Here is a 57,671-nt window from a genome sequence, read left to right as displayed (position 1 = left end):
GAAGAGCTTTTAGCGGGGATTGAAGGTTTGGTTGTTCCAGAAAAAAGTGACGATTATTAATTACGGCGATTGATATTACAGGGGTGAAGATACCTTGTCAGATAGGGAGAAGTTATTTTTCTTGTTCTTTATTGATAAGGCGTGTTCAATAAGGGTTAGAGGTGTGAAAAGATAAAGGATATGCTCGTATGATGCGTCAGCGTGAGCTTGTTGGCCGTATTCAGCGTTACAAGTCTGACGTAGATGAGGCTCTTCTAAACAGAGCCTATGATTATGCAATGAAAAAGCATGCTCATCAAAAGCGTGCTTCAGGTGATCTTTATTTTTCCCATCCTTTGGAAGTTGCTGCTATTTTAACGGATATGCGGTTAGACGAGGCGACGATTGTTGTTGCTCTTTTGCATGATACAATTGAAGATACAAGCGCTACGCGGGCAGAAATTGATCAGCTTTTTGGCTCTGAAATTGGGAAGTTGGTTGAAGGGCTTACAAAGCTTAATAAGCTTGATCTTGTATCAAAGAAAGCTGTACAGGCAGAAAATCTTCGTAAACTTCTTATTGCCATTTCTGATGATGTTCGTGTTCTTTTAGTCAAACTTGCAGACCGCCTTCATAATATGCGTACCCTTGGTGTCATGCGTGATGATAAACGTCGACGAATTGCTGAGGAGACAATGGATATTTATGCGCCACTTGCAGGCCGTATGGGAATGCAGGATATGCGCGAGGAATTAGAGGATCTCTCTTTCTTTTATTTAAATCCAGAAGGCCATCGTACGATTACCAATCGACTTTCTGAATTATCAAAGCGCAATCGTGATTTGCTTTCCACAATTGAAAATGAATTGACAAAACTTTTTTTGGAAAATGGCATTAAAGCAGATGTTAAAAGCCGTCAGAAAAAATCTTATTCTGTTTTTCGTAAAATGGAAAGTAAAGCATTATCTTTTGAACAATTATCGGATATTTTTGGGTTTCGTGTGATTGTTGAAACGGTGGATGATTGTTATCGTGCTCTTGGTGTTATCCATACGACCTGGCCGATGGTTCCTGGTCGTTTTAAAGATTATATCTCTATACCAAAGCAAAATGATTATCGTTCTATTCATACAACCATTGTGGGACCTTCAAGACAACGTGTTGAATTGCAAATTAGAACGGCTGCCATGAATGAAGTTGCTGAATATGGGGTTGCAGCCCATTCCATATATAAAGAGCACGGTTCCAATTATTCGACTTCGAAACTATCAAGCGAAACGAATGCCTATGCATGGTTGCGTCAAACGATACAATCTTTATCTGATGGAGATAATCCGGAAGAATTTTTAGAACATACAAAACTTGAGCTTTTTCAAGACCAAGTTTTTTGTTTTACGCCAAAAGGTCGATTAATTGCTTTTCCTAAAGGCGCGACACCTATTGATTTTGCTTATGCTGTCCATACAGACATTGGCGATTCTTGTGTGGGCGTAAAAATCAATGGTCGTATTATGCCTTTAATGACTAAATTAAAAAATGGTGACGAAGTTGATATTATCCGTTCACATGCTCAAATTCCGCCAGCTGCATGGGAATTTCTTGTTGTCACAGGTAAAGCACGTTCAGCTATTCGACGCGCAAGCCGAGCAGCGGTACGTAAGCAATATTCGGGTTTAGGATATCGTATTCTTGAGCGTTCGTTTGAATATATGGGAAAACAATTTTCAAAAGATGTTTTAAAGAAAGTTTTGCCACGTTTGGCACGTAAAGATGTAGAAGATGTATTGGCTGCTGTTGGGCGTGGAGAGTTGTTTTCCTCTGATGTGATTAAAGCGGTTTATCCTGATTATCAAGAGCGTGTAGTACAAAAGTCATCTTTTAAGCCTGGGGAAGAAGGGTGGTTTAATATTGAAAATGCTCAAGGGATGATTTTTAAGGTTCCAGAAAATGAAAAGGATGCAATGATAGAGGATCAGCAATCTAAAGCCTTACCTATTCGAGGAACCCGTGGAGATATACCTGTACGCTTTTCACCGGAAGGGGCTGTACCTGGAGATAGGATTGTTGGCATTATGCAACCAGGCGCAGGAATCGTTATTTATCCAATCCAGTCTTCGGCTTTGATGGCCTATGATGATCAGCCAGAACGATGGATTGATGTACGCTGGGATATTGATGCTCAAATGAATGAACGTTTTCCTGCAAGGATGAATATTTTAGTTGTCAATAGTCCTGGTTCTTTAGCTGAAATTGCGCAAATAATTTCTGCTAATGATGCCAATATCCAAAATTTATCTTTTATCCGTACAGCACCAGATTTTACAGAAATGATGATTGATCTAGAAGTTTGGGATTTAAAACATTTGAATCGTATCTTTTCTCAGTTAAAAAAGGCAGATTCAGTTAGTACAGTGCGGCGGGTTCATGGATAATAACAGGGAAGATTTTGCAATGAATACACAAGATGTCATTGATATTTTTAAACAAGCAGATGCTATTCTAGAAGGGCATTTTATTTTAACATCAGGGCGCCATAGTGCAACTTATATGCAAAAGGCAAAAGTTTTTATGCATGCTGACTTGACGGAAAAGCTCTGTCGTGGATTGGCTGAAAAAATCAAAGAATCTATCGAGGAACAAATTGATTATGTTGTTGGTCCCGCAATTGGCGGTCTTATTCCTTCGTATGAGACTTCACGTCACCTTGGTGTTCCTTCTCTTTGGGTAGAGCGTGTCGATGGCGTTTTTGAATTGCGTCGTTTTGAAATCAAAAAGGGTGCGCGGGTTGTTATTGTTGAAGATATTGTGACAACGGGTCTTTCTATTCGTGAGACCGTTGAGGCACTCGCAGCAGCAGGAGCAGAGGTATTGGCAAGTGCATGCATTCTTGATCGCTCTGGTGGTAAGGTTGATGTTGGTGTTCCGTTGATTGCGCTAGCTGAATACGAGATAGCTTCTTATGCAAGTGATGCACTTCCTGCAGATCTTTCTGCTCTTCCAGCAATTAAACCAGGAAGTCGAAATATTTAATTGTCTTTCTATTTTTTTTTGTGCAAAAGCTTAAAAAGATTAATTTGGGTGATATAGATTATTTTATCATCAAAGGATGTATATTGAGAGTCATATGCTTTTTCGTCGTCGAGAACCAGTAGATTTTGTAACGCGTATTCGACTTTGGTTATGGCCACGTCGTTCATTTTCTCGCTCATTTTCTTACATCTACAAACGTATTTTGCGTATATCAGCAACACCGCATGAGGTTGCATTAGGGTTTTCTATTGGCATTTTTTTAGCCTGTTCTCCTGTCTTCGGTGTGCATATTATCTTGGCAATATTTTTTTCTTGGATTTTGCGTGCAAACGTTGCAGCTGCAATCATTGGGACTTTTTTTTCTAATCCACTTACATTTTTATTGATTGTCATGGCTGATTATAAAGTAGGGTATTTTTGTTTATCGCTTTTTAGCGATGTTAATGAGATCTCTCTTTCTCAAATTCGCGCTCTGTTTAACGGTTTGACGGTGTCAAATCTCTCTCTCCTTTTTAAAGGTGCATGGAACACAATTATGAGTCCTATGATTTTAGGTGGAACTCTTTTAGGTGTTGTTTTTGGTGGTTTATCTTATATAGGTGTTTACAGAGCAACGGTTCGTTTTAAACAAAAGCGATATCAAAAGATTATAAAAAAAAGGCGTTTAAAGAAGCGTTCATCGTAAGAAAGATCGGATAATATCTTATGATTGTTGGTCTTGGAAATGATTTGGTTGATATACGACGTATTGAGAGAATGTTGGTTCGTTATGGCGAGCGTTTTATCCAGCGTATTTTTACGGATATTGAAAGGAATAGGTCCGAAAATCTCAAAAAGAAGTCTTCTTCTTATGCGAAAAGATTTGCTGCTAAAGAAGCATGTGCTAAAGCCTTAGGGACGGGAATCGCTTATGGTATCAATTGGAAAGACATGGGGGTAGTTAATTTGTCTTCCGGGAAACCAGTCATGCAATTAACAAATCATGCGCAAGTGCAACTTCAAAAGTTATTACCCCCTCATCATGAAGCAGTTATTCATCTCAGCATTACAGATGATTTTCCTTGGGCACAGGCATTTGTTATTATTGAAGCACTTCCACGTGGATAGATAACGTGAGAGATTGTGCTTTTGTTATTTGAATATTATGATGAAAAAAAGTTATATTTGTGGAAAAGGCAGTTGGTGATGGTCCAAAAAGATAAAATACATAAAAAAGAAAAAAAAGGTGGGATTCTTGAATTAATTTCTGTTTTAATACAGGCTCTACTTCTAGCAGCGTTTATTCGAACACTTTTTTTTCAGCCTTTTAGTATTCCTTCCGGTTCAATGCGTCCTACTTTGTTAGTGGGGGATTATCTCTTTGTTTCTAAGTATGCATATGGGTATTCTCATTTTTCCCTCCCCTTTTCTCCGCCCCTTTTTTCTGGACGTATTTGGGCATCCCAACCTCAACGGGGAGATGTGGTCGTTTTTCGTTTACCAAGTAATCCGAAGATCGATTATATAAAACGCGTTATTGGGCTACCAGGTGATCGTATACAAGTTCGTCAAAGCGTCCTTTATATTAATGATAAGGCTGTTTCACGTCACTTTATGGGAGAGATTGATAATTCGGATATAACGGAAGTAAACTATCCTGTTGAGGTTTATCGCGAGACTCTGCCCAATGGTGTTCGCTACGATACGCTTGATTTAGCTTTCATTCCAAAAGTTGATGACACGAAAGTCTTTGAAGTTCCTCAGGGACATTATTTTATGATGGGAGATAATCGCGACAATTCAGATGATAGTCGTTTGGATGTAGGTTATGTTCCAGAAGAAAATCTGATTGGTCGCGCGAGCGTGATTTTCTTTTCTATCAGTAACGGTTCAAGTGCTTGGCAGATTTGGCGCTGGCCATTTGACGTACGTTGGAAACGTTTGTTTTCTTTCATAAATAAGGTTCATGATTTGCCGCTTATCAAGCAAGGAAACAACGATGAAACCTCTCATGATTGATCAGCTTTTCAAGCTGACGGGGCATCGTTTTCAAGATGAAGAAAAATTAAAAAGAGCATTAACACACGCGAGTGTGAAAGATTCGGAACAAGGGAATTATGAACGATTAGAATTTCTAGGGGATCGGGTTCTAGGACTTTTGATCGCAGAGATGCTGTATCAACTTTTCCCTAAAGCAAGTGAAGGTGAACTATCAGTCCGTTTGAATCATCTGGTCAATGCGCAGACATGTGCTGATATTGCACGTGAAATGAGGCTGCCTGATATGATCCAAGTTGGTTTTGAGATGAGAAACTTTGAAGGGCGTCGACTCATCAATATGCATGCAGATGTCGTAGAAGCTTTGATTGCAGTGATGTATCTTGATGGAGGATTAGAGAGTGTTCGTCCCTTTATTCAAAAATATTGGCAAAGTCGGGCAAAGAAAATGAATGCTGGTCGACGTGATGCCAAGACAGAGTTACAAGAATGGGCACATATACAAGGTAATGCACAACCACATTATCAGATTATCAAACGCTCAGGTCCAGATCACGATCCTATTTTTATAGTAGAGGTTAGTATTTCAGGTTTTTCTTCAGAGATTGGGCAGGGAAGCTCTAAAAGATATGCTGAAAGAATGGCCGCTGAAAAAATTTTGCGACGAGAGGGTGTGTGGAAAACAATAGGAAAAAATGATCATGAGTGACGTTATGAGAACGCGTTCTGGTTTTATTGTGCTTATTGGGATGCCTAATGCTGGTAAATCGACATTGGTTAACCAATTGGTTGGAACAAAAGTTTCAATTGTAACACATAAGGTACAAACAACACGAACTTTAATCCGCGGTATTGTCATTCATGATGATGTGCAAATTGTGTTGATCGATACACCGGGCGTTTTTCGTCCTCATAAGCGGTTAGAACGTGCCATGGTTTCTGCTGCTTGGGGAGGGGCTAAGAGCGCTGATGTTCTGCTTGTTTTAATTGACGCTCAAAGTGGTCTTTCGGATGAAGTTGATATGATGTTGGATATTGTAAACACTATGAAACAAGAAAAAGTTCTTGTTTTAAATAAAGTTGATACAGTTGTTAAATCATCTCTTCTAGCATTAACCACTAAAATAAATGAACGTGTAAAGTTTGCGCAAACATTTATGATTTCTGCCCTAAATGGTTCTGGTTGCAAGGATTTACTTCATGCGTTGAGTAACATGATGCAGGAGGGGCCATGGTATTATCCAGAAGATCAAATTTCCGATATGCCTATGCGTCATCTTGCTGCTGAAATTACGCGTGAAAAACTTTTTCTGCGCCTTCATGATGAGCTTCCTTATTCCTCAACAGTTGAAACAGAAAGCTTTCAAGAGCGTTCAGATGGTTCCGTTAAAATAAATCAAGTCATTTATGTAGAACGTGAGAGCCAGAAGAAAATTATTTTAGGAGCAAAAGGCGATACAATTAAAACGATTGGTCAAGCAGCACGCAAGGAGCTCATGAAAATTATGGATCAAAAGGTTCATCTTTTTCTTTTTGTGAAAGTGCGTAATAATTGGGATGCCGATCCAGAACGTTATCGCGAAATGGGATTAGATTTTTTGAAATAATATTTAAAAAAATAATTAAAATACAATGAAATGGAAAGAACAAGCTGTTATTCTTGGAGCACGCCAATATGGTGAGACAAGTGTTATTCTTGAGATTATGACGCGTGAACGTGGTCGTTATATGGGGGTGGTAAAAGGGGGACGTTCGCGTCGGATGGCAGCTCTTCTTCAGCCTGGAAATTTTGTGGAGGCTGAATGGAGTGCGCGTTTAGAAGAGCATTTGGGACTTTTTCGCCTAGAAGCACTTGATTTACATGCGGCACGATTAATTTGTCGACCAGAAGCACTTTATGCTTTGCAATTGGTTGCTTTTCATTTGAGGCTCCTTCCTGAGCGTGATCCGCACCCCGTTTTATATGATACTTTACACCTTTTTATGCAGAATTTTGATGAACCATTTGTAAATGCAGAATTGCTTGTACGTTTTGAAATGCGACTTCTTGAAGAACTTGGTTTTGGTCTTGATTTATCTTGTTGTGCTGCAACAGGTCGTCAGGAAAAGCTTTATTACGTATCGCCAAAATCTGGACGGGCTGTCTGTGAAGAAGCAGGGGAACCTTGGAAAAGAAAGCTTCTTATTCTCCCACAGTTTCTTGTGAAAAGAGCGACTCGTCCGGCTGATTTTAGGGATATAATAAATGGTTTTAATTTAACGGGTTTTTTTCTTATGCGTCATGTCTGGGAGCCACGAGATATAAAACAGCCATCAGTCCGCATGAATTTGATACAGTTGTTTGAGCGTCGATTTGGTATACAGGCATTCATTTTTTGATGTAATCATAATTGAATAGAATGGAAAAATGAAAATTTTAAAGACAATTTCTGAAGTTCGCCAATATACTTTAGAAGAACGAAGTTTGGGCTTTTCGATTGGTTTTGTTCCAACAATGGGAGCTCTTCATGAGGGGCATCTGGCATTAGTACAGCGAGCAAAAGCCGTGTGTGATCGCGTATTGGTTTCTATTTTTGTCAATCCAAAGCAATTTGGACCTGATGAAGACTTTTATCAATATCCAAAAGACTTGAGAGGCGATTGTGCTTTATTGGAAAAAGCCGGTGTTGAATGTATTTTTGCGCCTTCTGTGGAAGAAATGTGGCCCTTGGGAAATGATACGATTGTAAAGGTAGAAAAATTATCACGTATTTTGATGGGAAAATTACGTCCAGGGCACTTTTGTGGTGTAACGAGTGTGGTTGCTAAGCTTTTTAATATTATTCAGCCCGATAAAGCTTTTTTTGGAGAAAAGGATTTTCAACAAATTTTAATTATTCGGCGTATGGTTGAAGATTTAGCGTTTCCTGTTGAAATTATTGGAGTCCCTATTTTACGTGAAGCAGATGGTGTTGCACACTCTTCACGGAATAAACTTTTAACATTAGAAGATCGTAAAGCGGCCAAAATTATTCCTGAAAGTGGAAAAGCTGTTGAAAAGCTTTTCCATGAAGGTGAACGGTCGGTTGATAAGTTATGCAAAATTGTTCGCAATATTTTACAAAAAGAAACGCGTGCAATCGTTGAAGCAATAGATTTACGGGATATGGAAACGTTATGCGAGGTCAAAGGAACATTGAATAAACCAGCAGTTTTACTTCTTACTGTTCGCTTTGGTGAAGTAAGGCTTATTGATCAATACATATTGCAAGAGAAGGGCGGAAAATGAGTGTACATAAAACTGTAAAGCGTATAACATCTTCTCAAATACGCGACAGAAAGGGACAACAGCCGATTGTTTCTTTAACAGCTTATCAAGCTTATACTGCGCGGATTGCTGATCCCTATTGCGATATCCTTTTGGTTGGTGATAGCGTTGGTATGGTGGTATATGGTTTTGAGACAACACTTCCTGTTGATCTAGATATGATGATTTTACACGGGCAGGCTGTGGTGCGTGGATCTCAAAAAGCTCTTGTCGTTATTGATATGCCTTTTGGTTCTTATGAAGAAAGTAAAGAGCAGGCTTTTTTAAATGCATCGCGTATTCTTGCACAAACGGGGTGTGGGGCCGTTAAGCTTGAAGGTGGAGTTTATATAGCGGAAACAATAGATTTTTTATGTAAACGTGGCATACCAGTGATGGGACATATTGGTCTTACGCCCCAAGCGGTCAATCGTTTTGGTGGTTTTAAGACACAAGGACGTAAAGAGAGTGATTGGCAAAAAATTGAATCCGACGGAGCCGCGATTGAAAAGGCTGGTGCTTTTGCTATTGTTTTGGAAGGGATTGTCGAACCTTTAGCCGTAAAATTGACAGAAAAGCTTTCTATTCCAACAATCGGTATTGGTGCATCTAATCAATGTGATGGACAAGTTTTGGTGATGGAAGATATGTTGGGTTATGGTGCTCACGTACCCAGATTTGTACGTCGTTATGGAGAACTTGAACAAGCCATGGAAACTGCAATCAAAAATTATGCAGAGGATGTTACGTCCCGTGCTTTTCCAGCGGAGAGGGAAGTTTATAAACTGAAATAAATTTTAGTTTAAGATAAAAGTTTGACAAGGGAATATTTGTCTATTTTTATAATGGATGTACATTATTTCATGTATTTTTATATGCAATTTTAGCGATGTTTTTTTTCGTGGTTTTAAAGGGAGAGTTATGCAAAACAGAATGCTATCGGGGTGCTAATTTACATACTTTTTTAAAGAAATATTTAGACATCTAATTCTATTTTACGACGGTACTCGTGAATGGTATAATGCGAGAAGCGTTGTAGGGACTCTATAAGTTTATAAAGCATTAGCATTTTTACGCTTCATAAAAAAAGTGGGAGTCACCACACACTTTGCCAACTTCCAATGTTGCTGACGAGCACTTGCCACTTGAGAGAGGTCATAGGAGGTATTTTTAGTCCTCTTGTATAGTTTTTATTTGTATAGTTTTTAGTCCACACCGCTCTCCCCGCTTATGACGTGTAAGCAAACGGTTTTGATTGATTCAATATAAATAAATTCGAAATGAGCAAATTCTACGATATTCAGATCTTTCATTTAATATGAAAAAAAACACATTATTATTATAAATCAGTAAGTCTATAATGACAAGAAATCAACAATACAAAGAGAGTCTATAATTTTTGGGTATCTAAGTCATTAAAGCGCGCTAAAAATACGTTTTCAACTTGTTGTGTAGAGGAGGGGTATAAATTAAGATCATCGGGTAAAATATTATTGGGAGAGCCAAAATAGCGAAGGGCTTCTTCTGTATTAAATCCAGCAAGCGTGATTGCTTCGTGATATGCAGCAATACGGTCGGCTTGTTTAATTTTTTTTAAAAGTTTTTGAGAAAGATCAACGGGAAGAGAAAATCGCATGTGGATCGCATCTTGGATACGCTTTTCAATGCGTTCATAGTGTTTTCCTATGACAGCTTTAAAGGGTGAAATTATATCGCCGATGACATATTCTGGTGCATCATGAAGAAGAGCACAGAGACACTCATGCTTCAGCGACTGCGGAAAAAGTTTTTGAAATATTTGTTCAACCAAAAGTGAATGTTGTGCAACAGAATAGGCATGCTCTCCTCGTGTTTGCCCATTCCAACGTGCTACACGAGCAAGCCCATGGGCAATATCTTCAATTTCAATATCAAAAGGAGAAGGATTAAGAAGATCAAGTCTGCGTCCAGAGAGCATTCTTTGCCAAGCGCGAGCTTCTCCACTTTTTAATAATTCAGCTTTAGCCATGCGTATTTTCTATAGTATTTTCAGAAAAGGTAAAATTCATATTTTCAGCAATGCTTATAGTGACAGGAATATTTTTTACAGTAAAGGGAATGTTATGATCCATAGCATCTTTGACATGGTCAATACGCATTAAAGCGAGAGCCTCATTTTCAACAGATGTTCCCAAGCGGCCAAGAACTTTTGTTCCTGCTTCAATGCTTGATTGAGGGGGGAGGTCACATTGGCCTTTTACAATCAAAATACGGCGGCGTGCTGCATGGCGGTGGTGCATTCGTGAAACAACTTCTTGTCCAATATAACACCCTTTATTGAATGCCAATCCATTAATTTGATCGTAATTAATATCATGAGGAAAGACTTTGCCGATTTCATAGTCTTGATCACTTTCTGCAATTGCATAACGAATTCGCAATTGATTCCATATGTCATAATTTTCTGAAGCCCAAAAAGGGACTTTGCTATAGATTCGTATTATTTTTTCTTGTTTTGGAAAGCGTTTATCAACAAAATTTGAATCAAAACTTAAAGTATTTGATTCATTTTTCCAAGAAACGATAACAATCCCTTGTAATGGTTGTATAATTTCTACTTTTTTACGCAGTTTATAGAGCAACAGATGCTTGTAGAGTGTATCGGCCAAAGACATTACAATATCAATAAAATAACTATTCTCTCTTTTACCGATAAGAAAATCAGCAAGGACCTTTCCTTGTGGGGATAAGAGGGCTCCAGGGAAAAGTTCTTGGGGACTTATTTTTTTTACATCTGTTGTGATTAGGGATTGCAGAAAATCTGTTGCTTCTTCGCCTGTAATTTGAATAATTTTTCGGTTTTTTAAGCAAATGGCATTTTGTTTTTCAATCATGGTTCTTGCCTTTCTGCTCAAAGTTACATAATCGATAAGTGAGCAATATGTAAGGAGCGTGGCTATGTTTAAAACATTTGATACAATTTTTAAAGGTGCAACACTTGTGAATCATGATGGAAAAAGCAAGCGTGATATTGGTGTTACAAATGGCCGTATTGCTGAAATTGGCGACCTTACATGCGCCTCAGCTGGTGAGGTGATTGATTGTACGGGGCTTCATATTTTGCCGGGAATTATTGATAGTCAAGTGCATTTTCGTGAGCCTGGTAATGAATATAAAGAAGATTTGGAAAGTGGCTCATATTCTGCTGTGTTAGGGGGGGTTACAGCAGTGTTTGAAATGCCTAATACCCATCCATTGACAACATCAGAAGAAACATTAAGAGATAAGGTTAAGCGCGGATTTCATCGTATGCATTGTGACTTTGCATTTTGGGTTGGAGGAACGCGTGAAAATGCTCATGAACTTTCTGAATTAGAAAGACTTCCTGGTGCGGCTGGAATTAAAGTCTTTATGGGATCTTCTACCGGTGATCTTTTGGTTGATGATGATGAAAGTGTACGCCTTATTTTAAAAAATACACGCCGTCGTGCAGCTTTTCATTCTGAAGATGAGGAAAGACTCAAAGAACGTAAAATACTACGTATTGAAGGAGATGCGTCCTCACATCCGATTTGGCGTGATGAGGTTGCGGCGTTAAAATGTACGCAGCGTTTGGTAAAAATTGCCCATGAGACAAAAGCGCGCATTCATGTGTTACATCTTTCGACAGAAGAAGAAATTGATTTTCTCAAAAAACATAAAGATGTTGCAACAATTGAAGTGACACACCACCATTTGACTCTCACGGCTGATGATTATAAGCAGTTTGGCACATTAATTCAGATGAATCCACCTATTCGTGAATCGCGCCACCGTGAAGCTCTTTGGTACGGTGTTCAACAGGGGATTATTGATGTTTTAGGCTCAGATCATGCGCCTCATACCCTTGAGGACAAGCTTCAATCTTATCCCTCTTCACCTTCAGGAATGACAGGAGTGCAAACAACGGCAGCCATTATGTTAACACATGTGAATGCAGGAAAAATATCTCTGGAGCGTTTTGTTGATCTCACTTCACATGGCCCTAGCCGTATTTTTGGTATAAGCTGTAAAGGACGTCTTGCTGTTGGATATGATGCTGATTTGACTATTATTGATCTTAAACGAGAAGAAGTGATGATGAATAGTTTAATTGGTTCGCGTGCCGGTTGGACACCTTATGATGGTCAAAAGGTTAAAGGTTGGCCTGTCGGGACTATTATCCGTGGTATGCGCGTTATGTGGGAAGGTGAAATTGTCACGCCTTCACAAGGAGAGCCTGTTAAATTTATAGAAACTTTGGTGTAAACAGCATAAATTTTATCCTATTATGACACAAAATACTATCATTTAAGGAGAAGGTATTTCAGCCTCCTTAACACATAAGTTTTTTTATGCGTGGTGAATATTTTTAGGTTTGTTACATAAGTGGGAAGCCAAGTGGAATTCAATAGAACTTGGATTATTTACAAACTAGGTTTTTAAGAATGTTCGTCCTTTGAGGTGTGGAGAAGAAGCCAAAGAGTGATACGGGAAAAGCTGCTCATAAGAATATAGGCACATCGAGGCATTGTTCTTCAGAAGTTTCTTTATTTTCGAGAAGATAACTTATTGCTCTATTCATTTGTGAAGAGGGCGCTATTGATATCACTTAACTGACAAGGAGATGCTTTTTATACAAGTTATTTGTTATAATGTATGAGAAGATTTTCAGATAAAGCTCTTCCTTCTTTAATATATCTTTGATTGGCTTCAATGGCTGCTTGTGTACAATGATGATAATTTTCTGAGAAAGCGCGATACGCTTCATTAAATGCGTCATAAAAATAAGCACGTCTTTGTGGAATGGGGTGTTCTGCTTCAATGAGTGCGTTCATATAGTCATACCATTGATTTATTGGCACTTGGTTTGTTGGAGGCTCACAAAGATTTTGGAGAAAATGCAGGGATCCCAAAATTTCCGCGAGGCGAAGTAATTTTTTCTCATAAGGTGGAGATTGTTGTGAAAAGGTTGGCATCGAAATGACAAGAAATATTAAAAGAATGATTTTTTTCAATTTATTACGCATTATTTTGATTGCTTTCTTTTAAAAATAATTGTGTCATGAGAACGATGTTAAAAAATAAGATTAATTGCTATATTATTCTCAATGATTAATGATGAAATATAGGGCGTAGGAGATAATAAGGAACCCATTGTGAAATATTGAAAATACTGATGAAGCTTTATAGGGTTAAGGTTTGAAGATTTTCTTCCTGTAATCTATTTTTCATATAAATATTCTATTGCCTATGGAATTTTGTCTAAACTTGTTTCTTTCAAGAAGAGAAAAGCTCTCTATCTGTAGAATCCTTTTGTCCAATCAAATAAAAGAAGATTATTTTTATGATAAATGATGGAAATAGCCTCAATAACCTTAAGGTAAGAAGAATTGATGATAAGGTGAAAGCTTTAGTCTAAACCGCATAATGTGATCATTTGAGAGAAGAGACATCTAAAAGAACGATGCGTAATATCGTTTACGGAGTATAATGATGAAAGAGTTGCGATTTTATAATACGCTGACACGTAAAAAAGAAAATTTTATACCAATAGATCCGACAAAAGTACGTCTTTATGTTTGTGGTCCAACAGTTTATGATTATGCGCATATAGGAAATGCACGCCCTGTCATTGTTTTTGATGTTTTATTTCGCTTATTGCGTCATGTTTATGGCAAAGATCATGTTCTCTATGCACGTAATATTACAGATGTCGATGATAAAATTAATGCACGCGCCGCTTGTGAATATCCAAACGCATCACTGAATGATGCTATTCGTCAATTAACAGAACGCACATATTCTCAGTTTCAACAAGATACAATAGCACTTGGTTGTCTATTGCCAACCAGCCAGCCACGTGCAACCGAACATTTAGAGGAGATGCGCGCGCTCATCGAAAGATTGCTTGAAAAGGGTCACGCTTATAAAGCGGAAAATCATATATTATTTTCTATAAAGAGCATAAAAAATCCACCCCATTATGGGGCATTTGCAAATCGTTCTTTAGATGAAATGAGGGCTGGGGCGCGTATCGATATTGCTGCTTATAAAAGGGAGGAGATGGATTTTGTTTTATGGAAACCTTCTCTGGAAGGAGAGCCAGGCTGGGAGTCGCCGGCCGGAATTCCTGTTTTAGGTCGTCCAGGTTGGCATATTGAATGTTCAGCAATGTCAATGGCAAAGTTATTAGCGCCTTATGGTGGTGGTTTAACTTGTGATGATCCGACTGCGAATATTTTTGATATTCATGGAGGTGGACTTGATTTAATTTTTCCTCACCATGAAAATGAGATTGCACAAAGTTGTTCAGCTTTTGGGACGGAGCGAATGGCTAACTTTTGGATGCATAACGGCTTTTTACAAGTTGAAGGCAAAAAGATGTCGAAAAGCTTTGGCAACTTCATAACCATTCGTTCAGTTTTAGAGAATAATTTTTTAGAATTTAACGCTGTTTTAGCCGATGAAATGAAAGAAGATTGGGCGGGTTTGTCTGCACGTTTTTCGATGCTTCAAACGCATTATCGTGAACCATTAAATTGGACAGCGCAGCGTTTAATGCAATCGAGCAGTGAATTGTATCGTTGGTATGAATTGCTTCGCAGTAAAAAGAGTATGATGGAAAACAATGAAGTGATTGATGATAGTTTGATAGATGCCCTTAGTGATGATCTTAATACGCCAAAAGCATTTACTCTTTTGCGAAAATTTTATAAAACAGAAGATGTTTTAGCTCTTGCACATGGCATGAATATATTAGGACTATTACGACAAGAATGGATTAAAAAAATAAACTGTCCATTATTTATAAAAAAAACGTCTCTTGATTCAAAATTTATTGATCAGCGCATTGCCGAAAGATTGCGGCTTATCCATAATAAAGAGTGGGAAGCTGCGGATACAATTCGTGATGAGCTTGCAGCTAAAGGGGTTCTCTTAAAAGATAGTAAGGATCCGCAAAGTGGTGAGCGCATAACCGTGTGGGAAATAAAACGATTATAATTTCTCTATTCCAGCAGTTCTCATAAATTAAAGGGAGAATATGATGGAATTTTTATATCACTATGGATATATCGTGCTTAAGCTGGCTGTGGGTCTTGTTGCCTTCCTATTTATTTTAAGAACGACGGGTCGTGGAAGCCTTAGTCAGATGACACCCGTTGATCTGGTCAGCAATTTTGTTATGGGAGGTATTATTGGAGGAGTCATTTATAATCAGAATATTAGCAGCACTCAATTATTGCTTGTTTTGCTGATTTGGCAAGCCTTGATTACCTCTTTTAATTTTTTGGCACGCTATTCAGTTTTTTTTCGCCACCTTATTGCAGGGCGGAATGTCACATTGGTTTTAGATGGGGTCTTTCAAATGGATAAGATTAAAAACTTAAGGATCAATGTTAATGATCTTATTGCGATGTTACGTCTTAAAGGGTGTCACTTACATGAAGCTGCTTTTGTGCGTTTGGAAACCAATGGTGATTGTACTGTTATTAAAAAGGAAGAGGGGAAGAAATCGACAATTGTCGTAGAAAACGGTGAAGTTATTGATGATGGTCTTAAAGAGATTGGTAAAACAAAAAAGTGGCTTCAGGAAGAATTGAAAAAAAAGCATATAAAAGTTGAAAATTTATTTGCAGCAGAATGGTATGAGAATACAGATCAAAATAATAAACTGTATCGTGGATTATTTCTTGTTCCTTTTTCAAAAAAAGTCTAACCTCAAACAATGAATAGGTAGCTTATTGAAAAGTGTAAGAAACTTATAAACAACCACAGGGGGGGTGTTTTGCCTTTTTCGTGTGGATGATAGAGAAGTAAGGGCTTTATGAAACGTAATGAAATGACAAAAACTGTGTCATCTGATACAGGGAAAACTCTGCACACACTTTACAATTTATGGCCTTATATGTGGCCGGCGGACCGGCGTGATCTAAAAATACGTGTACTATGGGCCGTATTTTATCTTATTTTGTCCAAGCTCGTTCTTATATCTGTACCGTATTTCTTTAAATATTCTACGAATTTGCTTGATACAAACTTTCAGCTCCCTGAATGGTTTCCATCTAGTTGGATTATTCCTATCATGCTTGTTTTGGCGTACAATATCGCCCGTATTATGCAGGCTGGGTTAAATCAATTGCGCGATTCCCTTTTTGCAACTGTTGGTCAACACGCTATTCGCCAATTAGCTTATAAAACCTTTGTACATATTCATGAGTTATCTTTACGATTTCATTTAGAGCGCCGAACTGGTGGGCTTTCTCGCGTGATTGAGCGTGGGACAAAAGGAATTGAAGCGATCGTAAGGTTTTCAATTCTCAATACCGTACCGACAATTTTAGAGTTTATATTAACCGCCCTTGTATTTTACATCAATTACGGATGGCATTATCTTCTCATTGTTGTTGCGACGGTTTTTTTATATACCTTTTTTACCATTAAGGCGAGTGATTGGCGTATTCGTATTCGGCAACAAATGAATATGGCAGATACTGAGGCAAATACACGCGCGGTTGATTCTCTTTTAAATTTTGAAACGGTCAAATACTTTGGCAATGAAACTCTAGAAGCCGATCGTTTTGATAGTTCTATGGCAGGTTATGAAAAAGCCGCAACAAAGATTTGGACATCATTAAGCTGGCTTAATTTTGGTCAGGCTCTTATCTTTGGTATTGGAATGACGATCATGATGCTGATGTCAGCTTATGAAGTCTTTTATAAGACACAAACTTTAGGGGATTTTGTTTTTATTAATGCCCTTTTAATGCAACTTTCCATTCCACTGAATTTTATTGGCTCAATTTATCGTGATGTTCGACAAGGTTTAACGGATATTGAAGCGATGTTCGATCTTTTAGATGTCCAGCAGGAGATCGTTGATAAATCGGATGCTAAACCGTTAGAGATAAGCAATGGGACCATTCGTTTTCATCAGGTAAAGTTTTCTTATGATTCGACGCGTCAGATTCTCAGAGATATTGATTTTGAAGTTCCTGGAGGAAAAACAGTTGCCATTGTCGGTCCATCGGGTGCAGGTAAATCAACCATTTCTCGATTACTTTTTCGGTTTTATGATGTTGATGCAGGCTCTATCACAATTGACGGGCAAGATATTCGTGACATAACACAGAAAAGTTTGCGTGAAGCGATCGGCATGGTCCCACAAGATACGGTGTTATTTAATGATACAATTGCCTATAATATTCGCTATGGGCGCCCAAGTGCGACAGATGAAGAGATGCACAAAGCCGCTGAAATGGCACAAATATCAAAATTTATTGAGATATTACCGGAAGGTTTTCAGTCTATGGTAGGGGAGCGTGGTCTCAAATTATCGGGGGGTGAAAAACAACGTGTGGCTATTGCACGGACACTCTTAAAAGCCCCCCCACTTCTTATTCTAGATGAAGCAACAGCAGCTCTTGATACGGCAACGGAACAAGAAATTCAACAAGCATTGGATATTGTAAGCCGTGGACGCACAACATTGATTATTGCACATCGTCTTTCTACGGTTATCAATGCTGATGAAATTTTAGTTCTTAAAAGTGGTCGTATTATTGAAAATGGCACGCATACAGAGCTCTTACGAAAGAAAGGTTTATATGCTTCAATGTGGAATAAGCAGCTTGAAGCATCGCAAGCTGAAGAAAAATTACGTAAAATGCGTGAACAAGACGAGACGGGTATTGTTAGTCGTAAAAAATAAGGTGGGCAAAATGTAATCTATATCTTTATATGGAGCGATTGATTAAATACATAAAAGCAAAAGGAACAAAAAGATTTATTGCTTGTTTAAGTTTACGACGAATAGGAAATGATATGAGTATTCTACAATCTGTCCATAATAGCTTTGTCTCAATTCATAAAGAAGGCTATCCTTTTATTGTAGCATTTTTTGTTATTTCGCTCATTCTTGGTTGGATATGGAGTCCGTTGTTTTGGTGTGGTCTTGTTCTCACGGTGTGGTGTATATACTTTTTTCGTGATCCAGATCGTGTTATCCCTTTAAATCCCAATTGGGTTATCTCACCTGCAGATGGGCATATTTCATTTGTAGAATCATGTGTGCCACCTGAAGAATTAGGCTTAGGGAAAGATGAAATGGTCCGTATTTCTATTTTTATGGACGTTTTTTCATGCCATATCAACCGTATTCCTATCAGTGGTACAGTAGAGTCTATTGTTTATCATCCAGGTCGTTTTACCAATGCGGAGTTTGATAAGGCTAGTCAGTTTAATGAGCGGAATGGGATGGTCATTGAGAGCAAGCATGGTAAAATTGCTATCGTACAAATAGCGGGGCTGTTTGCCCGTCGGATTGTTTGTTGGTCAAAAGAAAATGATGCTGTTATCACGGGAGAGCGATTCGGGTTGATTCGTTTTGGTTCGCGCCTTGATATTTATATACCAACTGAAGTGAAATTGCGTGTTGCTGTTGGGCAGACAGCAATTGCTGGAGAGACAGTTTTAGGGTCTTTTGATGATAAGAGTGCCACAACGGACTTCAGATACGATTAGGACTACACAATGAAAAATTTTTCGCCATTTTCTTCATTCAATCCTGAGGGGCAGCATGATGATACTGCAAATCGGCGACGCTCACCTACATCAATGCGCTATGTTATTCCCAATATCATTACTATTTTGGCAATTTGTGCCGGGATGAGCAGTATCCGCTTGGCCTTTGAGAATCGCTATGAAGCTGCTATTTTAATGGTACTTTTGGCTGCAGTTCTAGATGGTGCTGATGGTCGCATTGCGCGTTTAATAGATGGTAGTTCATCTTTCGGGGCACAGATGGATTCTCTTGCTGATATTGTCAATTTTGGTGTTACCCCCGCGCTTATTGTTTATTCCTTTATTTTGAATCAAGCACATCACATTGGTTGGGTTGCAGCTCTTGTTTATTGTGTTGCTTGTTGTTTGCGATTAGCGCGTTTTAATGTGATGTTGGATAATGCTGATATCCCACAATGGCAGAAAAGTTATTTTGTTGGTGTTCCTGCACCTGCAGGGGCATTACTCCTTTTATTGCCTACCTATTTAGGTGCTCTTGGTTTGGTCCCCAATTGGGGGTGGGCATTGTTTTTTAGTCTTTATACAGTCATTATTGCTTTTCTTTTGATTAGTCGTTTACCAGTGTGGAATGCAAAGACAATTGATCAAAACTTGAGGCGTGATATCGTTATACCTTGCATGTTGATCATCGTTATTTATGTCGGTTTTCTTGCGACTTACACATGGAAAACTTTATTGATTACGGCTATTAGCTATATGATTTTTCTCCCCTGTAGTTTTATCGCTTATAATAAACGGGCTGCTTTAGAAGAGAAAAAGGTTGATGCTAAAAAAGCTATTCAAGAATCATAAACTGCTTTATTCCTTTGTTGAGAAGTGCAGGAAAGAGAGAGATTCATCTATTTACATTTCAGATGATGATCAATGAGGAGCATAATAATCCACAAACCGATTTTCACGGACATTAAAGAGTTTTCCAGTTTCCTTTAAATCAGGTGACAGCAAATGGACTGTTTTTTTTGCAACCTCTTGTGGTGAGGGGAGCGTTTGAGGATCTTCACCAGGCATAGCTTCAGCGCGCATGGCAGTGCGTGTGGCTCCGGGGTTGACACAATTAATCTTGATAGGGGTTTGTTTGAGTTCTTCTGCCCAACAGCGGGCAATCATTTCTAAAGCTGCTTTAGAGGCTGCATAAGCCCCCCAGAACGGGCGTGCAACATGTGCAACGCTTGAAGATAACAGGATAGCACGTCCAGCATCAGATTCACGTAATAAAGGCTCAACGGCTTTTATTAAGCGCCATTGGCTAAAAAGATTTATTTGAAAGACATTTTCAAAGATCGTGTTTTCTATATGCGCTATTGGTGAGAGTGTTCCAAGGATTCCTGCATTTGCAACGACAATATCTAGTTTTTTCCAGCGATTGGCAATAGAGAGTGCGAGAGCATCAATGTTTTCCGTATGATGTAAATCGAGCGGAACGAGGGTAGCAAGAGCCCCTTTTTCTCGGATTTGATTATCCAATTCAGTAAGTCCGCTAACTGTTCGTGCAAGAGCAATAATATGAGCCCCGCGTGCAGCAAGCTCGAGTGCTAAATAATAGCCAATCCCTCTTGATGCACCAGTAACAAGCGCAACGCGCCCATGGAGACTAAAGTCATGTTTTGTCATCATTAATCTCTTGTTTTAAGAACAGATGATTGATGAATTTTGGAGAGATTTTCTTGATCGACCAGGTGCGTAGGATAATATCCAGTAAAATAATGGTCAGTAAATTGTGGATCGGCGTTATTTCGTTTTTCCCCTGCTACAGCGAGATATAATCCGTCCGTTGAAAGAAATTCTAAAGAGTCAGCTCCAATAAAATTGCACATAGATTTTAAATCTGGATATTGATTTGCTAAAAGGCTTTCAGCTTTAGGTGTATCAATACCATAAAAGTCAGGATAGAAAATCATAGGGCTAGAGACGCGCATATGAACTTCCTTTGCTCCTGCATCGCGAAGCATTCGTACAATTTTAAGGGATGTTGTTCCTCGTACAATAGAGTCATCAATCAGAATAACACGTTTTCCTTCAATCACAGGACGGTTTGCCGAATGTTTTAACTTGACGCCAAAAGCGCGAATTTGTTGTGTTGGTTCGATAAAAGTGCGGCCAACATAGTGATTGCGAATAATACCAAGCTCGAAGGGAATTCCAATTTCTTGTGCATAGCCAATTGCGGCAGGTGTTCCACCATCTGGAACCGGAACCACAACATCACCCTCACAAGGTGCTTCCTGCGCTAAACGGATTCCCATATTTTTGCGTGTTGTATAAACACTACGCCCTCCAACGATTGAGTCCGGACGAGAAAAATAAACATATTCAAATAAGCAAAGTTTTTCTGGTTTTGCATTTTCTGATTGTATAATTTTTTTCGTAATTTCCCCATTTTTTTGTATTTCACATATGATGATTTCTCCATTTTTAACATCACGGACATATTTTGCTCCAATAATATCAAGGGCGCAAGTTTCAGAACAAAAGATAGGCTTACCATCAAGTTCTCCCATCACGAGAGGCCTAATTCCAGTTGGGTCGCGTGCTGCAATAAGCTTTGTCCGTGTGAGTGCTAACATAGCATATCCCCCTTCTACTTGCCGAATCGCATCAACAAAACGATCAGAGGAAGATTCATAACGTGAGCGAGCAATAAGATGGAGAAACACTTCTGAATCTGACGTTGATTGACAGATAGCACCAGAAGCGATGAGTTTACGGCGTAATGTAAGACCATTGGTAAGATTCCCATTATGCGCAATAGCAATACCTCCAACTTTCAATTCAGCAAAAAGGGGTTGAACGTTGCGTAATGCCACTTCTCCAGTTGTTGAATAACGGGTATGTCCAATAGCACGATTTCCTGGTAAACGCGCAAGCGTTGCAGGGTTTGTATAGTGATCACCAACAAGACCTAAATGCTTTTCTTGATGAAACATTTTATTATGGTAAGAAACAATACCAGCTGCTTCTTGCCCACGATGCTGAAGTGCGTGGAGTCCAAGAGCGGTTAATGTTGCTGCATCTTCATGCCCAAGAATGCCAAAAACCCCGCATTCTTCATGAAGGGTATCATCATCTAATGAAAATTTTTGACAAGAAATATCGCTTTTTATCATCATATCCTTTCATTTGTGATAGAGAGGAATCATCCGCATCACATTTTACATCATTTAGTTCTCTTTTCTTATGAAAAGCTATTCTCCATTTTTGAGAAGTATTTTTTCATGAGGGTGTTGCTTATTTGTATGTTTATCGCTGTCTTTAAACAAATTTTCTGCCTTTTCGAGAACAGATCCAAGATCTTTTGGGAGTATTTCCCAAACTTTTTGTCCCAGTGAATCTAAAATAGGCCTTGTTTTGGCGTTTTTTAACCAGTCTGCTTGGTGCTCGGGTTTAATAAGTGCATTAATCAGCAATATACCGATGACCATAATCAGTAAACCGCGAAGTGCTCCAAAAATAAAACCAACAGTACGGTCAAGGATACCAATTCGACTATCAATAATAAAATCGGAGATCTTCATTGTAATAATTGAAGTAATAATGAGAACAATAATAAAAATTGTGACCAATGTTGTGATCAATGCGATCATTTTATTAGAAAAATATTGTTCAAAGAAAGGCAAGACAGGTTTGAATAAAAACAGTGTCGTAACAGCTGCGATTGCCCAAGAAATCAACGATAACACTTCACGTGAAAAACCTCGAAGCATAGCAAGAAAAGCGGACAACAGGATGATTACTAAGACAATTCCATCAAGGATTGTTATGATCATTTGTTTGTTCCTTATACATAAAGTTGTGTTCTTTAAATCTGTGTGCAAATATATTTTAGTTAGGTCATTTTTTATTCTTATAGCAAGGATATTTTGTATTTTATAGCGTTTTTTCTATATTATCCTGCCTGTGGTGTAGACCATTTTTTACTTGCGGTAAGAGTGGCAACAAGTTCGGGAAGGTCAGAGAAAGTTTTTTGTTGAAAATTGAGCGACTGCATCATTTCGGTTGTTGTCGTGGGATGAAACGCCCCCTGAAAACCGAGTTTTTTTGCTTCATTGATGCGTTGTGCTGAATGTGCAACAGCGCGAGTAGCTCCTGAAAGACTGACTTCACCAAAATATACATAATCCGTTGGCAAAGGGATATTGGCAAGAGAAGAGACCAAAGCAGCGGCTACAGCTAAATCAGCAGCGGGTTCTGATATACGATATCCACCTGCCACGTTCAGATAGACATCATGCTGTCCAAAACGAATGCCACAATGGGCTTCTAAAACGGCAAGAATCATAGAAAGACGATTTCCATCCCATCCGACAACCGCACGTCGTGGTGTTCCAAGGGAAGAGGGAGCAACAAGTGCTTGAATTTCCACGAGTATCGGGCGAGTTCCTTCCATGCCGGCGAAAACAGCTGCGCCTGGAGCTTTTTCATTGCGTTCTCCTAAAAACAATTCAGATGGATTTATCACTTCGCGTAATCCTTTATCAGACATTTCAAAAACACCAATTTCATCTGTTGGTCCGAAGCGATTTTTTACAGTTCTAAGAATGCGATAATGATGTCCTCCTTCACCCTCAAAATAGAGAACACCATCAACCATATGTTCAACGACCCGCGGGCCGGCAATTTGCCCATCTTTTGTCACATGACCAACAAGAACAACAGCGGCCCCTGTTTTCTTAGCAAAGCGTATCATAGCCTGAGCACCAATACGGACTTGTGTGACAGTGCCGGGTGCTGAATCTGCTGAATCTGACCATAAGGTTTGAATCGAATCGATAATCACCATATCAAGGTTTTTATGCTCGCTTAAGGTTGCAAGAATATCTTCAACATTGGTTTCAGCAGCAAGTTTCACCTCTGTATTATGAGCACCAAGCCTTTGTGCGCGCAAACAAATTTGCGCAATAGCCTCTTCACCTGAGACATAGATAACATGATGTCCTTTGCGTGATAAAGCAGCAGCTGTTTGTGTGAGCAATGTTGATTTTCCAATACCTGGATCACCACCAACAAGGAGTGCTGAGCCACGGACAAAACCCCCACCGGTAACACGATCAAGTTCAGCGATACCTGAATGAATACGTGGAGCATTTTGGATATCTCCAGAAAGAGATGTAAGGGCAATAATGCGTCCTTTACGCGTATTCTGCTTAGGACCACTTCCTATGCCGCCATTTATATTTTCTTCAATAAGGGAATTCCATTCTCCACAGGCACTACATTTTCCTGCCCAACGGGAATGGACGGTTCCACAATGTTGACAGATAAATTGAATACGGTTGCGTACCATGGTAATTTAGCCAATTTGCTCTGGAAGATAATTGGTATCTGCCAGATCACTAAAGCGTGTAAAGTCAGATTGAAAGGCAAGGGACACGATTCCTGTTGGTCCGTGACGTTGTTTTGCAACAATGACATCAGCTTTCCCCATAATTTTATCCATTTCATCTTGCCATTTTGTATGTTCAAGAGTGCCCAATTTGGGTTCTTCATTTTTGAAATAATATTCTTCACGATAAACAAATAGAACGATGTCGGCATCTTGCTCGATAGAACCAGATTCACGTAAGTCAGAGAGTTGTGGACGTTTGTCTGTTCTATTTTCAACTTGACGCGAAAGTTGTGACAAAGCGATAATAGGAACATTCAATTCTTTCGCTAATGCTTTTAATCCTGTGGTAATTTCTGTGATCTCTTGAACACGATTTTCTGATGAACGTTTTGAACTGCTTGTCATGAGTTGGATATAATCAATAAACAAGACGTCTAAACCATGTTGTCGCTTGAGACGTCGTGCGCGAGCTGCCAGTTGCGTAATTGATATTCCCCCAGTTTGATCAATATAAAGGGGGGCCTTTTGGAGTTGGTTTACCGCACGAATGATTTTTGCAAATTGTTCATCTGAAATGTTCCCCCGTCGAATATCAGAAGAAGAAACTTCTGTTTGTTCAGAAATAATACGTGTTGCAAGCTGTTCGGATGACATTTCAAGGGAGAAGAATCCTACAATACCGCCCTCATTTTCTTGGTTATTACTATTATGATTATAAGCATTAGCAATATTAAAGGCAATATTGGTTGCTAGTGAGGTTTTCCCCATACCAGGACGTCCCGCAAGAATAATTAAGTCAGATGCTTGTAAGCCTCCCATTTTTTCATCAAGTGTTTTAATATGGGTAGCTATCCCCGATAATTGTGAAGAGCGCTGTTTCGCGGCACTTGCCATATCGATAGCTTTTTTGATAGCCTCATTAAAATTTTCGAATCCACCTCCATATTTCCCTTTTTCTGCAAGCTCAAATAACTGATTTTCAACAGTTTCGATTTGTTGGGTAGGCGTAAGCTCTACAGGAGCATCAAAGGCGGTATTAACAACCTGAGTTCCAAGGTTAATCAAAGAACGACGAATAAAAAGGTCGTAAATAACGCGTCCATAATCCTCAGCGTTAATAATAGTGACTGCCTCTTTGGCCAAGCGAACAACATACTGGTATACAGTAATATCTCCAATTTTCTCTTCCATTTGGATATAGGGCTTGATCGTAACCGGATCTACACGTTTACCTATTTTTATAAGGTGAGATAAAACAGCATAAATCTTTTGATGCAATGGTTCAAAAAAATGTTCTGGTTTTAGAAAGTCCGAAACGCGGTCGAGAGAATCATTGTTGATAAAGATGGCACCAAGCAATGCTTGTTCAGCTTCAATATTATGTGGAAGTTGCCGAAAAGAAGAAGAATCTTCTTTTTTTGAAGAGCTGATATTAACAACGCTAGTTTCTTCCATAATATTTTCCTACTGAAATTCCAAGTCTAGCGACTTTGGTGATAAATTTAAAATCGTATATTAAAAGAATAGAGCTACAAAGCTTCATTTTAAGTTAAAATCTATAATTTTTAAAAACCCTCTTCTAATGGTTCATTTATCATTTGTGTATTATTAATATAACACCCATTTCGTATGTTCTATTTTTATAATATGTGATTTTTTAAGTGGAAGTTTCGGTACTCTAAATTTAAGTATTTTGAAGTTATGTGATCTTAAAATTCTAATACCGATATAAGTGGAATGGCATTTTATAATTGAAATCAGATCACGTAAGGATATCATTAATTTACCGTTCATACAAAATTCACTCTTAAGAGTGGAGCTTTAAATTATTTTTTGCTTTTATACTGAAGAAGCAAAAGCATTTCTCCTTATTGCTGTTATCATTTCTAGTATGGAATGTGCTTACATGATATATTTCTAATTCTTCATAAAAATTAGATTCTTTATATATAATAGCCATAAAATACCCAGTTTAAAAGCATGAGTATTTTATGACCAATATTTTAAATGGAATAAAAGATATAAAATAGAAAGCAAAAGGAGCAATTAAGCTTCTTGATGAGAATTGGTTATATTGTTGTCATTAATTGCTTCTGCCAACAATTCTTCCTGATTTTCTTCTAATATTTCTTCTTGAATATTATATATCTCTTCAGAAGAAGTAAGCATTTCACCTTCTGCTTGGCGTTGTGCTTCACTGGTAGAACGTGCAACGTTAATAACTACAGAAATTTGAACTTCAGGATGGAGGTTAAGAGTAACCGTATGAAGACCAATCATTTTTATTGGATGATTAAGTTCAATTTGATTTCGACCAATAGAGAATCCTTCATCTGTTATGATTTCAGCAATATCACGCGTTGACACAGATCCATAAAGTTGTCCTGTTTCACCAGCAGAACGAACAGCAATAAATGATTGACCATCAAGTTTTTCAGCGATTTTTTGTGCTTCGCTTTTGCGTTCAAGATTACGTGCTTCAAGTTGTGCGCGTTGGATCTCAAAGTGTTTTTTATTCGCTTCATTTGCGCGTAAAGCTTTACCTTGAGGTAAGAGAAAATTACGTGCATAACCATCTTTCACTGAGACAATATCACCCATCTGACCAAGACGAGGAATGCGCTCAAGTAGAATAATATCCATAGTTTTTCCTTTCGAACAAATAAATTTAGGGAAGTTTTTTGTGTGATTGAAAGTTGTATTGAATAGAAGCCCAAATGCCCATCAAAAGTATCATGAAAGAAATAGGTGGGAAAAAAACAACAGTCAAAATAGCAATATAAACAAAAGAAAGTATAATAACCCGACCGTTGACTCCTTTTGTAATATTATGAAGATAGGCTAGACCACTAATTGATATGATGACAGTATAGGCAGAGCTAAAGACAAGTGTACCCAAATTAAGAGAATCGTTCAATTCAGTCATTGATGCGATAGAAGTGAGGATGAAAATAACAATTCCAGAAATTGGAAGGCGAAGAGTTCTGCTCCAGTCATCTCGAGGCCTTTTCAGCCACTTCATATATTGGGCTGTTATCATTGAAAAATAAAGATTACCAATGAGGAAAATCAAACTATAAATTGCCAGAGAGATAGCTGCTAAAGTTGCAGCATGTGCCATTAAAAAATCACTAAAATTAAGCATATTAGCTTCTTGTAATGACGGCAATTGTTGTAGAGCTTGTGCGATGTTTTCAATGACTTTTTTTGCAATGAGAGGGGTATTTGGACTGGTTTTCACACAGAGTACAATGAAGGTGACTATAAGAGCAATAAAATTGGTTAAATGAAAAATAACGGATGATAATGGATACCATATTAATGTGTTTTCTTTTTGCGCTGGTCGTGCCAATCCAATAAGCCAAGAGGCATAAACAGCAGGAAGAAAAAATAACAGCATAAGCCCAAGAGCAATGTAGATATCCGTGGCAATGAAAAGAATAACAGTCGCACTTATTAAGGCAACGAAGCTGGCAAATGTTCCTTGACTGAACGCAACAATAAAAATTGGCAATGAAAAAAAGCAGCCAAGAAGAAAAGAAAAAAAGGGAGCGATATTGGCAACACTGATGATTGCCATCCCTACCACAACAGCAAACAATCCTGCCAAAACACCAGATAATATCTCATCAATACGATTTTTTATCACTTATTGCTGTCCTGCTTTCTGCAGTTAGAGGCATGTTGATACCTCAACTTTAATATTCAATAGCTTAATATAGGATACAATAAGCTATTTTTCTAAATCATACAAGAAAAGCAACTAGAGAGTTTCTCTAGTTGCTAGAATGTCTTGATTGTTTACTTTATAACGTATGGTAGTAAGCCTAAAAAGCGAGCGCGTTTGATAGCGTTAGCTAATTCACGCTGTTTTTTTTGACTAACAGCCGTAATCCGTGAAGGAACAATTTTTCCACGCTCAGAAATATAACGCTGTAACAATTTGATATCTTTATAATCAATTTTAGGCGCATTAGCTCCTGAAAAAGGACACGTTTTACGACGACGATGAAAAGGGCGACGTGCAGAGTTTTGATTTGTATCAGTCATCATTCTACCTCTTCTATAGAGTTTTCACGTTGATGACGTGAGGAACGAGAACGCTCTTCAGCCTGACCAATGTGTGTATTGCGATCAAGGTGTGAAAGCATCGCAGACTTTTCTTTTTCGTGTTTTTCTACACGAATGGTCATATAGCGCAAAATATCTTCATTGATTCGCATCTGACGCTCCATTTCAGCAACTGCTTTAGCTGGTGCATCAATATTGACTAAGACATAATAAGCCTTACGGTTTTTACGAATACGATAAGCAAGAGGACGAAGTCCCCAATTTTCTACACGCCCAACTTTTCCACCGTGCATTTCAATGACACCTTTGTAAAGGTTCAAAAGTTCATCAACTTGCTGCGATGCAATATCTTGTCGGGCAAGGAACATATGTTCATAAAGAGTCATTGTTTTGCCTTTCTTCAATTAAATCCTGCCGGTTTTAGCGCAAAGCCTCTGCGACTTGCCTTTTTGGAAAATCCAAAGAAGAAAGGACGCGTTTACAACTTGAGACATCTCAGAGCGGAGACACGGGAGGCCGGAAACATTATATTTCCTACTGATATCTCACAGCCCTCCATTCAACCTCCAGCTAAATGCCGGCAACGAACACCTCATATCTACAGGTTATTTTTTTAAATAGCAAGTTTATACACATAAAAAAATAGATTTATTAAATCTTGATATATTTCCAATATATTTCCCTCTTCCACAAAGAGGTAATACTGTACATACAGATAAGGAGAGAAAAATGGATTTTTTAAACCAGATTGATGTTACGCTCTTTAAGATGTTTGTTGGCAATCATCAGTCTTGGTCAATTTTAGTTTTGTTGAGTATTTTTTGTGCAAAGTTTTTAATTTACGTTATTCCCCTTCATCTTTTTGTGCTGTGGTTTTGTGGTGGGGAAAGGGAAAGATGTGTCGTGTTAAGCATTTGTATGAGTATTTGCATAGCTCTTTTTATAGGTTATCTTATTTCTCTCATTTATTTTCATCCACGCCCATTCGTTGTGGGGTTGACGACACCGCTGATTAAACATCGTGCAACAGCTTCTTTTCCTAGTAATCATGCCTTGACCATTGCATCTTATACAGCAAGCTTTTATTTTTACCGATACAAAGGTACTTTTAAATTTGCTGTGTTGTTTTTATGCTTGATCTGTTGGGCACGCATCTTTGTGGGGGTACATTATCCCTTTGATATTTTAGCAGGTACAATTTTAGGAGGTCTCATAAGTCTGGGGGTTATTCAGTTTATAGCCCCATATTTCCCCAAGTTTTTATATCAAATGCCACCCTTAAAATATAATTTGAAGAGAGATATTCATTCTAAATAAAGCACTTTATCTTGACTTTTTGCGGATGAATAAGGTCAAAAGAAAAAAAATTAATGGCACAATTTTAGGAGTCGATGAATGGGTGCAGCTTTTATTTTTCCAGGGCAAGGGAGTCAACTTGTTGGGATGGGGAAGGCGCTTACAGAAGAATTTATTTCAGCGCAGATGGTTTTTGAGGAAGTTGATGATGCTTTGGGTGAGAAATTATCAAAGATCATTTTTGAAGGACCAGCAGATGTTTTAACGTTAACAGCCAATGCACAACCCGCATTAATGGCTGTATCCATGGCTGTCATTCGTGTGATGGAACAATTAGGGCTTCGTATAGAAGAAAAGATAAAGTTTGTTGCTGGTCATTCTTTAGGCGAATATTCAGCTCTTTGTGCTGCTGGTACATTCAGTCTTACAGATACGGCAAGGCTTTTGCGCATTCGTGGCAATGCTATGCAGGCCGCTGTTCCAGTTGGTGAAGGCGCTATGGCAGCACTTATTGGTTTGGAAGAGCACGTGGTAGAAGAAATTTGTGAAACTGTTTCTGGAGAAGGACTATGCCAAATTGCCAATGATAATGGTGGTGGGCAAATTGTTATTTCAGGTGAAGTAAAAGCCGTTGAGACAGCGGTAGAGATTGCATCAACAAAAGGTGCAAAACGTGCACTGCTTCTTCCGGTTTCTGCACCTTTTCATTCGTCTTTAATGCAGTCTGCTGCGGATGCCATGAAGAAAGCGCTTTTGACTGTTAACAAAGTAGCCCCTATTATTCCTTTGATTGCTAATGTTTCTGTTGCACCAGAAAGTGATCCTGAGCGTATTGCTACTCTTCTTGTTCAACAAGTAACAGGGAGGGTGCGGTGGCGTGAAACAATAGAATGGATCGGTTCTCATGGGGTTGATACGCTTTTTGAAGTTGGTTCTGGAAAAGTATTAACAGGTTTAACGCGTCGTATTAACAAGGATATAAAGGGAATAAAGATTGAAACAGTTGATGAAATAGAATCAGCGCTAAGAATGCTTGGCGTTTAATCTATGAAGGAGTTTAAAAAAATGTTTAGATTAACAGGACGTAAAGCTCTTGTAACGGGGGCATCAGGAGGAATTGGTGAGGCAATTGCACGTTGTTTCCATGCACGAGGGGCCATTGTTGGACTTCATGGAACACGTGAAGACAAGCTTAAAGGAGTTGCAGCAGAATTAGGACAGAATGTTTTTGTGTTCCCCGCTAATCTTTCTGAACGTCAATCGATTAAACAATTGGCTGAAATTGCAGAAAAAGAAATGGATGGTGTTGATATTTTGGTTAACAATGCGGGAATCACTAAGGATGGTCTTTTTGTGCGTATGCAAGATAAAGACTGGGATGACGTCTTAGAAGTTAACCTAACAGCGGCTTCTCTTTTGACGCGTGAATTAGTGCATTTTATGATGCGTCGTCGTTATGGAAGAATTATTAATATTACATCTGTTGTTGGTGTTGTTGGAAATCCTGGGCAAACGAATTATTGTGCTGCAAAAGCAGGTTTGATAGGTTTTTCTAAAGCATTGGCACAAGAAATTGCTTCACGAAACATTACGGTCAATTGTATTGCTCCAGGATTTATTAAATCCGCTATGACAGATAAGCTTAATGAAAAGCAAAAAGAATCCATTATGTCTGCGATTCCAATGAAGCGTATGGGGAGCGGGCAAGAAATAGCCACAGCTGCTGTTTATCTAGCGAGCGATGAAGCGGCCTATATGACAGGTCAAACGCTCCATATTAATGGTGGGATGGCGATGATTTAAATGTTTTCTTGTATTCCACATTGATTTATAGGCTGTATTATTTTAGATAGTAACGATTGAAATGGAAAAATGCATTATTTCTTTAACATGGTCATTGATCAATTGATGTCGGAATGTCATACTGGTCCATTTTGTAGGGGATATCCACAGGATGTTTTAAATCATTGCTAAAATCTTTTAAAGGAATACATCTATTGCTTGATTAGATGAGCCGATATAGTTAACCAAATTATAGGAAAATATAAATTCGAGGATTTCAACATGAGTGATACAGTAGAGCGCGTTAAGAAAATTATTGTGGAACATCTTGGGGTTAATGCTGATAAAGTCGTAGAAAATGCAAGCTTTATCGATGATCTAGGAGCTGATAGCCTTGATACGGTTGAGCTCGTTATGGCTTTTGAAGAAGAATTTGGTGTAGAAATTCCAGATGAAGCTGCTGAAACGATTTTCACAGTTGGTGATGCAGTCAAGTTCATTGATAAAGCTTCTGCATGATGATTAAAGGGCAAAGGCATTTATTGCTTTTGCCTGTATTCTTCGGAGTTCTTTTGAAGAGAGAGCTTTGAGAGCTGAAGTTTAGTCCAAGGTTAGAAGTTATGAGACGTGTTGTTGTTACTGGTTTAGGATTGGTATCGCCGCTGGCTGGTAATATTGAATATAGTTGGAAACGGCTTCTTGAAGGGAGAAGTGGTGTTCGGCGTATTACTGAATTTGATGTGTCCGATTTGCCATGCCAGATTGCAGCGCGTATCCCCTTAGGCGATGGAACAGAGGGGACCTATAATGCTGATTTATATATGGAACCTAAAGAGCAAAGAAAAGTTGATGCATTTATTATTTATGCAATGGCTGCTGCTAACCAAGCACTTACAGATGCTGAATGGTTTCCTAAGAGTGATGAAGACCAGATTTGTACAGGAGTATTAATTGGTTCGGGAATTGGAGGGATTGAGGGCATTGTTGAAGCAGGTTATACGCTTCGTGATAAAGGACCGCGCCGTGTTTCTCCCTTTTTTATTCCAGGTCGTTTGATTAATCTTGCTTCTGGTTATGTGTCTATTCAATATGGTTTACGGGGACCTAATCATTCGGTTGTGACAGCTTGTTCGACAGGGGCTCATGCGATCGGTGATGCAGCGCGTTTGATTATGTTCGGTGATGCAGATGTCATGGTGGCAGGGGGGACCGAATCTCCGATAAATCGGATATCTCTTGCAGGTTTTTCTGCTTGTAGAGCTCTTTCTACTTGTCGCAATGATGAACCTGAACGGGCTTCACGTCCGTATGATGCTGATCGTGATGGTTTTGTGATGGGGGAGGGAGCGGCAGTTGTTGTTTTAGAAGAGCTGGAACATGCTAAAAAACGAGGAGCGCGTATTTATGCTGAGGTTATCGGTTATGGTTTATCGGGTGACGCTTACCACATTACAGCGCCTTCAGAAAGTGGTGAGGGGGCTCAGCGGAGTATGATGGCCGCTCTTAAGCGAGCACAAGTGAATGTGAGTGAACTTGATTATATTAACGCCCATGGTACATCAACGATGGCTGATTCCATAGAGCTAGCGGCTGTTGAACGTGTTTTAGGGAATTATGCCCCACAAGTTTCTATGTCATCAACGAAATCTTCTATTGGGCATTTGCTTGGTGCAGCTGGTGCTGCTGAGGCTATTTTTTGTGTTTTAGCCATACGAGATAATATAGCACCAGCGACGCTTAATCTTGACAATCCATCGATTGAAACAAAAATCGATCTTGTTCCGCACAAACCACGTGAACGAAAGATTGATACGATTCTTTCCAATTCTTTTGGATTTGGCGGGACAAATGCATCGTTGGTGATGCGACGTTTTAGGGGATAATGAGTATTTTCATTTAATTTCTGCTTTTGAATTTTAACCTTTATTATAAGGTGTATGGGAAATTATAATATTGTCCTTAATCGCTATTGAGGGATTATGTCCGATGTGAAAAATGGAACATCATTAAAGGACGAGAACGATCCCTCTTCAAATCGTTGAGCAGATAGTTGTGGTATGTTAATACATAGTAAACAAAAGAAATCGTCTACCGTCCGTAATCCTTTGGTTATTCTTGGTCATTTTTTCCTCATGCTGATTGTGGTTATTCTTTTCGGCATAAGTATTCCTCTTTATATCGGAAAAAGTATTTTTGAAGAAAAGGGAAAAATTGAGGAAGGACAAGTTCTTCTTATCCATCCGGGAACAGGAATTCGTGAAATTGCTTCATTGTTAGAAAAACGTGGTTTTATTCGATCATCAGATATTTTTGTTTATGGGGTTGGTTATCACAAAAATACAAGTCACCTAAAGGCTGGTGAATATTTAATTCCAGCCCATGCTTCCATGCACGATATTATGGATATTCTTGTGAAAGGAAAATCCATTGAGTATACATTTACAGTACCAGAAGGTTTAACGGTTCAGCAAGTTTTCGATCGATTAGCGGCAAATGAAATTTTGATTGGAGACCTTCCAAAAGTTTTGCCTCCAGAGGGCTATTTAATGACCGATACTGTTCGTTTTATTCGGGGAACAACGCGGAAAGAAATTATAAACAGATTGCGCGAAGGACAGAAGAAATTAATTCATGCGATATGGGCTACGCGTTCACCTGATTTACCTATTAAATCAATTGATGAATTTGTTATATTGGCTTCAATTGTTGAGAAAGAAACCGGAGTTGCAGCAGAGAGACCAATGGTTGCTGCAGTATTTTATAACCGCCTTGCAAAGCACATGCGTCTTCAATCGGATCCAACGGTCATTTATGGTCTCTTTGGAGGAAAAGGAAAGCCATCGGGTCGTGCAATTTACCGTTCAGATCTTGAGAAGGAAACACCCTATAATACTTATAAAATTAATGGTTTGCCTCCAACCGCTATTGCCAATCCAGGTCGCGATTCATTGAAGGCGGTAGCACATCCACCAAGCAGTGATGCGCTTTATTTTGTTGCTGATGGTTCAGGAGGGCATGTTTTCTCTCGCACCTTAGAAGAACATAATATGAATGTTCGCAAGTGGCGAGAATTAAAGGCAAGACATTGATTTACAATCATACCACATCTTTTTACATCGTAAATAAGAGTTCAAAATAAAGTAAGATTTTTTTACCTTAAACTTTGAATAAGAATGATGAAAAATCATTTTCCTGTGTGTTAAAATTGGAATTAGCGTATAGATACAAAATATTTAAGAAAGAAATTAATATATTTTATGATAAATTCTCTCAATGAAAGTGCAAAATAGCGTGGAGAACTGCTAAAAAAATAATTGATTAGAGAAAAGGTTGAGATAATGTACCGTTCAGATTTTGAAGAAAAATTTATAAACAAAGCAGAGTGATGTAATGATAGCCTTTGAAAGTGAATTGAATACGATAAAAACAAATCAACGCCGTGGTTTCTTATTTATTCTCTCTTCACCTTCAGGTGCTGGTAAATCAACAATTTCTCGGTTGCTTTTAAAAGATGAACGATTAGAGCTTTCTGTCAGTGTAACCACAAGGAAAAAACGTCCCAGTGAAGTAGATGGACTCCACTACCACTTTATTTCAAAGGAAGAGTTTGAATATAAACGTGATAGAGATGAATTGATTGAATGGGCAGAAGTTCATGGGAATTATTACGGCACGTTACTTGAAACTGTTGAAAATGCATTGAGTGTTGGTCGTGATATGTTATTTGATATTGACTATCAAGGCACCGCGCAGTTGCAACAAAAGATGCGAGGGGATACTGTGTCTGTTTTTATTCTCCCACCATCAATGAAAGAGCTTGTTTCGCGTTTACATCGTCGTGCAGAAGATAGTCAAGATATCATAAATTTACGATTAGAGAATGCACGAACAGAACTACAGCACTGGCGTTCTTACGATTATGTGGTGATTAATGAGGATTTAGATCAATCTTTATCGCTTATTAAATCGATTTATTTAGCCGAAACAGTAAAACGTGAGCGCTGTACTTTTCTTGGCCCTTTTATTGATGAGCTTATTGCTGAAAAGATTGATAAACGCCTTTATTAAAAAATAGCCTAATGAAAGGTGCATTTTTTAGGGTACGAGATGCGCTAAAGTTATAAATTCAGAAATTGAAAGTGTTTCAGCGCGGCGTGTTCCATCAATACCTGCTTTTTTTAAAAGCATTTCACCTCCCAGAGTTCTAAGATTTTGACGAAGCATTTTTCGTCTTTGTCCAAAAGCAGTTTTTGTGACAAAGCTTAGTTTTTGTGCAGAGCAAACAAGAGGTTGAGGCCGCGGAATGATATGAACAACGGAAGAAATTACTTTCGGCGCTGGTATGAAGGCTTGAGGAGGTACATCAAAAGCAATTTTAGCTGTAGTACGCCAGCCAGTTAAGACACTAAGACGTCCATAATGAGAAGATTGAGGTTTGGCCGTAATTCGTTTGGCAACTTCACGTTGAAACATTAATGTCATTGATTCATAAAAAGGAGGCCATGGTTCCACTAACAGCCAATTTAGTAAGAGTTGTGTTCCAATGTTATAAGGAAGATTGGCAATAATGCATGGTTTTTCTAGAGATTTTTCAAAGAGTTTTGAGAAATCTTGTTTTAGTGCATCATTACAAATAACTTTTAATTTGTTCGGATAATGTTTTTCTATTTCTAAGAGAGCTGGTATGCAGCGCTCATCACGCTCTATTGCTGTTACAATCGCGCCCTTTGCTAGCAAAGCACGCGTGAGCCCTCCAGGACCAGGACCAATTTCAAGAACAGGTTTTCCTTCTATATTTCCTGCTTGATGAGCAATTTTAGTTGTTAAATTCAGATCAAAAAGGAAATTTTGCCCCAAAGACTTATGGGCTTGTAATCCATATGTATTAATGACCTCACGCAGAGGAGGGAGATTATCTATTGGCATGGTATCGAATTATTTTTTGCAAGTTGATTTGCAAGTTTGAGAGCAGCAATAAAGCTTTCAGGAGAAGCTATCCCTTTATCAGCAATATCAAAAGCAGTTCCGTGATCTGGAGACGTACGAATGAAAGGTAGCCCTAAGGTGACATTAACGGTGGTATCAAAATCTAATGTTTTAATAGGGATAAGAGCTTGATCATGATACATGCAAAGAGCAACATCATATGTTTTTCTTGCGCATTCATGAAACATTGTATCGGCAGGAAGCGGACCTGTAATATTAAGTCCTTTCTTTTTAAGATATTCAAGAGCAGGCGTGATAATTTCAAACTCTTCTTTTCCCATTGTACCTTCTTCTCCAGCGTGAGGATTAAGACCAGCGATAGCAAGCCGAGGTAATGTTATTTTAAATCGTGTTTTTAAGTCACATTCAGTAATGAAGGCCGTTTGAATGATTAAATGACGCGTCAGCTGTGAAGGAACATCTTTAAGTGGAGTATGAACAGTTATTGGGACCGTTTTTAATCGAGGTCCTGCTAACATCATAACGGGATGATAAGATTTATGAAAAGCTTTATGGGCTAAATCGGCTAAAAATTCTGTATGTCCTGGAAATTGAAAACCGGCATCGTAAAGATTCTTTTTGGCAATAGGACAAGTAACCAATGCAGAAGCATGTCCACTTTGAATCAATTGAACAGCGCGCTCAATAGACTCAATGATTCCAGCGGCATTATTTGCAGAAGAAAAACCTAATTGATGACTTTGTTTATTTTTTAAGGGTATAATAGGGAGAGCATTTTGAAAATTTTTGACAGGATTGGTGTTTAAAACAGATTCAACCTCAACATTCATCTGTAAAAAACGAGCGCGCGAACGAATAACATCTGGATCAGCGATAAGCACAAAAGCTGGGACATGGCGGGTAATACGCAAATCCCAAGCTTTTAGAGCTATTTCAGGACCAATTCCGGCAGGATCACCACCACTAACAACAAGAGCAGTCATTATTGAATACGTGCGATGTGCCGCAATTCTTCTAAATATTTTTCGCTTAATTCTTCAAGTTTTTTCGGGCTTCTGTTTTTATTATCTTGAAGAGAAAATATCAGCCGAGCGACATAATCATCAGAAACCCTTTTTATTTTGCAAACAGCAATTGCTTCGATTCCATCAGATGTTTCTTGTAATTTTGTCATTTTTCCAGCAGGTGTTGCAAGAATAGCTTGCTCCCATGCACTGGGAAGTTGAGGTTCCAGAAACTTTCCTAAGTTGCGGATTGTAACATCTAAAATACCCTTTGCTTGATTGTGAGAATTTGCACATCCACGGAAATGTGCGCGGAAATTGCTTGCTTCTCTTTGACGTCTTTCAAAGATTTCTGAGCGACGATGTGCTGGAATAACAAAAATAATGCGCTGTAATGTATATTCGTTTGTTGAAGGTTTAACACCACCATTTTTTAATATTCTGCGTACAGCTTCTTGTTCGCTAATCATCCCCATTTGAGCTTGATAGCGTGCGCTAACAAGACGCCCCCACCCTATTTGTCCACGGATGTAATCTTTGAAATGTTGCACAGTAATATCGTTTTGGATCAGAATCTGGTTGAGCTGATCAATTGTCATATTATTTTGCGTTGCAAAGTTCTCAAAAGCTCTATCAATCTCATCATTGCTGACCTCAACATTACGGCGTTTTATTTCAATATTTTTTAGCTCTTCGTCGATCAGCTCTTTTTTAGCTTGTGCTATCAAATTTCCTTGCTTTTGTTGCAGTCTGAGAAATGCAACACGCCTTTGTATATCATAATTTGTGATAGGATTACCATTAACTGTAACAACAATAGTCGTCTGCGCAAAGGCTGTCGGAATCAAAAATTCATTTATAAGCAGACTGCTTACGCTCAAAGACGTAATACAAAATAAAGCAAGAACACGCTTTTTCAATTTATTCATGTAAATAAGCTTTCGCATTGTTTATTAATTTCCATCAATAACTTAAACTATACGTTTTCTTTCATAAAAACAATAATAAGTTAAATCAGCTATACATTCTCTTTATAAATTTGAATCTATCTTTTTTCCGATATCTGCGATTGTACGCAATGAAAGAGAGAAATTAAAGTTCTGCAAAGGTTTTTTTCTTCCCGGATTCACTACCTGTTGATAACCGAAGGTGACTCCGAAACATTCATCGGCATAATTCAAGCTAATTCCTCGTTTTATAAATGTGCCAGATACGAGATCATAACCGGCATTGCTATTAATGGACCAATAATCTGCCAGCTTAAAGCCTGTTTGAAAAGAAATTTCTTGACGCTCTTGTGGATATTCGTAATTCGGTTGGCTTGCGATATAAGCATATTGTACAGAAGCCCAAAAATTTTTCCACTTTTGTGATGCTTCAATTTCACTACGACGGATTTTTCCTGTTTTTTTGTCAAAGCGTCCGCGCGTTTCTAAAGAAAAACCATTCGTATGGGTTGCACCAAACATTGCAACATAGTCTGAACGTTTTGCCTCTAAGCTAGAATGAATACCGACATTAATAAGGTCTTTTTCTGCAAAAGAATTCTTTCCAGCCAGATGAAAGGATTGTCCAATAAGGCCATAAAGAGACCAATTATTATTAAAGCTTCCAGAATATCTTAAACCTATATTGGCTCTTGTCCCGCCTTCTACACGATCATAACCAGAAAATTTATCTCGTTGAAAGAGAGTGGTTGCATCAAAAACAAAGCTTTGTGCATCTTCATTAGGAAGTTGTCCGATATATTGTTCATTATTGCGTATAAAAATTTGGGCGGTCGGTTCTATAATATGTGTAGAATGAGCTGCTGTAATGAGGAAGGGATAGCGTGCTTCTAATCCTGCTGTTGCCATACCACGAATTGTAGATAAGGCATTGTTTTCTCCAGAAGCAGCATGATTTTCTTGTCCATTGATTGTAAGGATATCGGCCCGTAGAGAGAGAAGGGGGGTTAATATGAGTCCGTTGTGTGTGTTAAAGCGCTTTTTCCACTGAAGCTCATTTGTTAAACGCAAACTATTTCCAGCCATACCGGAAAGTCGTACAGTATTGAGAGGATTTTTGTTCCAGTCGGGTGAACCGAAGTCCTCATGACGCCGGTAAATTGATTGTATATTGCTATGGAAGGTAAGCTCTCCATTATAAATGGGCTCATCTGGTGTAAAAGAATAATCGATGCGTGGTAGAACCCATGCTTGCTGAGAGTGACGTTCATAATGAGGATCATTCAATATCGAGTCTTGAATTTTAAAATGATAAAAACGCATGTCAAAATAGTTTTTTCCTGCAAGACCATTCAGATAGATCTGAGAAAGTTGTGTGGGATTGCTATAGTTTTCAAGTTTATAGGCACGACTAAAATGCCGATCGGATTGTGCAAGAAGATCCCATCCATAAGTCCAGTTTGAATTAATACGAAAGTCGCCCTTTGTCGCAAGCATATAACGGTTTTTATGCTGCGAATCAATCGTATCATTGTCAAATCTATGTGGTTTCATTTGATATATATGAGCAAAGCGAATGTTATAACTGCCCATTTTTAAACGTTGACGCCATTCCCCTTCGGTTAAAAGCCCTTGTTGAGTATAAACCGTAGAAGAAAGCGTGAAATCATAATGGGGAGCGAGATTCCAGAAATAAGAATTCTTTATTCCCATACCAAGATAATCAGTATAGAAAAAGTGAGGTGTAAGCAGACCGCTAGCACGCTTGACAGTTGGATCATAGAGTTCAAAATTTGGAAATTTTATAATTGGTAAACCAAAAACTTCAAAACTGCTATTTTCAAACCGAATTTTTTTAACGCTATTATTCCATATAATCTTTCTTGCTTTAATTTTCCACAGGACCTCTCTATCTGGTTTATAAGAGCAAGGTTCACAGGCTGTATAGGATGCATTTTCAAAGATTGTTACCTGATTGTTTTGGCGTGTAGCATTTTGAGCGGAAAAGTGCACATTGTTGGCTGTGTCAATCCGTAAGGCGTTTACAAAGCCCTCGCCAAGATCTTTGGTCATATCAATTTGATTAGAATAAATTTTATTTCCATCTTTTTGAGTAATTTCAACGTTTCCTTGTGCTATAAGCCGTCCTGTCTTTTGGTTGTATATAATTTTTTGAGCGACAACTTTATTGCCATCAAATTCAACTTGGACATTCCCTTGTGCAGAAACAGTGTTTTCATCACGATTATAGATGAGTTCATCCGCAGAGAGCAAAAGAGGACGCTCTAAGTTTTGAATGCGACTTTGAGCAGGAGACATAAGGTTTTGAGCGTGTGCACAATAAGGCAACGCCCCCCCTAAAATAACCGCCATAACACTTCTAAAAGCGAGAGCACTTAATTTTATTAAAATGAGTTTCTTACACGTTAATGCTTTCACTTAGCCGTCCTCTTTATGAAGTAAAAAAGAGATTCCCAAGAATAATGCAATAACAACAGGTGTCCAAGCGGCAATAATTGGCGGAATATATCCAGCATTACCAAAAGCTTGAACGAGTACAGAAATAACATAAAGCATAAATCCAGCGATTACACCACCAAGAATCAACGTTCTAGATTGCCCAAAACGCGTAAAATTTAAAGAGACAGTTGCTGCAATGAGAGTCATTGCCACAAGCAATGCTGGTAAGGCAATCAAAGATTGTAAATACATATCAAAATTATTAGCAGAATAACCAAATGAACGTGCGATCATAATTTTTTTAGGTAATTGGTAAAATGGAATAGTTGCGGGATTCACTAAACGTTCCGTTAAAAATTCAGGTTTTAGATTAGTCTTTATTTTCAACTCGGTAAATTTTTCAGGAGGATGTCCTATTTTATAGATTGTGCCATTTGTTAAGAACCAAGCACCATTGGTTAAGGTTGCTTTTGGGGTGTTAATCCAGTTTTTGACTGTTGCGTCATCTTTGTATTGTACAAAGGTTGCATCGAGAAGAGAAGGTCCTTGATCAGTAATAAATTTAGCACCAATGGTTGTTCTGCCTAAATCTGTACGCTGTGTTAACCAGTGGATACGGGTATTATGAAGAGATGTTAGGATATTATTATTATTATTATTACGCCATTCAGTCATCATTTTTTCTGCTTGAGAAAACCCCCATGCAGCAAATGGATTAATGAGAAAAATTGATAATAATCCTAAAAGAAAAGCGCCCAAACAAGCAGGCATAAGAAATTGCCATGCAGAAACACCGATTGAGCGCGTAACCACAAGCTCAAGTTTTTTGTTAAGCGAGATAAGCGTTGCCATTGCAGAAAAGAGTGCAATAAAAGGGATAAGTTGTTGCATAATAAAAGGAATCCGTAAAACAGAGAGGAGCAATGCATCTTTTGCTGTATAATGTGGAAGGGAAGGTAGCCTCCCAGAGTTTTCTGTGAAATCGATTAAAAGAGCAAGGACCAAAATACCCCCGCAAAAATAACACGTTATTTTAAGGTAACGTATAAAAAAATAGCGTCCAAGTGTCCATCCAATCATGATATTTCATCCGGAGAATCTTGAGATTTTCGATGTTTAAATTTGTTCACTACTTTTTGAAAAATGATTTGAAATACCTCGTTAAATTTTGCAGGAAGTCCAATTTTATGATTCGTTAAAAGCATAAAAAAGACAAATATACTTGTTCCTATGGGCGTAATATAAAGGAAAGGGATATATGCAAGATCATTTTTCGCTTTTTCGGCGAAAAAATACCCTATCCAATAGACCAGAAAAGAAAAAGCAATCGCTAAGAAATTTGCTAAATAGCGTGCTTGTCGATGAGAGTGTACATTTCCTGTTGCTGCTAATGCAATAAGTGAAAAAACGATTGGATAGAGCCATTGCGTTAGTCGGCGGTGAAACTCAGCTTTATATTGGAGTGGTTTTCGTTGATAGTAGGGATCCTTTGGGTCAGGGTTTTGTAAATAAGAAAGAGACCGATCTTTTGGATAAAGAGTAGGTTTTTTATCACTGGGAATAAATTCTCCTAGACTAAAAGTATATGCGCTAAATTGAACGATTGAAACGCTATTATTTTGATGATTGACCCTTTCTATTTCACCGTTATTGAGGATTAAAAAACGACCATTTTGATTGTTTATAATGGAGGCTTTTGTTGCATAATAAAAAAGATCCATTTTAGGGTCACGCTGGTCGGCAATAAAAAGACGTTCAAGTGTTCCATTTGGATTCCGTTCCCCAATTTCTATGTAAAGGTTATTGGCAAGTTTTTGAAAGCTTCCTTCACTAATGAACAGATTAATAAGATCAAAATGAGCACTCGCTAGCATTTGTCGCATATGAAGACGCGCTTGAGGAACAACAAAATTAGCAATAGAAAAGGAGATACATGACGCAACAATAGCAAGAAGGAGAATAGGTTTCCAAACAGTACTTCTAGGAAAACCAGAGGCATTGATGACAGCAAGTTCTGAGTCTTGATTCATTGCTGAAAGGATAGTTGTAACTGCGATTACTAATGCAAATGGAATGACAAGAAAAATAACAGAAGGAACCAATGAGAGTGAAAATTGCAAGACTGTAAGGAATGTTTGTTTACTTGTTGTGAGAAAGTTTATCCGTGCAAGAATTTGCACCGTCCAACTAACGCCTACTGCTGCAATCATGACAGAACTAAACAAAACAAAGACACGTTTTAGGATGTAGAACTCAATAATACACATAAATTGGGAAACACCCTCAGTCTTTAATTCGATAGCACATACTTTTACCGTTTTCGGTTAAAATGTAATAAAATTAAAAAACACCCTTTCAGAGATTGGACATTTTTAGCAAAAAATAATACAAAATTGCTCGTTAAATTCCCTTTATTTTTTTCACACATTATATTTTATTTTCCGCGATAGTCTACAAAGATTCCAAAGAATAGCTTATTTTTTTATTAACCTTGAAAATAAAAAAATTATCTTTAAAGGAGTCTTTTAAAGTCACAAGAAAAAAGATAATGCGCCTCAATCGAAAAAGAAGTTTATATCTTGAACCGTTTTCTTTTATATAAGGGATATAGAAGTTTCTCTAAAAAAGGTGTTAGCGTTATTTATTAAAGAGTGATGAGGGTTTAAGAGGTTGGATATTTTATTCTATCATTTGACGCAGTCAACGCTAAAAGATATTTTACCAACGCTTGTGGAGCGGGCGTTGGTCCGTTTTGGTAAGGTAACCATACAATGTGTGAGTAAAGAACAATGCGATTCTATAGATATGCATTTATGGGTTTATGCAGATGAATCATTTATTGGACATGGAACTGAGTGTGATCAATATTCAAACTTTCAGCCTGTATTTTTAACGACAGGACAAGAAAATCCCAATGATTCAAAGATTCGTTTTCTCATAGAGGGAGCTGTTTGTTTGGATATTGATGCTTATCAACGTCTTGTTGTGTTATTTGATGGTAAAAATGATGAGCAGTTGAATCTTGCTCGAGCACAGTGGAAAAAATATAAAATGGAAAACCATAATTTAACATATTGGCAACAGAGCAAAGATTGTCGTTGGGAAAAACAGATTTAATGCGTCTCGTATCTTTTATTCTGTTTTTTATAGGATTGGTAGGAATCGTAAATCCAACACTTTTTATTGCGGAAGGATCAGGGGGAGGGCGTTGGGTTTTTGTTGTGATTTTTCTTTTAGGCATGCTAAAGATATGGTCTATAATAAAAAAAATGAAACGGCATAATGATGATTATTGATCGAATTTTGCTTGTTTTATGGGCTGTGATGTTGGCTTTTTTTTGCGTTTCGTGGTTAGGAACAACGCATATTCTATCAGGAATGTTTGCTGTTACTGATATGAGCAATGTTGCGGATTTTTTATTTTTCTTTTTAAGTGCATTGTTTGCGGGAATATTGTGGTGGAGTATACCGCAACCTATATCTTTAAAGATGAGACTGGCAGCATTTTTTTTGCCAGTCTTTATTTTATTTTTTGTTATTACATTTTAGTTGGATATTTCATCATCTGTAAATCCGACAAAGCAAATCAGTGAAACAAAAGAAGCAAAAAGCAGATAATAGCCGATATAAGACGTATCAAAATGTTGCACCAAATATTCCGCAATGTAAGGTGCAAGAGAGGCTCCTACGATACCAGATAAGTTAAAAGTAATGGAAGAACCTGTGTATCGAATGGCTGTTGGGTATGGTGAAGCCAAAACAGCACCAAGAGGACTGTATATCATTCCCATGATAGATAAACCAATGACAGACATTGCAAGGACTCCTAAAACTCCAGAATTTAAGAAATAAGGAATTGCAAAAGAATAGATACCGGTGATGATTGTAACCCAAATCATCAAAGTTCTCCGTCTAATACGATCAGCGAGTTTTCCAGTAATGATCGTAAAAATTCCACAGAAAATAGCACCGACAATTTCGACTTGAAGAGCTTGATAATATGACAACTGAAGATGGTTTGTTGAATAGCTTAATAAATATGCAGTAACCAAGTAAAACAAAACAAATGTTCCCATACCGGAAAATATTCCAAGAAATAAGATTCGTGGACATTTTAAAAAGACATCGACGATAGGAACTTTGACACGTTCTTTATTTTCAAGATTTTTTTTGAATTGAACAGTTTCATTGATTGAAAGACGAACCCATAATCCTATAATCATAAAAACAATTGAAGCAATGAAAGGGATGCGCCATCCCCAAGCGACAAGTGCATCATGATCGAGAAAGTATAACAGACCTAAATAAACAGCAATGGATAAAAACAAACCGATAGGAACGCCTAATTGGGGAAACATTGCGTACCAGCCTCGCTTTTCTGGAGGGGCATTTTCTGTTGCAAGCAAAACAGCTCCTCCCCATTCTCCTCCTAATCCCATTCCTTGTCCAATACGGCACAAGGTTAAGAGGAAGGGGGCAAACCATCCAGCGGTTTCATATGTAGGAAGAAAACCAATAATTACGGTTGAAAGGCCCATTGTGAGAAGAGAGGCAATAAGTGTCGCTTTTCTTCCAACTTTATCTCCAAAATGTCCAAAGACAATTGATCCAAAGGGCCGAGAAAAAAAGGCTGCTCCAAAGATCAGGAAAGATTGTAAAATGGCAACCTGATCATTTTGTGTTGGAAAAAATACATGAGGAAATATGAGCGCTGCAGCAGTGGCAAAGACATAGAAATCAAAGAATTCAATTGTTGGGCCAATAAGGCTTGCAAACAAAATGCGACGAGGGGAATTTCTGTTGTTTGTACCTTGCATTTCTAAGTTTATAGACATGAATAGAATGTCCCTTTCAATATATGACAAATCAAATATGAATTAACCAACTATAATTATAAAAATTTCAAATCAGTGTCGAGTCGATATTATGATGTTTCTTAATATATTTGAACAATGCTGACGGACGGATGGACATCAATAAGTATTTTTGATTATCAACATTGAATAAAATAAAGAAACTATTTTAAATGCTGAGAAATAAAAATACGGTCTCATAAAGGCTTTCTTCATTCACAGTGCTATTTCCTTTAAAATTTAAGGCCATTTTTATCTATTGAGGATCAATCTTATTCACAGAATTAGTGTTTAGTGTTTTAAAAATATTAAAATTTTTTTTATGAATATAATTACAACACTTTTAAAGTGTATGCTTTAAAAATAAATCTTTTGGTTGTGCATACATTTTAAAACACATTGTGTACATTTTATCTGTCAGAGCTTAATCATCGAATGCTTGATTATCTTAAAAAAAATAGAAGGTTGAGCCATTACAGAATGTTGTTTTGGTCTATGCACTTTTTTCTAAATGGGGGGATTAAAATTTGGAATGATGGAGTGTGGATAATGCAACGCAAATTGAAATTAAGTTTTTATGCGTTAATGACCAGTAGTTTTTTTATCAAGATTGCAAATGCAGATGGCGTAGCGACATTAAAAGAAAAGCTATTAACACCAGTAGCTATCAATGAACATCTAGAAGAGACAAGAAAATTATTATCAAAAGTGAGGGGATTAAAAGAAAAGACAGGGGGGGCAAAAATGATAGTGCATCAAAAGACAATAGAAGAAAGTAAGCTTTCAGAGGAGGAAAGGAAGGGGGAAGAAAATCTGTTTTTTGAAGTCCTTACAAGTTCAATAATAAGCGATGATGCTACGATCTATATTACCAATCGTGACTCTGAAAGATCTAAAATAAATAGCTTTAGCTATGAAGATGCAGGCTATTCTATCAATAATACGGTTCGAGAGGGGGGGAAACTCTACATTGATGCGGCCAGTGTTAGTCGGGATACAACAATTGAGCATGGTGGGATTGAGTTTGTCCAAAGCTTAAGTACTTCCGAATATGCTTTTGTTAAAAAAGGGGGGCAACAAATTATTGAAAGTGGTGCAAATGCTGAAGGGACTAAAATCCATGGAGGTGAGCAGATTATTGTGGGTAAGGGAGTCCTTGGAGATGGCTTGTTGCGTAAAGATAAGGAAAGTAGTGCTTATGGCGCTGAAATTTATGCAGCAGATGGAATGCCAGGACTACAAAGTGTCTATAGTGGGGGGATAGCTGTTGACACAAGGGTTATGAAAGGGGGTGTTCAAAATCTTGATGGTCAAGAGAATTTTAATAACAGCTTTTCAGAAGATTCTGATGCAGTCGATACAGAGGATGAAGGCTTTACAATCAATGAGGGAGCTTTTGCACTAAATACCAAACTTTTTAAAAATGGGGCGCAGAATATTTTTGCAGGAGGGAATGCGAGCGAAGTTACTTTATACGATAGAGCGATTCAGAAGATATATGATGCTGGATACGCGGATGATTTAACAATTAATCATCAAGCACGATCGTGGGTTTTTGCTGGTGCAATATTAGATAAGAATATAAATATTCATGATTTTGGCAGCCTCTATCTTTATGCTGGAAATGGTGAAGCTGTTACGGAAGTAGAAAATCTTAATTTAAACGGAGAAGATACCAAACTCTACATTATTGCTTCTGAAGATAATAGCAAAAAACCTCAGGTTAATATCCAGAATTTAAAAGGAAATGGAAGAGTTATTTTTACCTCTTTAGGGGCTCATAAGCATTACTCTGAGCTTAATATTGATGATCTTTCAGGTTCTTTCCATTTCGATTTTAATGTTAACTTTGCCAAGAACCTTAACGATTATCTTGTCATTAAAGAAAGGAGCTCTGGTTCTCACACAATAAGCATGGCTGATTCTGGACGTGAAATTATAAATTCTTCTCACAAAAAGCTTAAATTAATTTCTGATCACAGTGGAAATGCTCATTTTACTCTGACAAACATTTTTGGTGAAAAAATCGAAACGATTGATGCCGGAACCTATAGATATCATTTGAAACATAGAAACAATAAAGGCACTGGTAAAACTTGGTATTTAGATGCGAATTATGCTCTTGATAAGACAAATACCTCTTTGTTTTCTGATTTTAGCTTACAGTCATCTACTTCTTCATTACCGGATGAACTTACAGAATTGACTATTGAAAAGGGAATGATTGTTACGATTACGGATCCTAGCTTTGACATGAGCAGCGAAAAAGTTGAGAGCAATGGAGAAACTTCAATTAGTAATACAGTTAAAGATGGTGGAACGCTCTCTGTTTATAACGGTGGTTTTAGTTTGTATACGACAATTCAAAGAGGCGGGATTGAGCTTATTAAAAGGCAAGGTCTTTCACAAGATAGTATCGTCAAGAAAGGGGGAAAACAAAAGGTTGAGGAGGGGGGAAAAGCTGAAGGGGCTAAAATTTCCGGTGGTGAGCAGTTTGTTTCAGGAAGCTCTGATGTCAAAGGGGAAATGGTAAGAAGCAGCGCTTATGACATTATCATTTCTGGTAAAAACGGGGTGAGAGGATATCAGAATGTGTACGATGCTGGAGAAGTTTTTAATACAAAGATTAAGGCAGGAGGGGTACAAAATCTTTATGTAGAAGGAGATCTCGATGATTATAGCAGTTTTGCATCTAATACAGAGGTCTTTTCTGGTGGAGAGCAACACGTTTTAGCGGGGGGAATAGCTCTTGGTGTTCTTTTACAAGGGAATGCTTTTCAGAAAATAGATTTAGGGGGTTATGTAAAAGATTTAGTCATTAAGAATCAAGCACAATCATGGTTACATCCTGGTGCAACATTAGAGGGAAGCACCATGATTCATGATTCTGGGCGAATTTATCTTTATGCTGGCGCTGAGCGATCTCGTACTGAAGTCGAAAAAATTGTTTTAAATGGCAGAGATACAAAATTGTACGCTATCGCTTCTGATATGGACAATGAAAGTTCTTTAATTGAGAACTTAAGTGGTAATGGACGTGTTATTTTTACTTCTACAGTATTGAATCCACATTACTCTAAACTTGAGGTCGGTAATCTTTCAGGGAATTTACATTTTAGATTGAACACTAATTTTGAGGAGCAGCGCGGTGATTATCTCCTTATCAAAAAGGGGGAAGGAGATCACACAATAAGCGTGATTGATTATGGCATTGAAATTGCCGATTCTTCTCTACAAAACCAGAATTTAGTTTTAGAGCTTGATTTAATTCATGAACAAAGCGGAAATGCGCATTTTACTCTGACAGATTTTTCTGGTGAAAAGGCTAGTACAATTGATGGTGGAGCCTATATGTATGCTCTAAAAACGAAAGATCATAACGGTGGAAAGACTTGGTATTTAGCGCCGTTGGAAACAACTTCTACTTCTGTAACTCCTTCATCTCATACGGAATTTCCTATAGAGAAATTTCCTGAAAAAGAAGAAAATATCACACCGTCACAAGATGTTAATATTAATTTTGATCCATATTCTGATGTGATTAATTTCAGTATTCGTGAAGGAGGAGGCATTTTACAAAGCTTTTTGCTTGATGATGACAGGGTAGTTTATATCTCTGATGATGGAGAGCAAGGTGCGCTTAAGCAATCCATGAACGCTACAGTTGCAGGATCTGGAACACTTTATGTTGAAACAGGTGGTTTCAGTGAAAATACAACAGTTGAACGTGGTGGATCTGAGCTTATTGGAGAACAGGGAATTTCAAGTTCTACGATTATTTACGATGGCGGGCAACAAAAGGTAGAAGGAGGAGGAACAGCATTGCAGACTACAATTTACGGTGGTGATCAGCTGATTTGGGGAGATAGTTACGAGAACGGTGGGATTGTTGGAAGCAGTGCCTATGATACGATAATTTATGGTCAAGGGGACACACCCGGACAGCAGAATGTGTATGATGATGGAATGGCAGTGGGAACAAAAGTGATGAGTGGAGGAATACAAACTCTTGCTAAATGGTTTCCCGATGATGATAACTTTGCAGAAAAAGCCGGTGGTTTAGCCATAAAGACTGAGGTTTTTGCGGGTGGTGTACAGAGGGTATTAGCAGGGGGTGAAGCAAATGCAGTAATTTTACGCACTGGTGGTGCTCAAGAAGTCCATGCTGAGAGCATTGTAAAAAATCTGACAATTGAAGAGAGAGCCAATTCATGGGTCTTTGCTGGTGCGATATTAGGAGGAGAAATAGCGGTTCAGGATTTTGGTGGACTCCACCTTTATGCTGGAGATGATCATCAACAAACTAAAGCAGAAAATATCAATCTAAATGGAGAAGAAGCTCAATTATACTCCATTTCTCGTGAATTTGACGACAAAAGTACACACATTAAGCAGTTAAGTGGTGTAGGAAAAGTCATTTTTACCTCTTCTGAAGATGATTTGTATTACTCCAAGCTTTATGTTGATAATCTTTCGGGGAGTCTCCATTTCGATTTTAATGTCAGTCTTGCAGAAGGAAAAGGTGATTACCTTTTTATTGAGAATGGGAGTGGTTCTCACACAATAAATGTCGTAGATTCTGGTATTGAAATTGCAGATCCTTTTTCAACAGAACTTGATTTAATTTTGGATCAAAGTGGAGGCGCATCTTTTACCTTACAAAGTTTTTCTGGTGCAAAAATTGGAATGGTTGATGGTGGAACTTATACCTATGGCTTAAAACACAAAAATATTGAGGATGAAGAGGGGAAAATTTGGTATTTGACCGCAGTTTACATGGATAGTGCGCCAAGAGAGAAACGGAGGAGAAGCCGATCTGCACGGCATTTAAGTCAAAATCAACCGGTTTCTTCTCTTTCAACTCTGACCAATACACAAGAGCATACGATTAAATTGCCACGTCAAAAAGAAAACCGCCACAAATTGAGTCAAAAATCCTCAACTTCTGTTTCTTCAATCGTTTCAACTCTGGGCAGTCAAATGATTAAAGGAGCACTTCCACATTCTCTTTCTTCTGACACACCACAGGCTGCTGTTTCAGTCTCTTCTCAGTCTTTAGCAGATCAGATGACTTTGCGTCCAAGTAATCAGAAACAACCTTCTCCACAATTGAGTGAGAAGCTTTCAGGTTCTCAGTTTTTAACCACGCCTTCTACAGATGCAGTATTGTCTATGTCTGTAGCTCCAGCAATGATATTTCACAATGAAATGCAAAGCGTACGTGCGGGAAGAGGAATTCTAGATAAAAATAAAAGGAATACGGCTTTATGGGGCTATGCAATTAAAGCAAAAGAGAGCATTGCGACAGAGCATATAGATTTTAAGCTCGATCAGACAGGGATTGTGTTAGGGATCAATGGCTTAAGCGAGTGGGCAAATGGAGAGTTTTATATAGGTGGTTTTGGCAGTTATGATCATGCTCGTGTTGCACATACTCGGGGTGGTACCAGCGGTATCAATAGTTATGGCATTGGGGCTTATGTCACGTATGTGGATCATAGTGGATGGTATTTGGATGCTCTTTTAAAATACAATCATTATCAAAATAGGCTGAAGGCAGTTTCCACGAATGGTTTAGGGATTGAAGGAAGTTATAAGCAATGGGCGGTGGGAACCTCCTTTGAAGCAGGTTATCGACTTCAGACGTCCAAGAGCAGTTGGTTACAGCCTTATGGACAATTTACTTGGTTGCAGGTTGAGGGAAAAGAAATCAAGTTATCGAATGACATGAGAGGTGATGTACGTCCCTTTACGTCACTGCGCAGTGAGGTTGGGTTATCTTTAGGGTATGAATTTGGCTCTGGCATGGCGACTTCTTCACAGGCGTATATTACAGCAGCATGGTTGCGTGAGAATAAAGATGATAATCAAACGGTGATTAATGAACACCATTCATTTACCACCGATTTATCCGGTAATGGGGGTAAATTAGGCATAGGTTTAAGCAGTTTTGTGAGTGAGCAGTTGAAGTTATATGGTGAGGCCCATTATGTTAAAGGGCGTAAAACAAAACAATCCCTTCAGGGCATTTTAGGGATACGCTATAATTTCTAATTATAAGAGTATAGTTATCTTTTAAATGTATAATTGTTTTTAAAAGTCTCAAATAAAGCATAAACAATTTTTCAGAGCGTGCAGACTCGCTTTTCATGACAGATTGTATACCATTTTTTATATTATAGTTTATGATGTGTTACTTTTTTATTTGGTGAAAAAACTTTGAAGAAGTCCAGGAATTTCCTTATATTCTCGATCAAAAACACATCGAAAAGATTATAAAGAATAGTTCTTTGAGTGAAATGATGAGGATACTTAGAAGAATTATTACAATCTGAGGTTGAAAATATATTTTGTAGAGCTAGTTACGTTTGGTGTCTATGCAGGCGTAAAGAGGGGGGAGGATATGGCTACACGATATAAATGGAAACGCAATTTTTGGGCACTCTTGTTGAGCAGCTGTTTTGTACAGGTAGCTGCCGCAAATGAGGGGGGGATACCGCTTTTTTGTCAATCTTCAAGTGATGAAAATGGTCAACTATTTCACGATCAATATAATGAGGATATGAAAACAGGAAGATGCATCCTTGGAGCATCGAATGATTTCATTGTAAGAAGACACAATGAATTAGGCTTTTTTAAAAAGCCTAGCAATTTTACTCTTGTTAAGGGTGCTAGAATATTTGCGAGCCAGAAGGGGCTTGATAGCAATCGTCGCGACTATGTTGGAGATAATGCGCGAGCACAAAATACTGCGTTTCTTAAAAAACCTGAGCTTATCTTCATTAAAGATGGGGCACGACTTGAAAATTATGTCCTTGATAATGAAGGTAAAGCATACATTTCAAATGATGGTGAGATTGATAGTCCAGGGCGGTCTATCGATAACACAGTAAAGAATGGTGCGGAGCTTTATGTATATGCAGGAGGCCTCAGTGAGAATAGTAAAATTGAACATGGTGGAATTGAGAATGTTCAGGCTTTAAAAGGAAAACAAGGATTTTCGAAAAATGCTGTCGTTAAAGAAGGCGGACAGCAAAGTGTTGGAAATGGAGGAAAAGTAGAGGGGACTAAAATTTATGGTGGGGAGCAGCTTGTTTTCGGGGAGGGGGATGTTGGAGGAGAGATTAAAGGGAGTAGCGCCTCTCATACAGTCATTTATGGACAAGAGGAAACATTAGGTCAACAAAAAGTATATGACGGGGGTAAAGTTTGGAATACAAAAGTTATGCGAGGGGGCATCCAAGAGGTTGGAAAAAAGTCTGAAGATGCAAAGAATGGTGGTTTTGCATTTGATACAGAAGTTTTTTCTGGTGGCAAACAGCGTATCTTAAAAGGCGGTCAGGCCATTGGAGTCACTTTAAATGAGAGCGCTATGCAGGAAATATATACGGGTGGATCTGTAAAAAATCTAACAATGAATGATGAAACAAAATCATGGGTACATGCTGGAGCGACATTAGAAGGCAAGACACAAGTAAATCATTCTGGGCAGCTTCATCTTTATGCTGGGAATGAACAACATCGCACTACAGTAGAAGATATTCTTTTAAATGGAAAAGAGACAAAACTGTATTTACTCACGGATGAGTCTGATGGAAAAAGCTCTTTGATACAAAAATTAAGTGGTGAGGGGAGTGTTATTTTTGCATTTACGGGTTCTGATCCCTATTATTCTCAGCTTCATGTGAATAATCTTTCAGGAAATTTACATTTTGCATTGAATACCACGCTTGCCCAAAACCGTGGAGATTATCTCTTCGTTGAGAAAGGCGCAGGGAATCATACGATAAGTGTTGCTGATTCTGGCGTTGAAATCACAGATCCTTTTTCAAATAAGCGTGATTTAATTACCGATCAAAGTGGTGGAGCACATTTTACGCTGACAGATCTTAAAGGAGAAAAGATTAACGCACTTGATGGTGGAACTTATATGTATGGACTGAAAGAAAGAAAGGATGAAAATGGAAAAGTTTGGTTTTTATCGGCAGATCGCCTTAGTGGACCAGAAAACTCTATTCCAGATCCTACAAATCCATTCATTCCTGGTGGAATATTAACCACTCCCTCTACGGATGCAGTATTAACGTTGTCTGTAGTCCCTGGACTTATTTTTAACAATGAATTGCAAATTGTACGGAATGGTAGAAAAATTTGGAACAGAAATAGGAAAGATATTGAGCTATGGACTTATGGAATTAAGAGCAGAGAACGTATTGCGACAGGCCACACACACTTTAAGCTTGGACAGACAGGTTTAGTCTTTGGTGCTGATCAGTTGAATGAATTAAGGCATGGAGAGTTATATATTGGTGGCTTCGGCAGTTATGATCAAGCACGTGTTTCTCATGCACGAGGGGGGAGGAGTGATTTAAGCTCTTATAGCATTGGAACTTACGCAACTTATTTTGATCATCGTGGATGGTATGTGGATGGTGTTTTGAAATATAATTATTATCAAGATAATTTGAAAGCCATCTCAACGAATGGTTTAGCAATACAAAGTCATTACAACCAGTGGGCGATAGGTGGATCATTTGAGATTGGTTGTTATTTTGAACCAGCTCAAAATACTTGGATGCAGCCTTATATCAAGTTAACAGGTTTACAGGTGGAAGGTAAAAAAATAAAACTTTCCAATGGAATGATCGGTGATCTAAGTCCATTGATCTCATTCCGTAGTGAAGTTGGATTGACGGCAGGACATGAATTTTTTGTGAATTCAGAAACTTCATTAACAGCTTATATAATGGCAGTTTGGTTGCGTGAAAATATAAATAATAATCACGCGATAATTAATAACCAGCATAAATTTATCACAGACTTATCGGGTAGTGCGGGTAAATTGGGAATAGGTTTAAACAGTTCAGTCAATGATAACCTAACGCTTTATGCGGAAGCATATTATCTAAAAGGACATAAGATTAAAAATGCTCTTCAAGGTATTTTAGGATTACGCTATAGTTTCTAAATACACCTTTACACAACTGATTAAGTTTACAAGCTTAAACAGATAACGCTTTGTGATGTCTTTTTGAGAGTATAGAGACCTTTTCAAACAGTAAGGACGCCTTTATACTCTCTTTTAAGGAAAGGTATTAATTTATAGAGTGTTCATTGTTTTGTATGTTAAATGAGAGTCTTGAATATTGTAGGATTTTCCCATTCCAAATCTACTCCATTTTGATCAATCAAAATCACTTTCTTACACGTCATAAGGCGGGGAAGAGCAGTGTGGAGCAAAATTGTACAAGAAAAGGCTAAAAATGCTTCTGATAAATCACTTCAAGTGCTAAGGACTATCGCAATGTTTAAGGGCTGGTAAAGTGTGTGATGGAGCCGACTTTCTTTACAATAGTGTAAAAATGATAGTGTTCAATGGATTTTTAGCAATTATGCTATTCATTCTCAGCGCCGGGAAAATATAGGCTTGGCATATTAAGAGATGTTTCTTTCAAACAAGCGCATGAGCATCCCAATGACGTTCTCTTTTACGTGAGGGGTGGTGATCCCGTTAAAGGGCACGGGCATTTTTTCATCCATAATTTCAAATACAAACCTGAAAATTATTCTTTTAATTCAAATAAACAATTTAAATTTTTTAGTTTTTCTGCTTTCAGTTAGCGTTTTTTAGTGGTTTATACACACAACTAAAAATTGTTTAAATTAAAAAAATACACTAAAAAATTGCATTTAGACATAAATAAAACACATTATGATACAATCTAAAACGAGCTACCTGCGTAGCCGCGGGATATTTGTCTAAATAATTGAGAGTGGAGTGTGGATAATGCGATATAAATACAAGTTAAGTTTTTCAGTATTGATGATCAGTAGTTGTCTTGCACAATCTGCAAGTGCAATTGCGAAAAAGAGTGAAGAGCTAGAAAGATTAGAAACTATGACATCTGGAGGAACTGTACCAAAAGGTTCAGCACTAATTAGTCGTACTGTCAGCAATAAGGTTACAATCGGAGATGGTGGTGTTGAGATTGTTGAAAATGGAGCAACTTCTGTGGGATCCACTATTAAAAAAGGGGGGATGCAGATAGTTGTGCGCGAAGGCAATGCTTTTGATGCTAAAATTCTTGGAGGTCAGCAGTTTGTTCATGAAGAGGCGAATCTTGATCTTACAGATGTAGTTAGACGAAGTAGTGCTTCTAATACCACAGTTACTGGTGGTGGAGGGGCAGTAGGACAGCAGAATATATATGATGGGGCGTGGGCTTGGAATACGAAAGTGGAAAATAACGGAGAACAAAATCTTTATGCGGGAGAAGGAAAAAAGGGGGGAAAAGCAATGACTACAGAGGTCTCAGGAAATGGTAGACAGCATGTATTAGCACTAGGGGAATCTTTGTCTACTACTTTGAAGGATCATGCTACTCAGGTAGTATATCCTGGAGGGTTTGTAGATACTTTAACAATTATGGATTATGCCCAATCGTGGCTCCACGCTAATGCACAAGAAGTTGTTGGAGAAGTAAGGGTCAATAATCATGGAGAACTTTATTTGTTTGCTGGTGATAGGACAAACCACACTCATAAGAAAAAGATTCCTATAGAGGGACGACCTGAGGAAACAATATTTGAGGTTGGTGAACGGAATATAGGAGAAAAACCTCAGATTAAAATTGAAGATTTAGGGGGACAAGATGGAACTGTTATTTTTACTTCTATTCCGTATGATCCACAACATATTTCACTTCATGTTGAGAAACTTTCAGGAAATTTGCATTTTCGATTCAATATTAGTGCTACATGGGATGCGAGTGATTACTTGTTGATTGATGAGGGAGCTGGTAATCACAAAATAAATGTTGCCGATTCTGGTCGTGAAATTACAAGTCCTCTCTCACAAAGGAATAGTTTTGTTACTGAGCTTCCATTAATTACCGATAGAGGACCAGATGGAGGAGCTAATTTTACTCTGACAGATCTTTCAGGAAAGGACATTACAGCTGTTGATGGTGGAACCTATCTATATCACTTGGAGAAGAGAGGTAGATGTGCTAATTCTAGTGGTAGTTCCACAACTTGGTATTTAAGTCGAGTCTCTGAAGGTGCGGGACGCACTAATTCTGAAGTAGAGTGTGTCAACAAGAAAGCGAAGGTTCCTGTTGCATTGTCTGCTGATATGGGAACACAGTCTAAACAAGGTGATTCTTCAGGAGGGAAAAAGGCTGGTCGTCGTCCCCCTAAAAAAGAGCAACCCCAGAAACGGCCTCCACGTCATTTAAGAGAAGCACAAAGTGTCTCTAGTGTTTCGATATCTTCTTCTCAAGAAAATCAGACGCATGTGGTATTGCCTCCATCATCTCCACATTCTCTTTCTTCTGACACACCACAGGCTGCTGTTTCAGTCTCTTCTCAGTCTTTAGCAGATCAGATGACTTTGCGTCCAAGTAATCAGAAACAACCTTCTCCACAATTGAGTGAGAGGCTTTCAGGTTCTCATTTTTTAACCACGCCTTCTACAGATGCAGTATTGTCTATGTCTGTAGCTCCAGCAATGATATTTCACAATGAAATGCAAAGCGTACGTGCGGGAAGAGGAATTCTAGATAAAAATAAAAGGAATACGGCTTTATGGGGCTATGCAATTAAAGCAAAAGAGAGCATTGCGACAGAGCATATAGATTTTAAGCTCGATCAGACAGGGATTGTGTTAGGGATCAATGGCTTAAGCGAGTGGGCAAATGGAGAGTTTTATATAGGTGGTTTTGGCAGTTATGATCATGCTCGTGTTGCACATACTCGGGGTGGTACCAGCGGTATCAATAGTTATGGCATTGGGGCTTATGTCACGTATGTGGATCATAGTGGATGGTATTTGGATGCTCTTTTAAAATACAATCATTATCAAAATAGGCTGAAGGCAGTTTCCACGAATGGTTTAGGGATTGAAGGAAGTTATAAGCAATGGGCGGTGGGAACCTCCTTTGAAGCAGGTTATCGACTTCAGACGTCCAAGAGCAGTTGGTTACAGCCTTATGGACAATTTACTTGGTTGCAGGTTGAGGGAAAAGAAATCAAGTTATCGAATGACATGAGAGGTGATGTACGTCCCTTTACGTCACTGCGCAGTGAGGTTGGGTTATCTTTAGGGTATGAATTTGGCTCTGGCATGGCGACTTC

General features: G+C 38.2%; 48 protein-coding genes and 1 pseudogene (1 of these 49 running past the window's edge). 30 read left to right on the top strand and 19 right to left on the bottom strand.

Annotation, left to right across the window (positions count from 1 at the left end; all coding sequences use genetic code 11):
* The 11 genes from rpoZ to panB all read left to right on the top strand — a co-directional run.
* Window positions 1-60: the final stretch of a DNA-directed RNA polymerase subunit omega gene (gene rpoZ, locus PVV59_RS02725; protein ID WP_120121952.1), read on the top strand. It extends 339 nt beyond the left edge of the window; only the last 60 of its 399 coding nucleotides appear in the window; its start codon lies off the left edge, out of view; the stop codon is at window positions 58-60.
* Between the two features lie 128 nt (window positions 61-188).
* Window positions 189-2,411, top strand: coding sequence for a bifunctional (p)ppGpp synthetase/guanosine-3',5'-bis(diphosphate) 3'-pyrophosphohydrolase (locus tag PVV59_RS02720; RefSeq protein ID WP_273754411.1), 2,223 nt, complete (start codon window positions 189-191; stop codon window positions 2,409-2,411).
* A gap of 19 nt (window positions 2,412-2,430) precedes the next feature.
* Entirely contained in the window at window positions 2,431-3,009 is a 579-nt protein-coding gene (gene pyrE, locus PVV59_RS02715) for an orotate phosphoribosyltransferase (protein ID WP_273754524.1), read from the top strand.
* A 94-nt stretch (window positions 3,010-3,103) separates the two neighbouring features.
* On the top strand, window positions 3,104-3,694 hold the full coding sequence (locus PVV59_RS02710; RefSeq protein ID WP_273754410.1) for a DUF2062 domain-containing protein: 591 nt from the start codon (window positions 3,104-3,106) through the stop codon (window positions 3,692-3,694).
* A gap of 20 nt (window positions 3,695-3,714) precedes the next feature.
* Window positions 3,715-4,116, top strand: a complete 402-nt coding sequence (acpS, locus tag PVV59_RS02705) for a holo-ACP synthase (protein ID WP_273754409.1) — start codon at window positions 3,715-3,717, stop codon at window positions 4,114-4,116.
* Window positions 4,117-4,194: 78 nt separating this feature from the next.
* Window positions 4,195-5,007, top strand: coding sequence for a signal peptidase I (gene lepB, locus PVV59_RS02700; protein WP_273754408.1), 813 nt, complete (start codon window positions 4,195-4,197; stop codon window positions 5,005-5,007).
* A complete protein-coding gene (gene rnc / locus PVV59_RS02695) occupies window positions 4,988-5,695 on the top strand; it encodes a ribonuclease III (RefSeq protein ID WP_273754406.1) in 708 nt (235 codons plus the stop codon). The genes lepB and rnc overlap by 20 nt, the downstream gene beginning before the upstream one ends.
* Window positions 5,688-6,593, top strand: coding sequence for a GTPase Era (gene era / locus PVV59_RS02690; protein ID WP_273754404.1), 906 nt, complete (start codon window positions 5,688-5,690; stop codon window positions 6,591-6,593). The genes rnc and era overlap by 8 nt, the downstream gene beginning before the upstream one ends.
* Before the next feature lie 25 nt (window positions 6,594-6,618).
* The gene (gene recO / locus PVV59_RS02685) at window positions 6,619-7,365 is read left to right on the top strand and encodes a DNA repair protein RecO (RefSeq protein ID WP_273754403.1); all 747 of its coding nucleotides are present in this window, start codon (window positions 6,619-6,621) and stop codon (window positions 7,363-7,365) included.
* Between the two features lie 28 nt (window positions 7,366-7,393).
* Window positions 7,394-8,254, top strand: a complete 861-nt coding sequence (panC, locus tag PVV59_RS02680; RefSeq protein ID WP_273754401.1) for a pantoate--beta-alanine ligase — start codon at window positions 7,394-7,396, stop codon at window positions 8,252-8,254.
* Entirely contained in the window at window positions 8,251-9,066 is an 816-nt protein-coding gene (panB, locus tag PVV59_RS02675) for a 3-methyl-2-oxobutanoate hydroxymethyltransferase (RefSeq protein ID WP_273754399.1), read from the top strand. Before panC ends, panB begins: the two co-directional genes overlap by 4 nt.
* A 596-nt stretch (window positions 9,067-9,662) precedes the next feature.
* Here the strand turns inward: panB and PVV59_RS02670 are convergent.
* Both PVV59_RS02670 and PVV59_RS02665 read right to left on the bottom strand, forming a co-directional pair.
* Window positions 9,663-10,280: an HD family hydrolase gene (locus PVV59_RS02670; RefSeq protein ID WP_273754396.1), complete on the bottom strand. Its 618-nt coding sequence runs from the start codon at window positions 10,278-10,280 to the stop codon at window positions 9,663-9,665.
* Complete coding sequence (locus tag PVV59_RS02665) at window positions 10,273-11,145, bottom strand: folate-binding protein YgfZ (protein ID WP_273754394.1); 873 nt, start codon at window positions 11,143-11,145, stop codon at window positions 10,273-10,275. Before PVV59_RS02665 ends, PVV59_RS02670 begins: the two co-directional genes overlap by 8 nt.
* 64 nt (window positions 11,146-11,209) lie before the next feature.
* Here PVV59_RS02665 and PVV59_RS02660 point away from each other — a divergent pair, with 64 nt between their 5' ends.
* Window positions 11,210-12,538, top strand: a complete 1,329-nt coding sequence (locus tag PVV59_RS02660) for a dihydroorotase (protein ID WP_273754392.1) — start codon at window positions 11,210-11,212, stop codon at window positions 12,536-12,538.
* Window positions 12,539-12,912: 374 nt separating this feature from the next.
* Here the strand turns inward: PVV59_RS02660 and PVV59_RS02655 are convergent, their stop codons facing one another.
* The gene (locus tag PVV59_RS02655; RefSeq protein ID WP_273754390.1) at window positions 12,913-13,299 is read right to left on the bottom strand and encodes a TIGR02301 family protein; all 387 of its coding nucleotides are present in this window, start codon (window positions 13,297-13,299) and stop codon (window positions 12,913-12,915) included.
* A 466-nt stretch (window positions 13,300-13,765) separates the two neighbouring features.
* Between PVV59_RS02655 and cysS the strand changes: the two genes are divergently transcribed.
* The 5 genes from cysS (at window position 13,766) to pssA (ending at window position 19,645) form a co-directional block, all read left to right on the top strand.
* Complete coding sequence (cysS, locus tag PVV59_RS02650) at window positions 13,766-15,274, top strand: cysteine--tRNA ligase (RefSeq protein WP_273754522.1); 1,509 nt, start codon at window positions 13,766-13,768, stop codon at window positions 15,272-15,274.
* Window positions 15,275-15,317: 43 nt separating this feature from the next.
* Entirely contained in the window at window positions 15,318-15,989 is a 672-nt protein-coding gene (locus PVV59_RS02645) for a DUF421 domain-containing protein (RefSeq protein WP_273754389.1), read from the top strand.
* A gap of 108 nt (window positions 15,990-16,097) precedes the next feature.
* Window positions 16,098-17,981 (top strand): ABC transporter ATP-binding protein/permease, encoded by a 1,884-nt coding sequence (locus PVV59_RS02640; RefSeq protein WP_273754388.1) that lies wholly within the window; start codon window positions 16,098-16,100, stop codon window positions 17,979-17,981.
* 113 nt (window positions 17,982-18,094) lie between these two features.
* Entirely contained in the window at window positions 18,095-18,793 is a 699-nt protein-coding gene (locus tag PVV59_RS02635) for a phosphatidylserine decarboxylase (RefSeq protein ID WP_273754386.1), read from the top strand.
* 9 nt (window positions 18,794-18,802) lie between these two features.
* Window positions 18,803-19,645 carry a CDP-diacylglycerol--serine O-phosphatidyltransferase gene (gene pssA, locus PVV59_RS02630; protein WP_273754385.1) on the top strand — a complete coding sequence of 281 codons (843 nt, stop codon included), beginning with the start codon at window positions 18,803-18,805 and terminating at the stop codon, window positions 19,643-19,645.
* Window positions 19,646-19,714: 69 nt separating this feature from the next.
* Here the strand turns inward: pssA and PVV59_RS02625 are convergent, their stop codons facing one another.
* The 9 genes from PVV59_RS02625 to rpsF all read right to left on the bottom strand — a co-directional run bounded on the left by PVV59_RS02625 (window position 19,715) and on the right by rpsF (window position 28,633).
* Entirely contained in the window at window positions 19,715-20,464 is a 750-nt protein-coding gene (locus PVV59_RS02625) for an SDR family NAD(P)-dependent oxidoreductase (RefSeq protein ID WP_273754521.1), read from the bottom strand.
* Window positions 20,465-20,466: 2 nt separating this feature from the next.
* Window positions 20,467-21,957 carry an amidophosphoribosyltransferase gene (gene purF, locus PVV59_RS02620; RefSeq protein ID WP_273754520.1) on the bottom strand — a complete coding sequence of 497 codons (1,491 nt, stop codon included), beginning with the start codon at window positions 21,955-21,957 and terminating at the stop codon, window positions 20,467-20,469.
* Between the two features lie 78 nt (window positions 21,958-22,035).
* Entirely contained in the window at window positions 22,036-22,617 is a 582-nt protein-coding gene (locus PVV59_RS02615; RefSeq protein WP_273754383.1) for a CvpA family protein, read from the bottom strand.
* Window positions 22,618-22,736: 119 nt separating this feature from the next.
* Window positions 22,737-24,134: a DNA repair protein RadA gene (gene radA, locus PVV59_RS02610; protein WP_273754382.1), complete on the bottom strand. Its 1,398-nt coding sequence runs from the start codon at window positions 24,132-24,134 to the stop codon at window positions 22,737-22,739.
* A 6-nt stretch (window positions 24,135-24,140) separates the two neighbouring features.
* Window positions 24,141-25,631, bottom strand: a complete 1,491-nt coding sequence (locus tag PVV59_RS02605; RefSeq protein WP_273754381.1) for a replicative DNA helicase — start codon at window positions 25,629-25,631, stop codon at window positions 24,141-24,143.
* 591 nt (window positions 25,632-26,222) lie between these two features.
* The gene (rplI, locus tag PVV59_RS02600) at window positions 26,223-26,819 is read right to left on the bottom strand and encodes a 50S ribosomal protein L9 (RefSeq protein ID WP_273754380.1); all 597 of its coding nucleotides are present in this window, start codon (window positions 26,817-26,819) and stop codon (window positions 26,223-26,225) included.
* 25 nt (window positions 26,820-26,844) lie between these two features.
* The gene (locus tag PVV59_RS02595; protein WP_275046187.1) at window positions 26,845-27,756 is read right to left on the bottom strand and encodes a hypothetical protein; all 912 of its coding nucleotides are present in this window, start codon (window positions 27,754-27,756) and stop codon (window positions 26,845-26,847) included.
* Between the two features lie 221 nt (window positions 27,757-27,977).
* Window positions 27,978-28,226 carry a 30S ribosomal protein S18 gene (gene rpsR / locus PVV59_RS02590; RefSeq protein ID WP_005773744.1) on the bottom strand — a complete coding sequence of 83 codons (249 nt, stop codon included), beginning with the start codon at window positions 28,224-28,226 and terminating at the stop codon, window positions 27,978-27,980.
* Window positions 28,226-28,633, bottom strand: a complete 408-nt coding sequence (rpsF, locus tag PVV59_RS02585) for a 30S ribosomal protein S6 (RefSeq protein WP_273754378.1) — start codon at window positions 28,631-28,633, stop codon at window positions 28,226-28,228. Before rpsF ends, rpsR begins: the two co-directional genes overlap by 1 nt.
* Before the next feature lie 343 nt (window positions 28,634-28,976).
* Here rpsF and PVV59_RS02580 point away from each other — a divergent pair, with 343 nt between their 5' ends.
* The 7 genes and pseudogenes from PVV59_RS02580 (at window position 28,977) to gmk (ending at window position 35,393) form a co-directional block, all read left to right on the top strand.
* Window positions 28,977-29,564 (top strand): undecaprenyl-diphosphatase, encoded by a 588-nt coding sequence (locus PVV59_RS02580; protein WP_273754377.1) that lies wholly within the window; start codon window positions 28,977-28,979, stop codon window positions 29,562-29,564.
* A gap of 78 nt (window positions 29,565-29,642) precedes the next feature.
* On the top strand, window positions 29,643-30,587 hold the full coding sequence (gene fabD, locus PVV59_RS02575; protein ID WP_273754376.1) for an ACP S-malonyltransferase: 945 nt from the start codon (window positions 29,643-29,645) through the stop codon (window positions 30,585-30,587).
* Between the two features lie 21 nt (window positions 30,588-30,608).
* The gene (gene fabG, locus PVV59_RS02570; protein ID WP_273754375.1) at window positions 30,609-31,346 is read left to right on the top strand and encodes a 3-oxoacyl-[acyl-carrier-protein] reductase; all 738 of its coding nucleotides are present in this window, start codon (window positions 30,609-30,611) and stop codon (window positions 31,344-31,346) included.
* Window positions 31,347-31,607: 261 nt separating this feature from the next.
* On the top strand, window positions 31,608-31,844 hold the full coding sequence (locus PVV59_RS02565; RefSeq protein WP_004860281.1) for an acyl carrier protein: 237 nt from the start codon (window positions 31,608-31,610) through the stop codon (window positions 31,842-31,844).
* Window positions 31,845-31,945: 101 nt separating this feature from the next.
* A complete protein-coding gene (gene fabF, locus PVV59_RS02560; protein WP_273754373.1) occupies window positions 31,946-33,208 on the top strand; it encodes a beta-ketoacyl-ACP synthase II in 1,263 nt (420 codons plus the stop codon).
* A 96-nt stretch (window positions 33,209-33,304) separates the two neighbouring features.
* Window positions 33,305-34,414 (top strand): annotated as a pseudogene (gene mltG, locus PVV59_RS02555) (endolytic transglycosylase MltG).
* A gap of 301 nt (window positions 34,415-34,715) precedes the next feature.
* Window positions 34,716-35,393, top strand: a complete 678-nt coding sequence (gene gmk / locus PVV59_RS02550) for a guanylate kinase (protein WP_273754369.1) — start codon at window positions 34,716-34,718, stop codon at window positions 35,391-35,393.
* Window positions 35,394-35,420: 27 nt separating this feature from the next.
* Here gmk and rsmA read toward each other — a convergent pair whose 3' ends face one another.
* From rsmA to lptF, 6 genes are all read right to left on the bottom strand, one after another.
* Window positions 35,421-36,251 carry a 16S rRNA (adenine(1518)-N(6)/adenine(1519)-N(6))-dimethyltransferase RsmA gene (rsmA, locus tag PVV59_RS02545; RefSeq protein ID WP_273754368.1) on the bottom strand — a complete coding sequence of 277 codons (831 nt, stop codon included), beginning with the start codon at window positions 36,249-36,251 and terminating at the stop codon, window positions 35,421-35,423.
* Window positions 36,242-37,255, bottom strand: a complete 1,014-nt coding sequence (pdxA, locus tag PVV59_RS02540) for a 4-hydroxythreonine-4-phosphate dehydrogenase PdxA (protein WP_273754367.1) — start codon at window positions 37,253-37,255, stop codon at window positions 36,242-36,244. Before pdxA ends, rsmA begins: the two co-directional genes overlap by 10 nt.
* A complete protein-coding gene (locus PVV59_RS02535) occupies window positions 37,255-38,205 on the bottom strand; it encodes a peptidylprolyl isomerase (protein WP_273754366.1) in 951 nt (316 codons plus the stop codon). Before PVV59_RS02535 ends, pdxA begins: the two co-directional genes overlap by 1 nt.
* 102 nt (window positions 38,206-38,307) lie before the next feature.
* Entirely contained in the window at window positions 38,308-40,662 is a 2,355-nt protein-coding gene (locus PVV59_RS02530; protein WP_273754365.1) for an LPS-assembly protein LptD, read from the bottom strand.
* Window positions 40,663-41,763, bottom strand: a complete 1,101-nt coding sequence (gene lptG, locus PVV59_RS02525; protein ID WP_273754364.1) for an LPS export ABC transporter permease LptG — start codon at window positions 41,761-41,763, stop codon at window positions 40,663-40,665.
* Complete coding sequence (gene lptF / locus PVV59_RS02520; protein ID WP_273754363.1) at window positions 41,760-42,950, bottom strand: LPS export ABC transporter permease LptF; 1,191 nt, start codon at window positions 42,948-42,950, stop codon at window positions 41,760-41,762. Before lptF ends, lptG begins: the two co-directional genes overlap by 4 nt.
* A 403-nt stretch (window positions 42,951-43,353) precedes the next feature.
* Here lptF and PVV59_RS02515 point away from each other — a divergent pair, with 403 nt between their 5' ends.
* The 3 genes from PVV59_RS02515 to PVV59_RS02505 are packed head-to-tail and all read left to right on the top strand — an operon-like array spanning window position 43,354 to window position 44,232.
* Entirely contained in the window at window positions 43,354-43,800 is a 447-nt protein-coding gene (locus PVV59_RS02515) for a DNA polymerase III subunit chi (RefSeq protein WP_273754362.1), read from the top strand.
* On the top strand, window positions 43,800-43,979 hold the full coding sequence (locus PVV59_RS02510; protein ID WP_273754361.1) for a hypothetical protein: 180 nt from the start codon (window positions 43,800-43,802) through the stop codon (window positions 43,977-43,979). The genes PVV59_RS02515 and PVV59_RS02510 overlap by 1 nt, the downstream gene beginning before the upstream one ends.
* The gene (locus tag PVV59_RS02505) at window positions 43,969-44,232 is read left to right on the top strand and encodes a hypothetical protein (protein ID WP_273754517.1); all 264 of its coding nucleotides are present in this window, start codon (window positions 43,969-43,971) and stop codon (window positions 44,230-44,232) included. Before PVV59_RS02510 ends, PVV59_RS02505 begins: the two co-directional genes overlap by 11 nt.
* Here PVV59_RS02505 and PVV59_RS02500 read toward each other — a convergent pair.
* A complete protein-coding gene (locus tag PVV59_RS02500; protein ID WP_273754360.1) occupies window positions 44,229-45,518 on the bottom strand; it encodes an MFS transporter in 1,290 nt (429 codons plus the stop codon). The genes PVV59_RS02505 and PVV59_RS02500 overlap by 4 nt on opposite strands.
* A 567-nt stretch (window positions 45,519-46,085) precedes the next feature.
* Here PVV59_RS02500 and bafA (PVV59_RS02495) point away from each other — a divergent pair.
* The 3 genes from bafA (PVV59_RS02495) to bafA (PVV59_RS02485) all read left to right on the top strand — a co-directional run.
* A complete protein-coding gene (gene bafA / locus PVV59_RS02495) occupies window positions 46,086-51,590 on the top strand; it encodes a BafA family autotransporter (protein ID WP_273754358.1) in 5,505 nt (1,834 codons plus the stop codon).
* A 349-nt stretch (window positions 51,591-51,939) separates the two neighbouring features.
* The gene (gene bafA / locus PVV59_RS02490; RefSeq protein ID WP_273754357.1) at window positions 51,940-54,504 is read left to right on the top strand and encodes a BafA family autotransporter; all 2,565 of its coding nucleotides are present in this window, start codon (window positions 51,940-51,942) and stop codon (window positions 54,502-54,504) included.
* Window positions 54,505-55,323: 819 nt separating this feature from the next.
* The coding region (bafA, locus tag PVV59_RS02485) for a BafA family autotransporter (protein WP_273754356.1) at window positions 55,324-57,671 on the top strand (2,348 nt) is incomplete at its 3' end.

Source organism: Bartonella sp. MM73XJBT.G (assembly GCF_028618435.1).
GTDB lineage: Bacteria > Pseudomonadota > Alphaproteobacteria > Rhizobiales > Rhizobiaceae > Bartonella.
This window is presented reverse-complemented; position numbering and strand designations above follow the sequence as displayed.

Excerpts from the sequence above, each read along its gene's own strand:
- PVV59_RS02510 (WP_273754361.1), top strand. The coding sequence starts at position 43,800 with ATGCGTCTCGTATCTTTTATTCTGTTTTTTATAGGATTGGTAGGAATC.
- gmk (WP_273754369.1), top strand. The coding sequence starts at position 34,716 with ATGATAGCCTTTGAAAGTGAATTGAATACGATAAAAACAAATCAACGC.
- fabG (WP_273754375.1), top strand. The coding sequence starts at position 30,609 with ATGTTTAGATTAACAGGACGTAAAGCTCTTGTAACGGGGGCATCAGGA.
- bafA (WP_273754357.1), top strand. The coding sequence starts at position 51,940 with ATGGCTACACGATATAAATGGAAACGCAATTTTTGGGCACTCTTGTTG.
- PVV59_RS02655 (WP_273754390.1), bottom strand. The coding sequence starts at position 13,299 with ATGCGTAATAAATTGAAAAAAATCATTCTTTTAATATTTCTTGTCATT.
- rsmA (WP_273754368.1), bottom strand. The coding sequence starts at position 36,251 with ATGCCAATAGATAATCTCCCTCCTCTGCGTGAGGTCATTAATACATAT.
- radA (WP_273754382.1), bottom strand. The coding sequence starts at position 24,134 with ATGGTACGCAACCGTATTCAATTTATCTGTCAACATTGTGGAACCGTC.
- recO (WP_273754403.1), top strand. The coding sequence starts at position 6,619 with ATGAAATGGAAAGAACAAGCTGTTATTCTTGGAGCACGCCAATATGGT.
- era (WP_273754404.1), top strand. The coding sequence starts at position 5,688 with ATGAGTGACGTTATGAGAACGCGTTCTGGTTTTATTGTGCTTATTGGG.
- PVV59_RS02565 (WP_004860281.1), top strand. The coding sequence starts at position 31,608 with ATGAGTGATACAGTAGAGCGCGTTAAGAAAATTATTGTGGAACATCTT.
- PVV59_RS02670 (WP_273754396.1), bottom strand. The coding sequence starts at position 10,280 with ATGGCTAAAGCTGAATTATTAAAAAGTGGAGAAGCTCGCGCTTGGCAA.
- PVV59_RS02505 (WP_273754517.1), top strand. The coding sequence starts at position 43,969 with ATGATTATTGATCGAATTTTGCTTGTTTTATGGGCTGTGATGTTGGCT.
- lepB (WP_273754408.1), top strand. The coding sequence starts at position 4,195 with ATGGTCCAAAAAGATAAAATACATAAAAAAGAAAAAAAAGGTGGGATT.
- PVV59_RS02605 (WP_273754381.1), bottom strand. The coding sequence starts at position 25,631 with ATGGAAGAAACTAGCGTTGTTAATATCAGCTCTTCAAAAAAAGAAGAT.
- pyrE (WP_273754524.1), top strand. The coding sequence starts at position 2,431 with ATGAATACACAAGATGTCATTGATATTTTTAAACAAGCAGATGCTATT.
- panC (WP_273754401.1), top strand. The coding sequence starts at position 7,394 with ATGAAAATTTTAAAGACAATTTCTGAAGTTCGCCAATATACTTTAGAA.
- PVV59_RS02645 (WP_273754389.1), top strand. The coding sequence starts at position 15,318 with ATGGAATTTTTATATCACTATGGATATATCGTGCTTAAGCTGGCTGTG.
- bafA (WP_273754358.1), top strand. The coding sequence starts at position 46,086 with ATGCAACGCAAATTGAAATTAAGTTTTTATGCGTTAATGACCAGTAGT.
- acpS (WP_273754409.1), top strand. The coding sequence starts at position 3,715 with ATGATTGTTGGTCTTGGAAATGATTTGGTTGATATACGACGTATTGAG.
- purF (WP_273754520.1), bottom strand. The coding sequence starts at position 21,957 with ATGATAAAAAGCGATATTTCTTGTCAAAAATTTTCATTAGATGATGAT.
- PVV59_RS02710 (WP_273754410.1), top strand. The coding sequence starts at position 3,104 with ATGCTTTTTCGTCGTCGAGAACCAGTAGATTTTGTAACGCGTATTCGA.
- cysS (WP_273754522.1), top strand. The coding sequence starts at position 13,766 with ATGAAAGAGTTGCGATTTTATAATACGCTGACACGTAAAAAAGAAAAT.
- fabF (WP_273754373.1), top strand. The coding sequence starts at position 31,946 with ATGAGACGTGTTGTTGTTACTGGTTTAGGATTGGTATCGCCGCTGGCT.
- lptF (WP_273754363.1), bottom strand. The coding sequence starts at position 42,950 with ATGTGTATTATTGAGTTCTACATCCTAAAACGTGTCTTTGTTTTGTTT.
- PVV59_RS02720 (WP_273754411.1), top strand. The coding sequence starts at position 189 with ATGATGCGTCAGCGTGAGCTTGTTGGCCGTATTCAGCGTTACAAGTCT.
- rpsF (WP_273754378.1), bottom strand. The coding sequence starts at position 28,633 with ATGACTCTTTATGAACATATGTTCCTTGCCCGACAAGATATTGCATCG.
- PVV59_RS02580 (WP_273754377.1), top strand. The coding sequence starts at position 28,977 with ATGGATTTTTTAAACCAGATTGATGTTACGCTCTTTAAGATGTTTGTT.
- PVV59_RS02535 (WP_273754366.1), bottom strand. The coding sequence starts at position 38,205 with ATGAATAAATTGAAAAAGCGTGTTCTTGCTTTATTTTGTATTACGTCT.
- PVV59_RS02665 (WP_273754394.1), bottom strand. The coding sequence starts at position 11,145 with ATGATTGAAAAACAAAATGCCATTTGCTTAAAAAACCGAAAAATTATT.
- rplI (WP_273754380.1), bottom strand. The coding sequence starts at position 26,819 with ATGGATATTATTCTACTTGAGCGCATTCCTCGTCTTGGTCAGATGGGT.
- PVV59_RS02615 (WP_273754383.1), bottom strand. The coding sequence starts at position 22,617 with ATGATCATAACAATCCTTGATGGAATTGTCTTAGTAATCATCCTGTTG.
- panB (WP_273754399.1), top strand. The coding sequence starts at position 8,251 with ATGAGTGTACATAAAACTGTAAAGCGTATAACATCTTCTCAAATACGC.
- rnc (WP_273754406.1), top strand. The coding sequence starts at position 4,988 with ATGAAACCTCTCATGATTGATCAGCTTTTCAAGCTGACGGGGCATCGT.
- PVV59_RS02500 (WP_273754360.1), bottom strand. The coding sequence starts at position 45,518 with ATGTCTATAAACTTAGAAATGCAAGGTACAAACAACAGAAATTCCCCT.
- pdxA (WP_273754367.1), bottom strand. The coding sequence starts at position 37,255 with ATGACTGCTCTTGTTGTTAGTGGTGGTGATCCTGCCGGAATTGGTCCT.
- PVV59_RS02635 (WP_273754386.1), top strand. The coding sequence starts at position 18,095 with ATGAGTATTCTACAATCTGTCCATAATAGCTTTGTCTCAATTCATAAA.
- lptG (WP_273754364.1), bottom strand. The coding sequence starts at position 41,763 with ATGATTGGATGGACACTTGGACGCTATTTTTTTATACGTTACCTTAAA.
- PVV59_RS02595 (WP_275046187.1), bottom strand. The coding sequence starts at position 27,756 with ATGGCAATCATCAGTGTTGCCAATATCGCTCCCTTTTTTTCTTTTCTT.
- fabD (WP_273754376.1), top strand. The coding sequence starts at position 29,643 with ATGGGTGCAGCTTTTATTTTTCCAGGGCAAGGGAGTCAACTTGTTGGG.
- rpsR (WP_005773744.1), bottom strand. The coding sequence starts at position 28,226 with ATGACTGATACAAATCAAAACTCTGCACGTCGCCCTTTTCATCGTCGT.
- pssA (WP_273754385.1), top strand. The coding sequence starts at position 18,803 with ATGAAAAATTTTTCGCCATTTTCTTCATTCAATCCTGAGGGGCAGCAT.
- PVV59_RS02660 (WP_273754392.1), top strand. The coding sequence starts at position 11,210 with ATGTTTAAAACATTTGATACAATTTTTAAAGGTGCAACACTTGTGAAT.
- PVV59_RS02625 (WP_273754521.1), bottom strand. The coding sequence starts at position 20,464 with ATGACAAAACATGACTTTAGTCTCCATGGGCGCGTTGCGCTTGTTACT.
- PVV59_RS02640 (WP_273754388.1), top strand. The coding sequence starts at position 16,098 with ATGAAACGTAATGAAATGACAAAAACTGTGTCATCTGATACAGGGAAA.